At 39.0% G+C, this 57,671-nt stretch carries 49 protein-coding genes and 1 tRNA gene (1 of these 50 running past the window's edge); 25 read left to right on the forward strand and 25 right to left on the reverse strand.

Annotation, left to right across the window (positions count from 1 at the left end):
• The coding region (locus tag HDF25_RS20570; protein WP_184628287.1) for a non-ribosomal peptide synthetase at positions 1-4,520 on the forward strand (4,520 nt) is incomplete at its 5' end.
• 53 nt (positions 4,521-4,573) lie between these two features.
• On the opposite strand, the gene HDF25_RS20575 is transcribed toward HDF25_RS20570, so the two are convergent.
• Positions 4,574-5,476: a cupin-like domain-containing protein gene (locus tag HDF25_RS20575; protein WP_184628288.1), complete on the reverse strand. Its 903-nt coding sequence runs from the start codon at positions 5,474-5,476 to the stop codon at positions 4,574-4,576.
• A gap of 157 nt (positions 5,477-5,633) precedes the next feature.
• On the opposite strand from HDF25_RS20575, the gene HDF25_RS20580 reads away from it, so the two are divergent.
• Positions 5,634-6,311 (forward strand): hypothetical protein, encoded by a 678-nt coding sequence (locus HDF25_RS20580; RefSeq protein WP_184628289.1) that lies wholly within the window; start codon positions 5,634-5,636, stop codon positions 6,309-6,311.
• Positions 6,312-6,321: 10 nt separating this feature from the next.
• On the opposite strand, the gene HDF25_RS20585 is transcribed toward HDF25_RS20580, so the two are convergent.
• On the reverse strand, positions 6,322-7,833 hold the full coding sequence (locus HDF25_RS20585) for an MFS transporter (protein ID WP_184628290.1): 1,512 nt from the start codon (positions 7,831-7,833) through the stop codon (positions 6,322-6,324).
• Positions 7,834-7,920: 87 nt separating this feature from the next.
• Between HDF25_RS20585 and HDF25_RS20590 the strand changes: the two genes are divergently transcribed.
• From HDF25_RS20590 to HDF25_RS20615, 6 genes are all read left to right on the forward strand, one after another.
• Positions 7,921-8,757, forward strand: a complete 837-nt coding sequence (locus tag HDF25_RS20590; protein ID WP_184628291.1) for a helix-turn-helix domain-containing protein — start codon at positions 7,921-7,923, stop codon at positions 8,755-8,757.
• Positions 8,758-8,857: 100 nt separating this feature from the next.
• Positions 8,858-9,712, forward strand: a complete 855-nt coding sequence (locus HDF25_RS20595; RefSeq protein ID WP_184628292.1) for a helix-turn-helix domain-containing protein — start codon at positions 8,858-8,860, stop codon at positions 9,710-9,712.
• A gap of 77 nt (positions 9,713-9,789) precedes the next feature.
• Positions 9,790-10,866 (forward strand): HlyD family secretion protein, encoded by a 1,077-nt coding sequence (locus HDF25_RS20600; RefSeq protein WP_184628293.1) that lies wholly within the window; start codon positions 9,790-9,792, stop codon positions 10,864-10,866.
• 1 nt (position 10,867) lies between these two features.
• Entirely contained in the window at positions 10,868-12,430 is a 1,563-nt protein-coding gene (locus tag HDF25_RS20605) for a DHA2 family efflux MFS transporter permease subunit (RefSeq protein ID WP_184628294.1), read from the forward strand.
• A 17-nt stretch (positions 12,431-12,447) separates the two neighbouring features.
• A complete protein-coding gene (locus tag HDF25_RS20610; protein WP_184628295.1) occupies positions 12,448-13,764 on the forward strand; it encodes a TolC family protein in 1,317 nt (438 codons plus the stop codon).
• Between the two features lie 16 nt (positions 13,765-13,780).
• Positions 13,781-14,509 carry a siderophore-interacting protein gene (locus tag HDF25_RS20615; RefSeq protein WP_184628296.1) on the forward strand — a complete coding sequence of 243 codons (729 nt, stop codon included), beginning with the start codon at positions 13,781-13,783 and terminating at the stop codon, positions 14,507-14,509.
• 94 nt (positions 14,510-14,603) lie between these two features.
• Here the strand turns inward: HDF25_RS20615 and HDF25_RS20620 are convergent, their stop codons facing one another.
• From HDF25_RS20620 to HDF25_RS20630, 3 genes are read right to left on the reverse strand one after another with little or no spacing between them, the layout of a single operon-like run.
• Positions 14,604-15,299, reverse strand: a complete 696-nt coding sequence (locus HDF25_RS20620; protein WP_184628297.1) for a LytR/AlgR family response regulator transcription factor — start codon at positions 15,297-15,299, stop codon at positions 14,604-14,606.
• The gene (locus HDF25_RS20625) at positions 15,289-16,317 is read right to left on the reverse strand and encodes a sensor histidine kinase (protein ID WP_184628298.1); all 1,029 of its coding nucleotides are present in this window, start codon (positions 16,315-16,317) and stop codon (positions 15,289-15,291) included. The genes HDF25_RS20620 and HDF25_RS20625 overlap by 11 nt, the downstream gene beginning before the upstream one ends.
• A 6-nt stretch (positions 16,318-16,323) precedes the next feature.
• The gene (locus tag HDF25_RS20630; protein ID WP_184628299.1) at positions 16,324-17,541 is read right to left on the reverse strand and encodes an acyltransferase family protein; all 1,218 of its coding nucleotides are present in this window, start codon (positions 17,539-17,541) and stop codon (positions 16,324-16,326) included.
• Positions 17,542-17,704: 163 nt separating this feature from the next.
• Between HDF25_RS20630 and HDF25_RS20635 the strand changes: the two genes are divergently transcribed.
• Entirely contained in the window at positions 17,705-20,371 is a 2,667-nt protein-coding gene (locus HDF25_RS20635) for an alkaline phosphatase family protein (RefSeq protein WP_184628300.1), read from the forward strand.
• Here HDF25_RS20635 and HDF25_RS20640 read toward each other — a convergent pair.
• The 3 genes from HDF25_RS20640 to HDF25_RS20650 form a co-directional block, all read right to left on the reverse strand.
• The gene (locus HDF25_RS20640; protein ID WP_184628301.1) at positions 20,368-20,904 is read right to left on the reverse strand and encodes a cupin domain-containing protein; all 537 of its coding nucleotides are present in this window, start codon (positions 20,902-20,904) and stop codon (positions 20,368-20,370) included. The genes HDF25_RS20635 and HDF25_RS20640 overlap by 4 nt on opposite strands.
• 239 nt (positions 20,905-21,143) lie before the next feature.
• Positions 21,144-21,632, reverse strand: coding sequence for a cupin domain-containing protein (locus tag HDF25_RS20645; protein ID WP_184628302.1), 489 nt, complete (start codon positions 21,630-21,632; stop codon positions 21,144-21,146).
• A 282-nt stretch (positions 21,633-21,914) separates the two neighbouring features.
• Entirely contained in the window at positions 21,915-22,805 is an 891-nt protein-coding gene (locus HDF25_RS20650) for an MBL fold metallo-hydrolase (RefSeq protein WP_184628303.1), read from the reverse strand.
• A 109-nt stretch (positions 22,806-22,914) separates the two neighbouring features.
• On the opposite strand from HDF25_RS20650, the gene HDF25_RS20655 reads away from it, so the two are divergent.
• Together HDF25_RS20655 and HDF25_RS20660 are read left to right on the forward strand one after the other, a co-directional pair.
• Positions 22,915-23,271, forward strand: coding sequence for a winged helix-turn-helix transcriptional regulator (locus tag HDF25_RS20655; protein WP_184628304.1), 357 nt, complete (start codon positions 22,915-22,917; stop codon positions 23,269-23,271).
• A 197-nt stretch (positions 23,272-23,468) separates the two neighbouring features.
• On the forward strand, positions 23,469-24,302 hold the full coding sequence (locus HDF25_RS20660; protein ID WP_184628305.1) for a biotin/lipoyl-containing protein: 834 nt from the start codon (positions 23,469-23,471) through the stop codon (positions 24,300-24,302).
• Here the strand turns inward: HDF25_RS20660 and HDF25_RS20665 are convergent.
• The 3 genes from HDF25_RS20665 to HDF25_RS20675 form a co-directional block, all read right to left on the reverse strand.
• Positions 24,283-25,968 (reverse strand): hypothetical protein, encoded by a 1,686-nt coding sequence (locus HDF25_RS20665; RefSeq protein WP_184628306.1) that lies wholly within the window; start codon positions 25,966-25,968, stop codon positions 24,283-24,285. The two genes, HDF25_RS20660 and HDF25_RS20665, sit on opposite strands and share 20 nt — an antisense overlap.
• A 445-nt stretch (positions 25,969-26,413) precedes the next feature.
• Positions 26,414-26,722, reverse strand: coding sequence for a type II toxin-antitoxin system RelE/ParE family toxin (locus HDF25_RS20670; RefSeq protein ID WP_184628307.1), 309 nt, complete (start codon positions 26,720-26,722; stop codon positions 26,414-26,416).
• Positions 26,723-26,938, reverse strand: a complete 216-nt coding sequence (locus tag HDF25_RS20675; RefSeq protein ID WP_184628308.1) for an addiction module protein — start codon at positions 26,936-26,938, stop codon at positions 26,723-26,725.
• A 1,066-nt stretch (positions 26,939-28,004) separates the two neighbouring features.
• On the opposite strand from HDF25_RS20675, the gene HDF25_RS25750 reads away from it, so the two are divergent.
• Both HDF25_RS25750 and HDF25_RS20680 read left to right on the forward strand, forming a co-directional pair.
• Positions 28,005-28,184, forward strand: coding sequence for a hypothetical protein (locus HDF25_RS25750; protein WP_221450982.1), 180 nt, complete (start codon positions 28,005-28,007; stop codon positions 28,182-28,184).
• Between the two features lie 98 nt (positions 28,185-28,282).
• On the forward strand, positions 28,283-29,092 hold the full coding sequence (locus tag HDF25_RS20680; protein WP_184628309.1) for a biotin/lipoyl-containing protein: 810 nt from the start codon (positions 28,283-28,285) through the stop codon (positions 29,090-29,092).
• Positions 29,093-29,483: 391 nt separating this feature from the next.
• On the opposite strand, the gene HDF25_RS20685 is transcribed toward HDF25_RS20680, so the two are convergent.
• The 5 genes from HDF25_RS20685 to HDF25_RS25950 all read right to left on the reverse strand — a co-directional run bounded on the left by HDF25_RS20685 (position 29,484) and on the right by HDF25_RS25950 (position 33,595).
• Positions 29,484-30,071, reverse strand: a complete 588-nt coding sequence (locus tag HDF25_RS20685) for a hypothetical protein (protein WP_184628310.1) — start codon at positions 30,069-30,071, stop codon at positions 29,484-29,486.
• A gap of 299 nt (positions 30,072-30,370) precedes the next feature.
• Entirely contained in the window at positions 30,371-31,888 is a 1,518-nt protein-coding gene (locus HDF25_RS20690) for an ArnT family glycosyltransferase (protein ID WP_184628311.1), read from the reverse strand.
• Between the two features lie 131 nt (positions 31,889-32,019).
• Positions 32,020-32,907, reverse strand: coding sequence for a LytR/AlgR family response regulator transcription factor (locus HDF25_RS20695; protein ID WP_184628312.1), 888 nt, complete (start codon positions 32,905-32,907; stop codon positions 32,020-32,022).
• A gap of 402 nt (positions 32,908-33,309) precedes the next feature.
• Positions 33,310-33,501, reverse strand: a complete 192-nt coding sequence (locus HDF25_RS25905) for an SDR family oxidoreductase (RefSeq protein ID WP_260409426.1) — start codon at positions 33,499-33,501, stop codon at positions 33,310-33,312.
• Complete coding sequence (locus HDF25_RS25950; protein ID WP_317618240.1) at positions 33,479-33,595, reverse strand: hypothetical protein; 117 nt, start codon at positions 33,593-33,595, stop codon at positions 33,479-33,481. Before HDF25_RS25950 ends, HDF25_RS25905 begins: the two co-directional genes overlap by 23 nt.
• Positions 33,596-33,694: 99 nt before the next feature.
• Here HDF25_RS25950 and HDF25_RS20705 point away from each other — a divergent pair, with 99 nt between their 5' ends.
• The 5 genes from HDF25_RS20705 (at position 33,695) to HDF25_RS20725 (ending at position 38,399) form a co-directional block, all read left to right on the forward strand.
• A complete protein-coding gene (locus tag HDF25_RS20705) occupies positions 33,695-33,898 on the forward strand; it encodes an aldo/keto reductase (protein WP_184628313.1) in 204 nt (67 codons plus the stop codon).
• A gap of 118 nt (positions 33,899-34,016) precedes the next feature.
• Positions 34,017-34,994, forward strand: a complete 978-nt coding sequence (locus HDF25_RS20710; protein ID WP_184628314.1) for an aldo/keto reductase — start codon at positions 34,017-34,019, stop codon at positions 34,992-34,994.
• Positions 34,995-35,006: 12 nt separating this feature from the next.
• Positions 35,007-35,744: an SDR family oxidoreductase gene (locus HDF25_RS20715; RefSeq protein WP_184628315.1), complete on the forward strand. Its 738-nt coding sequence runs from the start codon at positions 35,007-35,009 to the stop codon at positions 35,742-35,744.
• Between the two features lie 19 nt (positions 35,745-35,763).
• A complete protein-coding gene (locus HDF25_RS20720) occupies positions 35,764-36,678 on the forward strand; it encodes a helix-turn-helix domain-containing protein (RefSeq protein WP_184628316.1) in 915 nt (304 codons plus the stop codon).
• 650 nt (positions 36,679-37,328) lie between these two features.
• Entirely contained in the window at positions 37,329-38,399 is a 1,071-nt protein-coding gene (locus HDF25_RS20725) for a YhcG family protein (protein WP_184628317.1), read from the forward strand.
• A gap of 406 nt (positions 38,400-38,805) precedes the next feature.
• Here HDF25_RS20725 and HDF25_RS20730 read toward each other — a convergent pair whose 3' ends face one another.
• The 3 genes from HDF25_RS20730 to HDF25_RS20740 form a co-directional block, all read right to left on the reverse strand.
• The gene (locus tag HDF25_RS20730; RefSeq protein ID WP_184628318.1) at positions 38,806-39,600 is read right to left on the reverse strand and encodes a Fic family protein; all 795 of its coding nucleotides are present in this window, start codon (positions 39,598-39,600) and stop codon (positions 38,806-38,808) included.
• Positions 39,601-39,817: 217 nt separating this feature from the next.
• A tRNA-Ser gene (locus HDF25_RS20735) sits at positions 39,818-39,907 on the reverse strand.
• A gap of 67 nt (positions 39,908-39,974) precedes the next feature.
• A complete protein-coding gene (locus HDF25_RS20740; protein WP_184628469.1) occupies positions 39,975-41,981 on the reverse strand; it encodes an HD family phosphohydrolase in 2,007 nt (668 codons plus the stop codon).
• A gap of 210 nt (positions 41,982-42,191) precedes the next feature.
• Here HDF25_RS20740 and HDF25_RS20745 point away from each other — a divergent pair, with 210 nt between their 5' ends.
• Together HDF25_RS20745 and HDF25_RS20750 are read left to right on the forward strand one after the other, a co-directional pair.
• Positions 42,192-43,526, forward strand: coding sequence for a sigma-54-dependent transcriptional regulator (locus HDF25_RS20745; RefSeq protein WP_184628470.1), 1,335 nt, complete (start codon positions 42,192-42,194; stop codon positions 43,524-43,526).
• A gap of 53 nt (positions 43,527-43,579) precedes the next feature.
• Complete coding sequence (locus HDF25_RS20750) at positions 43,580-44,113, forward strand: YfiT family bacillithiol transferase (protein ID WP_184628319.1); 534 nt, start codon at positions 43,580-43,582, stop codon at positions 44,111-44,113.
• Between the two features lie 3 nt (positions 44,114-44,116).
• Here the strand turns inward: HDF25_RS20750 and HDF25_RS20755 are convergent, their stop codons facing one another.
• Both HDF25_RS20755 and HDF25_RS20760 read right to left on the reverse strand, forming a co-directional pair.
• A complete protein-coding gene (locus HDF25_RS20755) occupies positions 44,117-46,138 on the reverse strand; it encodes a cation:proton antiporter (RefSeq protein WP_184628320.1) in 2,022 nt (673 codons plus the stop codon).
• 8 nt (positions 46,139-46,146) lie between these two features.
• Positions 46,147-47,394, reverse strand: coding sequence for a cation:proton antiporter (locus HDF25_RS20760; RefSeq protein WP_184628321.1), 1,248 nt, complete (start codon positions 47,392-47,394; stop codon positions 46,147-46,149).
• A gap of 131 nt (positions 47,395-47,525) precedes the next feature.
• Between HDF25_RS20760 and HDF25_RS20765 the strand changes: the two genes are divergently transcribed.
• Together HDF25_RS20765 and HDF25_RS20770 are read left to right on the forward strand one after the other, a co-directional pair.
• The gene (locus HDF25_RS20765; protein WP_184628322.1) at positions 47,526-48,422 is read left to right on the forward strand and encodes an aldo/keto reductase; all 897 of its coding nucleotides are present in this window, start codon (positions 47,526-47,528) and stop codon (positions 48,420-48,422) included.
• Position 48,423: 1 nt separating this feature from the next.
• A complete protein-coding gene (locus tag HDF25_RS20770) occupies positions 48,424-48,933 on the forward strand; it encodes a hypothetical protein (RefSeq protein ID WP_184628323.1) in 510 nt (169 codons plus the stop codon).
• Positions 48,934-48,938: 5 nt separating this feature from the next.
• Here HDF25_RS20770 and HDF25_RS20775 read toward each other — a convergent pair whose 3' ends face one another.
• Genes HDF25_RS20775 through HDF25_RS20785 form a run of 3 tightly spaced genes read right to left on the reverse strand, consistent with a single transcriptional unit; the run spans position 48,939 to position 52,557 of the window.
• A complete protein-coding gene (locus HDF25_RS20775) occupies positions 48,939-50,795 on the reverse strand; it encodes an ABC transporter ATP-binding protein (RefSeq protein WP_184628324.1) in 1,857 nt (618 codons plus the stop codon).
• Positions 50,770-51,909, reverse strand: a complete 1,140-nt coding sequence (locus HDF25_RS20780) for a metallophosphoesterase family protein (RefSeq protein WP_184628325.1) — start codon at positions 51,907-51,909, stop codon at positions 50,770-50,772. The genes HDF25_RS20775 and HDF25_RS20780 overlap by 26 nt, the downstream gene beginning before the upstream one ends.
• A 6-nt stretch (positions 51,910-51,915) precedes the next feature.
• Positions 51,916-52,557 carry a DUF47 domain-containing protein gene (locus tag HDF25_RS20785; RefSeq protein WP_184628326.1) on the reverse strand — a complete coding sequence of 214 codons (642 nt, stop codon included), beginning with the start codon at positions 52,555-52,557 and terminating at the stop codon, positions 51,916-51,918.
• 515 nt (positions 52,558-53,072) lie between these two features.
• On the opposite strand from HDF25_RS20785, the gene HDF25_RS20790 reads away from it, so the two are divergent.
• Complete coding sequence (locus HDF25_RS20790) at positions 53,073-55,010, forward strand: KUP/HAK/KT family potassium transporter (protein ID WP_184628327.1); 1,938 nt, start codon at positions 53,073-53,075, stop codon at positions 55,008-55,010.
• On the opposite strand, the gene HDF25_RS20795 is transcribed toward HDF25_RS20790, so the two are convergent.
• Positions 55,007-55,801, reverse strand: a complete 795-nt coding sequence (locus HDF25_RS20795; RefSeq protein WP_184628328.1) for a helix-turn-helix domain-containing protein — start codon at positions 55,799-55,801, stop codon at positions 55,007-55,009. The genes HDF25_RS20790 and HDF25_RS20795 overlap by 4 nt on opposite strands.
• An 83-nt stretch (positions 55,802-55,884) precedes the next feature.
• On the opposite strand from HDF25_RS20795, the gene HDF25_RS20800 reads away from it, so the two are divergent.
• Both HDF25_RS20800 and HDF25_RS20805 read left to right on the forward strand, forming a co-directional pair.
• Complete coding sequence (locus HDF25_RS20800; RefSeq protein ID WP_184628329.1) at positions 55,885-57,210, forward strand: TolC family protein; 1,326 nt, start codon at positions 55,885-55,887, stop codon at positions 57,208-57,210.
• Between the two features lies 1 nt (position 57,211).
• Positions 57,212-57,671, forward strand: the beginning of a protein-coding gene (locus HDF25_RS20805; protein ID WP_184628330.1) for an HlyD family secretion protein. 599 nt of this gene lie beyond the right edge of the window; 460 of the gene's 1,059 nt are visible here — the first part of the coding sequence; it begins with the start codon at positions 57,212-57,214; its stop codon lies beyond the right edge, outside the window.

Consider the following 57,671-nt stretch of genomic DNA (forward strand, 5'->3'; position numbering starts at 1 on the left):
GTGTACTGGAGAAGAGTGGTTTAGTGCGTCAGAGTGTGGTGGTTGCCAAAACCGATGCGACAGGTAACAAGCAACTGGTTGGTTATGTGGTGGTGCAAGATGTTTTGAACAAGGAAGCCATACAAACTCAACTGAGAGCTTATTTACCGGAATACATGGTGCCGGCTTTATGGGTAGAGGTGGCGGAGATTCCTTTGACGGTGAATGGTAAGGTGAACCGCAAGGCCTTACCTGATCCCGATCTGAGTGCCCAACGGAATGTAGCTTATGTAGCCCCAGGTAATGAAACGGAGCAAAAACTGGCTGAGATCTGGCAGGAATTACTGGGAATAGAACAGGCTGGTATCCATGATAATTTCTTTGAACTGGGGGGACATTCTTTATTGGTTACCAGGTTACTGGCTACCATTCGTAAGGAACTAAAAACCGAACTTGCGGTGAAAGATATATTTATATATCCTACTATAGCTGCTCTTTCTGTTCAGATACAGGCATCGGGTAGCAGTACCTTACTGCCGGCAATTACAGTACAGCCAAGGTCATCGCGTATTCCATTGTCATTCAGTCAGGAACGTCTCTGGTTTATTGACCAGTTAGAAGGCAGTACCCATTATCATATGCCTCTGGTATTAAGGCTAAAAGGCGCATTGAACCAGCAAGCTCTTGAGTATGCATTACAAAGTATTATCAACCGTCATGAAGTGCTGAGGACAGTACTGAGAGAAGAGGAAGGTGTAGCTTATCAGCAGGTACTTGAACCTGATCAATGGAGTTTGTCGGTCATTGAAGAGACCGAAGATCCGGATAGGGCAATTACTTCATTTGTAGAGCATCCATTCAGATTGGATGAAGATCATATGGTAAGAGCGGCAATTGTAGCATCGGGAGCAGATGAAAATGTGCTTGTCATTGTGATGCATCATATCGCATCCGATGGATGGTCGTTGTCGGTGATGGTTAAAGAATTGTCTGAATTCTATAGTGCCTATGTTGAGAAACGTGTGGCGCAGCTTGAACCATTAACCGTACAGTATGCTGATTACGCCTTATGGCAGAGAATGTATGTGGCAGGTAATGTACTGCAGTTACAGCAAGACTATTGGCAGAAACAGCTGGCAGGTGTAGAAATATTACAGCTGCCGACTGACTATGCACGCCCTGCTGTGTTGAGTACAAACGGGGCAATGGCAGATTTTAGGATTGATATTAAACTGGCAAACCAGTTAAATGAATTCAGCCAGGAGCATGGCATCACTTTATTTATGACACTTTTATCTGCCTTCAAGGTATTGTTGTATCGCTATAGCAATCAGGAAGATATTTGTGTGGGTACTTTACTGGCAGGTAGAAAACAGCAGGAAGTTGAAAGTCTGGTCGGCTATTTCATTAATACATTGGCAGTGCGTAGTGACTTAAGCGGGACGCCATCTTTTTCTGATCTGGTACAAAGAGTGAAATCAACTTTGTTACAAGGGTATGAGTATCAGGATATGCCTTTTGAGAAAGCACTGGAGGTAGCAGCTGTAAACAGGGATCTGAGCAGAAATCCATTGTTTCAGGTGATGTTTATATTACAAAATACGCCTGATAATACAGGATTGGTTTTCGGAGATCTCCAGGTAGCTGAAGAGGAAACAGCTTATACACCCTCGCCTTTTGATATGTCTGTGGCGATCACTGAAGAAAAGGAAGGACTGAATATAAATATCAGCTATTGTACAGATCTTTTTCAGGAAGAAACAATCCTGAGGATGATGGGACATTACAGACATTTGCTACAGTCCATCATTGCAGAACCATTTCAGCAAATTAATACTTTGTCAATGTTGCCATCGGCAGAAACAGAGCTGTTAAAGGGAATGTTCAGTGGACCGGTAGTAGATTATCCAAAGGAAAAAACTGTGATGGTTTTGTTTGAGGAGTGGGTTAGTAAGACACCGGATGCAATCGCATTAGTTTTCGAAGGGGAACGGCTTACTTATCTTGAACTGGATAAAAGGGTGAATCAGTTGGCGCATTATTTACGTAAAAGGGCTGTCCATTCTGATCAGCTGATCGGTATTTGTATAGAACGTTCACCGGCAATGCTTATCAGTATACTGGCGGTCTGGAAAGCAGGAGGGGCATATGTTCCGATTGATCCGGGATACCCGGCAGACCGTATGCTGTATCTGCTGGAAGATAGTGGTGCCAGTCTGATTATCAGTAGTAACCGTAGCAGAAAAAATTTACCTGAAAGTGTGCAGGATGCAGTAATTTCTATAGATGACTATGAACTTTTGAATGATCAGCCATTAACTGCACCGGACAACAGAACGGCCCCGGAGAATCTGTGTTATGTGATTTATACTTCGGGTTCTACAGGTAAGCCAAAAGGAGTACTGGTAGAGCACAGAGGAATGCTCAACCACTTATTTGCGAAAATAAATGAACTGCAGATGGATAATCATACGATACTCTCTTATACAGCTTCTTATACTTTTGATATTTCTGTATGGCAGATGTTTTGTGCTTTATTATGTGGTGGATGTACTGTGGTTTATGCGGATCATCTGATCTTGCAACCAGCAGCCCTGATAGAACAGGTTGATGCTGATCGAGTTAGTATTCTGGAACTGGTGCCTTCATACCTTGCAGCAGTATTGCAGGAGGAGACTACGGTAAAATTAAATAGTCTGCGCTATTTATTGGTTACAGGTGAAGCTGTAAGCCAGTCTTTGCTGGCTCAATGGTTTAATCATAAAGATTACTGCTGTATTCCGGTTGTGAATGCTTACGGGCCTACAGAAGCGTCCGATGATATTACGCATCATTTTATGTATAATACGCCTTCGGGTAGTAATGTTCCTTTAGGTAAAACTATCCAGAATTTAAGTATTTACATCTTCGATTCATATGGACAAATCTGTCCATTGGGGGTGCCGGGTGAGATCTGTGTTTCTGGTGTTGGTGTGTCCCGCGGTTATCTGAACCGGGAAGACCTCACAAGAGAAAAATTTGTGCCGGATCCTTTGCGTCCAAATGAACGGATGTACAAGACGGGAGATCTTGGGAGATGGCTGACAGATGGTAGTATTGAGTATCTTGGACGTTTGGATGACCAGGTGAAGATCAGAGGTTACCGTATAGAACTGGGCGAAATAGAGCATTTACTAAATCATCATCCTCAGGTACAGCAGAGTGTAGTCATAGCCAGGGCTGATGCTCAGGGTGTGAAACGTCTGGTGGGGTATATTGTACCGTCCGAAACGGTGAACAGGGAAGATATCATTACGTATCTGAAAATCAGTTTGCCGGAATATATGATACCTATGCTGGTTGAGCTGGAGCAATTGCCGCTGACTTCAAATGGAAAGATTGACAAACATTCCTTACCTGAACCGGAAAGTAGTTTGTTGTCAACGCATGTATATGTCGCACCGCGTAATGCTGTAGAAGAGATGCTGGCAGCTATATGGCACGAATTGCTGGAGATGGAACAGGTTGGGGTAAATGATAATTTCTTTGAGCTGGGCGGCCATTCTCTGATTGTGATCAGAATGCTTTCAAGGATCAGAAAACTAGGCTATAAAATTCATTTAAGTGAGCTGATGATTCATAAAACAATAGCGGAACAAGCAGCTGTCCTTTCAGGAGACAGGAATCCCGGTACAGCTGAACGGGGTAAACTGAATAATGAACATATCCGGTTGTTAAATGAGGCTGAAGGAGGAGAACCTGTATTTATTATACCTGGCGGAGTTGGAATTGTCGATGGATATGACAGGATGGCTAAGGTAATGGAAAAATCGGGTCCTGTATATGGTCTGAGTATGATGGGGACATTTAATGGGGAAATACCTTTAGACAGTTTGGAGGAAATTGCAGCGCAAAATATCAAATGGATAAAGCAGATACAGGCTGAAGGACCGTATCGTATCGTCGGTCATTCTTTTGGTGGCTGGGTAGCTTATGAAATGGTTAAACAGTTTGAAGCAATAGATGAACAGGTCAGTTTTGCCGCTATAATGGATGTATCTCCAAGACCAGATGTCTTGCCTTCGGGAGATGCAAGGTTGATGAAAGATACTGTAGAATATCTTGAAGTATTTGAAATTATAGTACCCGGAGCCCCTTATCCAGACTGGCTGGAGGCATTCAGATCGGAATTGGAGTCATTACCAGAAGCAGATAAACGTTCATTTATGCTTAATTTCATTGTAGCGCAATATCGCCAGTTTAAGACGCATTCTCAGGATGAGCTCATGCTGGTTTATCTCCTGGTCTTTAATTCTACTATATACAATTATACTTCCTCGGGTAAAGTTAATGCGACCTTGACTATTGTTAGTGCGGACCGTCAGAAGTGGATAAATGAGGGGTTCGATGAGTCGTTAGGCTGGGATGCTTATACGGGAGAAGTAATAAAGGTCAATGCTCCCGGAGATCATTTTAATATGATTGACGATGAGAATGGTAAAGCTTTAGGTAACAGTTTAAATACTGTTATAGCGGGTACTAATGTAACAGACTACAATTAGTGCTAATAGAGTGAGATGAAAAAGCTGCTTGTCAAATTTGCAAGCAGCTTTTTTTATAGGAATGCTTCCTGGATACTCATTACAGTACCTAATATTTTAGCACAAACTAATGCTGGAATGCGCATGTTCGGGTGGTTTGGATGTAATACTTTCCAATGTCCGTAAATATCATTAATGAATTTCTGCCAGTTTGAAGCGTTTAACTGAGCCCTGCCCATGGTAATGCTCGGGCCATGAATCTGCGTGGTATGCCACCAGCCTGTCGGGAACAGGAGTGTATCTCCTTCCTCAACCATACACCTGATCTGTCGTGCTTGTTTAAACAGAGGGAATTTTTCGTAATCGGGATTGAATATATCCACCTGTGAAATTTGCGGGCTACCTGGACGGGGGTATAATAGTTGAGACTGACCTGGTGAGTAAAAAATAAACTCTTTAGATCCGTACACTTGTGTAATCTGCGTGTGCATGTATAAGGCATCATAATGGAGAAAGGGGAAGCTGGCGCCTTTACCACCAAAAAAAAACTCATAAACATCTGTTCCGTTCAATAGAAATTTTGGAAGCAGGGGATGGTTAATCCGGTCTAGTTTACCATAAACTATCTCAGGTTTGATATCTGCTAATAATTCGGGCAGGTAATTCTCAATATTCAGATTGAAAGGATAAGGAGCTGGCTTTTCGGCTGTTGATATCTGTATTAGATCAATAAGCTCTGATAGGGTATACTTCTTGTTTTTAATTTCCTTTGTAATTTCAGGATAATTTGTTTTAAAAAACTCGGGGGTTAGTTTTCCGATTGCATTCCAGTTTTTGGTAGCGTCGGTGAGTATTACCGGAATTTCGGGCTCAATATATTCCTTAAAAAGCTCCTTACGGGAAAGATTGCTGCGTCTGTCTATAGTGGTTAAATTTTCTGCAGCGCTATTTAGTTTACTTGTTTTAAGGCCCATCATCTGATTGAAAAATTAATGTTTACTATGAATTCCTTAGATGACTTAAGATCATGATTAGACACAATTATTTTTCTAAAAATTTATACTCTTAAATATACAAAAAAAACAGGAGATGCGGTTTTGATATAAATCGTTACTTTTGGAGGATCAAATAATTATGAAGCTCAAAATAATATTCGTTATAATCAGTGTTATCTTCTTACTGGCTGTTTTTTTCTTTTTAAAAGGGAAGTATGACCAGTACCAATGGAGCAAGGCAATAGTGACACCAGAACACCGGTTACAGCCAGGCAGCTTTATCTTTTATCAAACCTCAGGTATGGTAACTGATGGGGGAAGTCAATCTTGGCAGTATAAGCATGATTATGATATCAAGATAGTGGTCAGAATAGATAAGGACTATGTGATACTTGCTGGCGTAGAACAATTTTCAATTGAGAATGAGCTGGCTGAAGATAAATTTACGTCAGAGGCAGAAAGATATGAAAAAATGAAAAGCCGGATTACAGGTAAAATTGTAACCAGAATATCTGCCGATGATTTATATAAGCAAGGCGGAGATGGATATACCTTAACCAAATATTTAAAGGAGAAATATCCTGATCTGCTTAAATCAGGATATTATTATAAAGACGATTTACCTGAGTTGAAAAACAAAGCATTACCTAGTGATATAGGGGGGATTCTAAGTTATGTCCCTTGGGTTTATTCTGCGGAAGGGATCAGACAAGAAGGTAAACTGGTACCTTATTCAATGACAAATGTCTTTGATGGAGTTCCTCGTTTAGTGACTTCTGAATCAAAAAATATCGAGCTGATAATCAACAAAAAATAAATTTGAGTCGTTATTTACTCACGGAGTTTTTCCAGGGACTAAAGCTCATCAGGCTAAAAAACGCTAAAATCCATACTCCGATGGCTCCATACAGGATTATCCAGCTAAAACCATAAGTAATCGCCGCATGAGCGATTGATCCGGAAGAATCCAAAGGAGAAATCTGATGGATTGATGTGATATTTCCTGCCGCTATTTTTTCTGACAGAGAACGCCATTCCAATGCGTTTAAGTTGACAGAAAGGTTACTCCTCAAATAAGATAATACTCCGCTTACCAGAATAAATCCCATGATGGCAATGTTTATTGCCAGGGAGATCATACGGGCACTCATGTCTATTCCAGAGGCCATTCCTGCACGTGTACTGGCAACTGAACCTGTAGATGTATTTGTTACTGGTGTATTGGTTAAACCTAATCCTGTACCAGCCAGGAGTGTACCAGGGAGCATTGTTAACCAGCTGGCATGTTCAGCGCTACTGCCAAACCACATCAGTATAAAACCCAGACCGATTATAAACAAGCCAAAAGGGATAACAACTCCAGGTTGGTACCTGATTGAAAGACGCTCTGCGAAAGGTGGAATGACCAGGGTAGGAAGTGTATAGCATAGTAAAGACAATCCGGCTGTGATACTGTCATATTGAAGGGCACTTTGAAAATATATCGGAAGATAGATCATGAAAGGCCAAAAGCTAAAGTTCATGCCCATAGACCCTAATAAAGCGCCCGAGAAATTACGTATCCTGAACACAGAAAAGTCAAACATTGGATGTTGTATCTTGTTTTCTGTAATTATAAAGGCTATAAAACTTAATACTGAAATAGTAATAATAGTTATAGATATGGTGCTGTGAAAGCCAAGCGTAGTACCTTGTGTAATGAAAAATGTTAAACAAAAAACGGATACTGATAGCGTCATAATGCCCAATACATCCAATCTTTTTGCTTCCGGATTTTTGGATTCCTGTACGCCATTTAATATAAGTAACAGTGTTAAAACGGATAGTACTGCGTGTATCAGAAAGACCCATTCCCAACTTAATACAGCTACGATCAGGCCTCCTATGATGGGGCCAAAACCCAGACCGGCACCAAATACTATTCCCCATATACCAAATGCTCTTGCGCGTTCTTTTGAGCCTGTAAACTGATGTGAAAGGATAGCAACCTGGCAAATTAGCATCGCACCGCCACTCATTCCCTGAAGAAACCGGCTGATAATTAAAACGGGCATAGTCTGTGATAAACCACAGATTAGTGAGGCGATACCGAACATAATTATACTGATTATGAAGACTTGTTTCCTGCCAAACCTGTCGGCCAGTGTTCCGGTTGCCATCAAAATTGTTGTACAGGCAATAGTATATGCATTCATAACCCATTGCAGGTCATTGAAATTGCCATGTAGTACTTTTTCAAGAGTTGGGAGTATTACCGGTACACTTGAAATCTCAAGACCGAACATCAGTGCGGCCAGACATACGGACGTCAATGCAATTGTATTTTTAAATGCTATCATTTCTTAGTTTTATTTGTTTTACCAAAATTAGACTGAATTATTTGTGTATTTCGGTATATTTAAATGATAAATAGGTAAATTTGAACTATGATTAAAGAAAATATTCACCAGCCTGTGGAGGTGATTTATAAGAAGGTGGATAGTTGTCCGCTTCGGGATCAGCATTTTACTTTTTTTCAAATGGTCTATGTTATCTCAGGGACAGGAGAGCTGAGTATAAACGGCAACAGGTTAGCTTATCAGGCCGGAAACCTGCTCTTACTGACGCCAAGTGATTATCATAATTTTGAGATTGCAAGTACCTCTGAATTTTTGTTGATCCGGTTTAGTAGTGCGTACGTGAAGGAGTACCGCTGGAAGGGTATTGATCATATCGAATGTTTATTATATTATTCAACTCACTTGTCAGGTTGTATCCTGCAGAATAAGTCGGATGAAATTCATGTGAAAGCAATAGTTGATTCCCTTCTGCACGAGATTAATCATGATGATGTTTATAACCAGGATCTGATTATGCATTTTATCAACGCCTTAATTGTAATTGCAGCAAGGAATATTTCAAAGATTAGGCCCGCCAGTGTTAAAGCCAATGCAGATAAACGGGTACTAGATATTATTAATCATATACAAAACAATATTTATTGTCCGCAACATCTAAAAGCTTCATTTATAGCGGAGAAATTCGGCCTGTCTGGTACTTATTTAGGAAGTTATTTTAAGAATCAATGTGGGGAAGCGATGCAGCATTATATTTCAAATTATAAACTGAGGCTGATAGAGCATAGACTAAATTTTAGTGATATGCGAATCAATGAAATTGTAGAAGAGTTCGGGTTTTCGGACGAAAGTCATTTGAATAAATTTTTCAAAAGCCATAAAGGAATGAGCATGAGTGCGTTTCGAGCTGTAAGGGCGGAGGCTTAAAGATAGGCCTGTACCTCGATTTGTCCATTCATTACTTAGATTCGTCTATTCCTGCATTATTGAAAACAATGTACATTCCGTCTCAATATTGAGATGGAAAATGAGAACACGACCGCTGGTACCTATGTACGATTTGCAGGAAAGGGCAAAGCAGAATTTTGAGATTATAAGGCTTTCTGAAAGTCTGGACTTTGCAGGCAGGAGTGAAGCACACCGGGACAACAATTACATGTTTATTTTTCAGGAACGGGGCATTAGTAAAATGGTTGTTGACTTTCAGGAAATAACCATTACCGGCCCGGCTATTTTTTGTATTCTTCCTGGCCAGATACATTATGGAATTTCATTGCAAAAAGCAGATATGTGGGCATTGGCAATAGGAACGGACTGGATTAAAGATGCTTTTCGTACAATCGTTACAGAGTTCGCCATCCGGAATGTTCAGGTTTCTATCATAGAATCACAAGTACACTTACTACGGGATAGTTTAGTCTTATTACAACAGATCGAACGATTTACACATACCGATATTCAGGGTCAAACATTACCCTCCATGCTTGAGGTTTGTTTAAGTTTGTTTGTATCCTGTTGCAAATATGATGATAATGTCTTTCCACAAACGAATCTGCGCCCTGTTACTATAACAAGGCAGTTCAGAAATCTTCTTGTAGTTAGTTTCAGACAGATGAAGAGCCCTGCTGAATATGCAGGGGCGTTGAACATCTCTCCCCCATACCTTAATGAAGTGGTGAAAAATACTACCGGCCAACCTGTGAGCTACTGGATACATCAGGAAATTATACTGGAAGCGAAAAGAATGCTTTTTTATACAGATAATACAGTTAAAGAAATCGCAGAAAACCTTGGCTATGCTGACGTCACTTATTTTATCCGGCTTTTTGGAAAAGTCGCCGGGCTTGCGCCGTTGAAATTTCGTAACAAATACCACAAATAGTCCAGATATTACTCTTATTCCTTCATTGTTCCCGCTTTGGTAATGCCATTACTTTGTGAAATAAAAAGAATAAAGTAATGGAAGAGAATGTACCAAAAAAGAATAATAAGAAACTGGTAATTGGTGGCCTTCTGGCTATTCTATTAGTCATTTTTACGATTAATTCCTATATCAGTGGACTGGCTTACGAAACTACAGATAATGCTCAGTTGGATGGTGACCTGTTGCCCGTTAAAGCTGGAATTACTGGTTACATCGCTGAGATTCGCTTCAAGGATAATCAGGAAGTGAAAACAGGTGACACACTCATTGTATTTAATACAACAGAATTAAATGCAGAGGCCAGTCAGATCAGGGCAGAATTGGAAAATGCCAGACTGAATGTAGATGTATCGGGCAATATAGCAGAGGCGAGTATTCAAAGTGCAAATGCTGCCGTTTTCGAATCTACTTCTAATGAACAGGGAATCCAGTCCGCAAAGGCAACTTATGATAAATCGGTTCAGGATTTCAACCGGGCCAGACAATTACTGGGTATTAAGGCCATTACTCAAAACGGTTACGAACAGGCACAAACACAAATGGATGTAGCTAAAGCTGCTTATTTTAAAGCGAAAGCCATGCAGCTATCATCCTCAAGTTCATCATCAGGATTAAAGACGCGTGCTATGGCAGAACGAAAACAGGTGTCTGTTGCGCGGAATGTTATCCTTAGAAAACAAGCAGAACTGGCTGCTGCTTTAGAACGGTTGCGTCACGCCTGTATTATTGCACCCTTTGGCGGAATCGTTACCAAAAGAAATGTGCAGACAGGCCAGTTTGTTATCGCTGGACAATCCCTTTGTGCTATTATTAATCACAAAGATCTGTGGGTTACAGCCAACTTTAAGGAAACCCAGATGGGGAAGATCAGAACAGGACAAAAGGTGCAAGTCACTGTGGATGCCTATGAAGAAAAGATGCTGACAGGTACAATTGATTCCTATGGTGGAGCTACCGGATCCCGGTTTGCACTCATACCTCCCGACAACGCCACTGGAAACTTCATTAAAATTGCCCAACGGTTTCCGGTGAAAATCAAACTTGACCCACAAACCGGGAACGGTCAGTTGTATCCCGGACTAAGTGTATTGGTAAAAGTAAAGGTAAACTGATATGGCAGATGAAACTCAATACCCAGCGGGAGCCACTAAGTGGATCCTGGTACTTACCTGTCTTTCCTGCGCAGTGATGGAGCTGATTGACTCTACTATTGTAAATGTTTCATTAAGAGAGATCAGCGGGAATATTGGTGCAAGTGTGACAGAAATCGGCTGGGTTTCCACCGCATATGGTATAGGAAATGTTATTGTCATTCCGCTATCTGGAATGCTGGCCAATCTGATTGGAAGAAAACGCTACTTTACTGGCTCTGTGTTCATTTTTACTTTAGCCTCTCTGTTATGTGGCCTTTCATCTGGCCTTTGGGGTTTAGTGATGTGGCGCTTTATTCAGGGGCTTGCAGGTGGTGGACTATTGTCAACAGCAATGTCAATCGTGCTCGGCGCATTTCCTCCAGAGCAAGCTAAAACCGGATTTTTGACTTTTGCACTGGGGATTATGCTGGGGCCTATTTTCGGTCCCGTGCTTGGAGGGTATATTACCGATACATTGTCATGGCATTGGATCTTTTTTGTCAATGTACCATTAGGTATTATTGGTGGATTACTTTCCTGGAAATACATCACTGATCTGGCCGGCGCTGTAAAACCACCTAAAATTGACTGGTCAGGTATTGCTTTTATTGCGATGGCTTTGGGATCATTACAGTATGTGCTGGAAGAAGGGTCTATACATGACTGGTTTGACAGCGGTGAAATCCGTATTTTCTTCACTATCTCCATTCTGTCTTTCGGTGCATTTATATGGAGGGAACTGACAACAGCTCATCCAGCGGTTGATCTGAAGCTTTACAAGAATTTTAACCTGGTATTGGGTAATCTTATTGGGTTGATGTATGGAATTATGGCAAATGGTACTTTGTTTATTTTTCCACTGCTGGCTCAGGTTTCCTTAGGATGGACAGCCACCCAAACAGGTGAATTCCTCATTTCCGGAGGTATTGCCAGTGCGATAGGAATGATCCTGGTAAAGAAGCTTTTCCCCCGGACAAATGTCAAAATACTGATGGTTTTTGGATTGGTACTGGTGATTATTTCCCTTATCCCGATGGGATTTGTGTCACCAGACTCTACAGGTGATCAGTTCTTCTGGCCTTTTATCGTACGTAATGTCGGTGTTGCCTTTATTGCACCTAATATGATTGGGATAGCCGTTGGCACGCTCAGAGGAAAAGACCTGGCGCAGGCCACTGGTCTTTCGACAATGACCAGGCAATTGGGAGGAGCAATAGGTGTTGCCATTATCAGTATTTATACTACTAAAACCGATGCGTTTATTCGCCATCATCTGGCAAGTAGTATCACAGAATTCAGTATGGCTACGCAGGAACGGTTAAGTGCGCTTGCTCAAACTTTTAAAAGCATAGGATATGGTGATGATCAGGCAATTCAGGCAGCAAATAAGATACTGGAGACCATTCTTGTAAAGCAGCAGACACTGATCAGTTATAATCAGGGTTTTTTAAGTTTTGCTCTTTTATTCATTCTCTGTATTCCGGTAATTCTTCTGATCAGAACACCAAAAGTCAAACAGGAACCACCTGTTGACGGACACTAATTAAATCACAATTCAAAATGAAAATACTTCCTGTTATAATTATATTAATCATAACTGCCTGCCACGTGAAAGCAGCTACAGATACACTTATTTTATCTCGTAGCGAGGCAATAAAAATTGGTTTACGGAACCGATTTGATATTAAAGCAAATGCATACGATGTTAAAATCGCAGATTCAAAAATAATTCAGACCAGAAACAATTGGTTCCCTGAAATAAATGGTGTGGCAAGCTTGAAATACAGTCCGCAGCTTCAAAACTCAGTTATACCTGGTGGTGTCTTGCCTGGCTTTGATCAAAACCAGCTGATTCCACTCACAGTTAAGAGTGAAAGTGTTTTCGGGTTGAGCCTGAGTCAGCCGGTCTTTAATATGGGGCTGATCAATGAGGTTAAACTTGGTAAAATTAATCTGGCCATTCATCAGGAAAAGAATAGAGCTGCGGAAATAAATATTAGTCTCCAGATTAGCCAGGTCTATCTGAATGTGCAATTAAGGGACTTGCAAAAAAGAGTCGCAACGGATATAGCGCAGCGGAACAACGAATACGCAACAATAGCAGAAGGGATGTATAAGCATGGATCCCTGATAGAAAACTATTATCTAAGAGCTGTTCTTGACCGTGATAATGCAAGGCAGGTCCAAAAACAGATGGAACAAGATTATGAGCTAAGCCTGATGGAACTATATTATCAGTTAAATATTCCCCGGGGAACAATTGTGCGTATAAGTGATTCCCTGGATGCGATAGTTGGCAGTATCAGTGATTTGCAGGATAAGGCAGAGGAAAGAACAGAACTCCGCCAGTTAAGACTCAGGCAGCAGGAAGACCAGCTGGGGCTTAAAAATATGAAGCAAAGTGTACTTCCTTCGGTTTATTTTGGGGCAAACTACTCGCAGCAGTTCCTGTCCAATCGATTTAATTATGGAGACGGAAGGTGGTGGAGCCCTTTCAGCTATTTTACACTAAATGTTAATATACCCATCTCAGCACATCTGAAAATAAATGAAAAAAAACGGGAGTACGGAGAAAAGATCAGTCAGAACGAGTTGCTCCTGAAGCAGAAAATGGCGGATATTAACTATGAGATACAGCAGGCCAGGGCTTCACTCAGCAACGCTGTGCTGAATATGAGGAGTACAAAGAGCAGTTACGAACTTTCCAAAACTATTTTTCGCAATCAGCAGCAGCAATATCAAATGGGTGCATTTGCATACAGTGAGTTGATAGATACGGAAAAGACATTGAGTGTTACAGAACGTAATTACATCCAGAGTGCATATGAACTCATGCTGGCTCAGATTAAACTACAGAAAGCAACAAATAACTTTTAATTTAAACAAACAGGTTATGCCTTATATACCCAAATGGATTGCTGATTCCATGGAGAATCTTCTGCCCTCGAAATTTCTGAATGCTACGGTAAACTCTTGTGTTTACATCAATCATGAAATAAAAAACATAGTCTTTACTGCAGATCTGAAAGAGATCGATTTTTATCCAGGCAGTGCTGTCAATTTTCGCGTCAGCGCGAATGATTTCCGTCACTATACCATTTCGGCCTTTGACAGAGAAGCAGGGACATTTGAGATTATTTTCCATATTCATGGCAATGGACCAGGAAGTGATTTAGCAGAACAACTGAAAGTAGGTGACAACATCAAAATAACAGTCCCAGGAGGGCGAAAATTATATAATAAGGAGAAAAGACATCATTTCTTTTTTGGAGATGAAACTAGTCTTAGTTTTTATGCTGCCCTGATGCGGGAGATTAAAAAAAATGGTCAGTCATGCACCGGGGTACTCGAGTTATTGAAACAAAATATAGATGTCCCTTTAGGGCTGGGTTTTGAGATAGTAACCGTATTAAAAACAGCTGATTGTCCAGGACAATCAGCAATTTCATATCTGCAATCTATCGATGAGAAGGAGCGGGATACAATTTTGAACTCTATCTTTTATCTGACAGGTAATGTTGCTTCAGTTCAGGGTTTCAGAAAAGTTTTAAAACAGCTTGGTATAAGTTCAAAAAACATCATCTTTCAGGGATATTGGGCTGAAGGAAGCGTTGGGTTGTAAAGAGAATTTTGAGAGATGCAATAAAAATAAGAAATGTTACCCCATATTTGTATTTTATCATTAAAAATACGCGCTAGTCAGTTATGGAGATGGATTATTTAACGATCGCTTCCAGTACTGCTTTTCGCAAATACTTGCTTACAGGAACCTGGTATTTTTTGATGTGAAGAATGTTACCTTCAACGGAACCTACCTGATCAATGGCAATAATATAAGATTTATGTGTCTGTATAAACCGTTTTGCAGGTAGTTTTTCCAATAATGATTTAATGGTGGCATGGGTAATGATCTTTTTATCCTCGAGATAAATGGCAACATAGTTTTCCATTCCTTCGATAAACAGGATAGAGTCAATAGTTATTTTTTCCAGTTTGCTGTTGGTTTTCACAAAGAAATAGGAGACCTCCTGGTTGGTTTCCTGATGCAATGTGAAATAGTCTTTGGCTTTAAAGACGGCTTTTAAAAAACGTTCAAAGGAGATGGGCTTTAACAGGTAATCCATTACATCCAGTTCAAAGCCTTCCAAGGCATATTGTTCAAAGGCTGTTGTGAAGATCACTTTTGGGGGATGCTGGATAGCTCTTAAAAATTCGATACCAGTAAGATGGGGCATTTTGATATCCAGAAAAAGTAGATCGACCGGCTGTCGCTGTAAGAGTTCACCTAACTGGAAAGCATCTTCACAAGTTCCTTTTAAATCGAGAAAGTCTATTTTTTCTATATATCCGGTTAACCCTTTGCGGGCAAAGGGCTCGTCGTCTGTGATAATACAACTGATCTTATTGTGCATATGTGAGTTTTAGTGTAGCCATGAACTGGTCATGATCCTGAATTAAGCTTAATACATGTTTACCTGGGTAAAGCAGGTTAAGGCGTCGTTTCAGATTCTCCAGTCCGATGCCGTTTGTTCTTGCTGCTCCTAAATTTTCGGGAATAGCATTCTTTACATTAAAGATGATATATTCATCATCTATTGTTGCACTAACGGAGAGCTGATAATTGCCGCCAATAAACTTAAATGCGTTTTCTACCAATGGTAAAAACAGAAGCGGGTATACCAGCTGACTATTCAGGTGCTGATCAAAATCAACTTTTAAAATCAGCTTATCCGTACTTCGTATCTTTTGCAGCTCTATAAAGCTTTGCAGGTATCCTATTTCCTGAATGACTGGAACTTGCTGCTGTTGGTCGTAAAGCTGGTAGCGCAGTAATTCTGAGAAGGTTTCTATACTTTTTTTAGCACCCTGAATATCTTCGTCCATCTGGAAATAGATCGTATTTAAGGCGTTAAACATAAAATGCGGATGGTATTGCGCTTTTAAAAACTTCAGCTCTGTTTCCAGGTGATCATTCGTTACCTTTTCTAGAAGTACTTTATTATCAATATAAGCTTTTAACCAGGTGCTGCTTCTTGCTATACCATAGTAAATTACGGCATACAATGCAGGAATCACATTGATATCGATCGCATCAGCCCAGGAAAGACCATCATCAGTAAATGCGGCCATAGGGGTGAAAACCAGGTTTACAACTAGCTGGTTGGCAACGGATATAATGAGCAGTTCTCTGGCTACTGTCCAATAGTTTAACTGTAATGGCCAGCGGCGATCGCAATAACGAAACAGCCAGCGAAACAAATAGATGCCTAAATAACCTACTGATATGCTGCAAAACATTTCAAAGGCATTTAAACCCCAATCTCTTTTCCAGAAAAGGGATTCTATCTCAATATCGTGCAGCAACCTGATCGTAAAATATATCAGCAGGCCATAAAATGCAGGAAAAATGTAGACCCTGAAAAACTTCATATCCTGCTAAAAATAAGAATTTAGTGTTATATGTGGTATAATTTCTTCGGCTGGAATAACCGTCGGTTTCTGGTTCTCCTTTGGCTTCATGCCAAATAAAAAACGTGTCAATGCAAAAGGTCGGATCAGCAAATGGTAGGTGAGTACAGTAATAAAAAAGGTGGTGCCTATGGTATAGAAATATTTAGATAATATACTTTCATTGGACAACTGTACAAAATAATAAACCAATATAACGATCACTGTTTGATGAAGGATGTAAAATGGATAAACTGCTTGATTTAAATAGTTTAATATGGGGTGTTTACGATTAAAGTAATGTTTTCCATAACCTACTAAAGCCAGTACCCAACCCCAGGCAATCACAGGTTTTAAAGCAATAAACAGGTAAGTGAAAATTTCATGATGAAAAGGCCAGTCAACGTGACCCGGTTCAATCTTATTAAATCTTAAATAATTAAGTAACAACAACGCCAGGAAGCCGAGGGTTAGTGCAAAGCGACGGTTACGTTCCAGGCTATCCATTAGTTTCGCTTGCAGGATACACACAAATCCAGCCAGGAGGAAAAACAACCAGTAGACAAAATAGCAGCCATCGTGTATCAGGTCGTTAGTCTCAGGTAGTTCCCGACTCATCATTGCATACCAGATCACTGCGGGTAACATCAGTAAATAAATCCTTTTCCCTATAGCCAAAACCGCTAATTTCCTTTTAAAAGTCTCGCTTTTAGGAGAGATCAGCCATGCGAAAAGTGGTGCAAATATCAGGTCATATATAAACAAATAGGCAATAAACCAGAGATGATGCCAGCTGAAACTTCCTTTTGGATAGGGGATAAAGTGAAATACATCCGGATACCATTGCCAGAAGCTGCCTTTGTAACCTTGGGTAAGCCGTTCCATATAGATCTGAGGAGGTACAATAATGAACATCCCTGCAATCAGGGGAATCAGTAGTCTGCGGAACCGTAAGCCAATAAAGCTCAGTGTAGACCGTTTTTGCATCATGTAGTAACTCACTGTACCGGAGATGAAAAATAATAGGGGCATGCGAAAAAGGTGCAGGAACAGGTTTGACTCCATCAGCAAGTTGCTGGTCTGTGCATTCTTGATATGCCAGCCTTCCTCTGCTACATAGGGCATGGCCGAATGAAAAATTAATACGCCCAGTATGGATAAAATCCTTAGCCAATCCAGATATGTTTGCCGCTGTGTGGTTTCCATGTTCTTTTTTTGATATAAAAGAACAGCTTTGGATAGAATTAGAATTTTTTTTTTGACCACAGGTCACATTCTGGTGGTCAACAGACTTTTTATCTTTCAGTTTCCTTAATCTTATAGTAACATTCTTTTTGTAAATTTATGTGTGTTATACTAATTAATTACCATGAGATCAATACGTTTATTTAGCATCTTTATTTTCGTTGCGTTGCTTACTGGTATAAGAACAACAGTCTTATCCCAGGAGAATAAAAACAGCGAATGGTACAATTCTACCAATCGCCATAAGGACAAGAAAGCCCCCGTTAAGGATGATAACAGTAAAACAGTAATCCATAACACTGATAGTCTCAATGGAAACCAAGCCTGGCAAAAACTAGCTGTTGGAAACATACTTTCTTCTGCCGGGCATATTGTAAAACCAGAAGGAATTGCTATCCCTTTTGAGTCGAGGGAGAGGATATTGAACGTAGCTCTGGCGCGCAGCAAGAAATTTGTTGTGGTGAAATCGGATAGACATTTATCTATTGTAGATGCAGATAATTTTAAGTTGAACAATAAGAATAATTTTGCAGATAAAGATGATGGGGGATCAATGAATGGACTTGTTGTGGCCAGTGATGATTCTACTGTTTATTATACCGGGCAACAAAAGAACATGTATATGGGCACCATTGGTAAAAGTGGAGCCTTTACCTATAAAATGGCTATCGACCTTTCCATCGATAAAAAACAAACAAATCCTCTTGGGATTGGTTTGTGCAACAGGTCTCAAACAGCCCTGGTAGCCCTGGCCATTGCCAATCGGGTTGCTGTAGTTGATTTGAAAACCAAAAAGGTATTGCGAAATATCCCGGTTGGAATATGTCCATATGGAGTTGTGGTAACACAGGATGAATCCACGGCCTTTATCAGTAATTTTGGTGGACCTGTTCCTGGTAAAGGGGATAAAACGGAGAAGTCGGCGGGTTCGGATGTTGCCGTAGATGAGTCTTCAATTGCTCTGCGTGGCTCGGTTTCGGTGATCGATATCAAAACCCAAAAGGTTCTTACCGAAATCACTACCCGTATCCATCCCGAATCGATGGTGCTATCGCCCAACGGCAAACTCTTATATGTTGCCGATGCCAGTGGAGATGGGATCAGCGTGATCGATGTGAAAACCCGAAAAGTTATCCAGACCATTGATACCAAACCTAATCCAGATCTACCTTACGGAAGTTTAACCAATGCGCTGGAATTTAGCGCGGATGGAAACATATTGTTTGCCGCAAATGCAGGCAACAATGCTATTGCATTGATCAACCCTAAGAAACCGCAAGAAGGGCCATATGGATTTATTGCTGCCGGCGGTTTTCCGGGGGCACTTTGTGTGAAGGACAATAATCTGTTTATTGGTAATGTAGTGCCTTTAAAAGGGGCATTACAAAAGGTAACATTACCGAACAGCAAAGCTGAGCTGGATAGGTACACCCAAAAGGCCGAAAGCAGCTTCCACTTGTTCGATATCATCAGGGTACAGGCCGAAGCAAAATCAGGAGTGGTACCGCAGCCCATTCCAAATAATCCGGGCGAGCCTTCTGTGATCAAACATGTGGTTTATATTATCAAGGAGAATAAAAAGTTTGACCAGGTATTGGGCGACTTTGGAAAAGGAAATTGTGATCCTCACCTGGTTGAGTTTGGGAAGTTAACAACACCAAACACTCATGCTATTGCGAGCCAGTTTGTATTGTTGGATAATTACTATTGTAACGGTGTTCAATCCAATGATGGGCACCAATGGGCTGTACAGGGGATGACAACGCCATACCGCGAAAAGGATTATGCATCTGTGCATTGTGCATACGACTTTGGAACTGATCCATTATGTTATGCAGCAAGTGGTTTCATCTGGGATCACCTGCTGCGTAAGGGAATTTCTTTCAGAAACTTTGGGGAATTGGATTATCCAGAATTGGTTAAAGGAAAGAGCTGGACAGATTTTTATACCGCATGGGCCAACAAAACAAATGATACAGAGTTCAAATGTTCTTACACATCTGATCTGTTGCGCAAATACAGCGATCCTCGATTTCCCGGATGGCAAATGAGTATTCCCGACCAGGTAAGGGCCGATGCTTTTATTACTGCATTATCTGAATATGAAAAGCAGGGAAGTTTGCCTCAATTTATCGTGATCTACCTGCCAAACGACCACACCAGCGGGCACAGTACAACAGTACCTACACCCAGGGCATATGTAGCTGACAACGATCTGGCTACAGGAAGAGTGGTTGATGCACTATCAAAAAGCCCATTCTGGAAAGACATGGCAGTATTTATTAATGAGGACGATCCGCAAACAGGTACTGATCATGTGGATGGGCACCGTTCGTATTGTTTAGTGGCAGGCCCACATGTAAAACGTGATGCAGTAGTGAGTACGTTCTATAATCAATCGTCAGTGCTGCATACCATATGCCAGATTTTTGGAGTGCAGCCGATGAACCAATTGGTTGCACTGGCTCCGCTAATGACCGAATGTTTCCAGGCTACACCAGATTATGCAAGTTATACCCACCTTCCAACCAATATTGCTCTGAACGAGATGAATCCGGACAAGAAGGACATGAAATCGAAGGCCGAAATCAGGTTGGCTCCCAAAACTGAGAAACTCGATTTCTCACGTCCGGATAGAATAGATGATGATGCCCTGATGTTCAGCAAATATGTATGGGCAACCATCCATGGCGATAAACCTTTCCCTACCCAATATTTCGGAGCACATGGAAAAGGCTTAAAACAGCTAGGCTTAAAGATTGATCCCAATGTTAAAAAGGATCTGGATTAATGATTGGATGATGGATAAGACATTTTGCAATATTTCTGTATCAATTCATTTAAGTAACCTCTTTTAATAGCGGCTTTAGCAAAGTAATTGAATACTGGTTCGGCTATTTTTTGAAACCCGATCATTCTTGAATTGTTTAGATAAATAAACACTGCTAAGTCTGAAAACTTCTTAGGAGTCCCTGCGTTACTTGCCAGGCCATCTTTTGCAAGCCCTTTTAAAATGAAAAGTGAATTCTCAAAATTCTTATTGCCAGGGTTAAGGGTTGCTTTTACAATACATTCCTCTTTAGAAACATTGTGGTAATAATGTTTTTCATTCGGCTTTATAGTGGCAACTTCTCCCTGCTTTAAATGGTGAACATTTTTATCTATCCCAACTTCCAGGGTGCCTTTTAAAATTTCGAATGTTTCTGAAAACAGTGTGTGATAATGCCAGGGTGTTTTTTCTCCGGGAAGAATGTTCATCTCCAATATACTGTCTTTATGAGTGTCTGCTGAATGAATCAGTTTTATGTATCCTTTTGTTTTCATAATGTTTTAAATCAGGACACAAAATTACTCCGGTAGTAATCAGTAATGATGCACTTAGGTTAATAAATCAAAATTCAATATGAAAATGCTTAATTTTTGAATGACTGTCTGAACTCCATGGGAGAAAGTTGTGTTTTCGCTATTCAAAACTTTTTCCAGGCGATCAAGTATTTGATGATTAGCCTTTTCACGTGTAACGAACTGGCGATTATAAAACCGTTCGGCAACTTAAGTGAAATCTAAAATCTGCATAATCTCTCGATTAGACTTTTCTGAGATGGGTAAACGCTGCTCAACGAACTTTTAGTTGCCATCTCGAACTCTGAAAAATCGAAACCAGGTGCGACTGCGCAGCTTACCAACGCAAAGTCCAATTTTGATGAAATCTCCGCTGCAAACCAACAATTCGGTTCGATGAAAGCTTGTAGATTACCAGTTTCTGAATCACTTAGTTCTATACACTTGTAATCCCCATTTGTATCTAAAACGTGAATGTTTATTGCTTGACCACCATGGAAGTACCAAAGCTCATCAGACTTTAAGCGATGAAAGCCGGAGAAATCATTACCTTCAAGTAAATAATAAATTGATGTGCAAGCACGTCTTAATTCACTTTCATTATGACGATGAACTTCGGCATGAGATCTGAAAATTTCTCTATAATAACCACCTTCAGGATGTGGTTGAAGATCCAGGCGATCTATCCAGTAGCTAGCTTTGTTTTTCATCTATTGAATTTTTCATATTTGATTACCATCTTTCTTGAAAACTTAAGTATTGACAATTGTAAATAACGTATTTCTATTGGGAAAAATTACATGAAAAATATGTTTGTTTTGAGACAGGAATCATTCGTGGAGCAGTAAGAATATCATTATAGGACCTCGCGTAGCCATGCATCGACCTTGCGATAAGAACCTATCCTCATGGCAGGTGTCTGCACCACCGATCACCAGGATTGTCGGGGATTCTAATAGAACACCTTGAGGGGGGAAGGTTTTAAGGCAGATTTAGATTTTTGAATCCCACTTGAATGATCCTTTTTCTTGGCATATGTAACCAAATCCAGGCCATGGCAAATGATAACCAAAAACCTGTTGCCCTGAACGGGCAAAATCTTCCAGAACTTTTCTGCGGCTAAATCCGGCAAGTTCAAAATCAATATCAAAAATAGTTCCCCACTCCGGTTGAGTAAATAACATAATTTCGTCATGGAATATGTCCGCAAGATGAGTGAACTTTTCATTACCGGATGTAATGGTGAAAATGCAGTGCCCTGGCGTGTGACCAGGCATGAGAATTGGTTGTAAACATTCAAATAACAAATCCTTTCCAGTGAAAAATTGAAGTTGATCTTGTACTATTGAAAAGAAAAATTGGATTTCCTTTTGTAAGGACAATAGAGATTCAGTAGTATTTTTACTTTTTGAAAAATCTGCTTCGCCTTGCCAGAATTCAAACTCCTTTTTTGAAATATGGATTTTTGCTTTAGGAAATATCAGAGAATTTTTATCATCTATTAATCCATTTATGTGATCTGGGTGGGCGTGAGTAAGTATAATATTGGTTATATCTTTGGGAGCAATTCCTGCTAATGCTAAATTATCCAATAATCTGCCCGCATGTGGACTTTCCTTATAGCCATTGCCCGTATCAATCATAATTACATGTTCTTTGAACCTAATCACAAGAATATTGTGGGGTAGTTTGAAGTGCGGGGTTATTGGCCCATAATTTCTTAGTATCTCTTCCAGAATTGTTTTAGGAATACCAGGTGCAAAACAACTGTTTTCATATTGTACTTCTCCATCAGAAATAACTATCATATCAAGCTCACCAAGGCTGTGTTTTATAAAATTAGAAGGAAAGTATCTGTTAACGTTTTTATTGTCAGTTATCATTTTTTCAGAATCTTTTAGCTGTGCAAAACAACACAAATTCTCTATTTTTGTGTAAAAGACTAGATTAATATTCCTGGGCAATAATATTAGACCATTGGGGAAATGATACATGAGAAAGACAAAAGATTTTAATCCGACAAATTGCGCAGTCACCTATTGTCTTAATATTATCGGAGGAAAATGGAAGCCAGTTATTATACACCTAATCCGTAATCAAACTAACAGATATAGTTTGATGATGAAAGCAATTCCTGAAATAAGTAAACAAACGCTAACTAATCAACTTCGCGAAATGGAAACAGATGGAATAATTGAGCGCATAATTTTTGCTGAAGTACCCCCAAGAGTAGAATATAAAATGACATCACATGGAATGACTCTGTTGCCGATTATTGATGCCATGAAAATATGGGGACGAAAGAATATGGCTGGAAATATGAGCTCCGATAAACTTGACACTCGCTAAGTGAAAAAGAATTGATCTTACTTCGGGTAACTCTTTGAGGAATGGATACAATCCTTTTCAGGGGGAGAGGGATTCTAATAGAACACCTTGAAGGGGGGGGAGCGTTTTAAGGCAGATTTTGGGTAAATAGTAAGATTTTCAAGAGAGGTTGATGTGTGGAAGTATGATCATTACAACTGTAATCCTCAGTAATACTATTGGCAGATAATTTATATCTTCAATTATCAAAAGGTATGGAAGATTATAATGAACTCACAGCTAATTCGCTTCACTATTTCAAAGACGAAGCACGGAAAGCCTTTGCGCCGATCTGTAGCAGTTTCGGTTTACATGAAGAGGATGTTACCCTAACAGATACAGATAATTTGTTTCAGGTAACGTTTTCGAATAGTAAAATCCGGATCGTGGTGACAGGTATTAACTGGGGTATGAATACGGATATTAGTTTTGGGGTTAATACCATGGATAGTTACTTATATAGTATCGAGCAACTGATAAAAGCCCGAAAGCCCGAAATACCCATTGCTGGCAGTCAGGTTGAGCAACTTTTCGGATATTCTCATTACCTGATGACTTATGCTCCAGATATTCTACAAGGAGAACCTAGCTTTTTTAATCAGCAAGAAGCATTGATGAGGCAGGAGAAAGAAAACGCAAGGATAGCCATGGAAGCCGAAGCAACCAGAAAAATTTCTGAAGGGTATTTGAAAATTGATACGCTCTTTGGAGAACCGGTTTGGCGAAAACCTCGTCCGTTGTTGTCACCATATGGCACTATAAAAGATAAATTCCCAAATAGCATTGATGTAGTATTTGAAGACGATTTATTATGTTTCGAACAATATGAAGCGGTCGTTACCAATTGGAAAATAGAATTGGATGAGATTGTTATAAAAGATGAAGTAATTTGTGAGATAAGTACTGACAAAGTTTTGGTCGAAATTGTGGCTCCCCAGACGGGTCGGCTTATATGGTTACTGGAAGAAGGTATTGTATTTAAATTTCCAGGCCCTATTGCGTTACTTGATTAATGGCTGTCCATTTATATGCACTCGCTGAGGTTGAACGGGGATGATATGTAATTGGGATGATTTTTCCATTTCTTCTTACAGCAATGGTTAAAGATTTTGAATAGCTTTTGTATAATGGTAAAAGATCTACATCATTGTTAATAATATCTCCTGCTTTTAATCCAGCTTTTGCAGCAGGAGAATTGGCCCTCAGATTTTTAATGTGCTCTCCTGCTTTAATCGACTTAGGATAATCAAAGCCCAAATCAAAAAAACTAGCCTTAACAGGTTTTCGTTCAAAGCGCTCACCAAAAGCATTATCTGCCGGAATCAGCAACTTACCGGAAAGCATGTTTTTGTAATCTGCTAATGCCCATGTTCCAACCTCTTTCTCCAGCAGGTTTGCCCATGAATCTGAAGTGATCTTTTCTCCCCTTTTTTTCATAGCATCCAATATATTAACCAGCGAAAGTACAGCCAATTTTGCCTTGTGCTGCTTGAGTTTACCCTCAAGATCGGCAAAATACATTGCCCCTCTACTGTATGGCGTAGTCCAGGCATTAGTACCCGACCACATAATTTCTGGTATTTTTTGGTTCGGTATATTCCTCAGCTTATTGGTGTAATATACAGCTGCATGGTCATTTATTACCTCCAGATATTTTTTTTCGTCAATCAAATGGCCATCGTATAATAATTTTACTGAAAGATAGTCGGCAATACCTTCGACGTACCAATCTGTTAAATCATCGGGATCAACGAGGTCTGATACAAATACATGTATCATTTCATGGGCAGATAATATTTTTATATCTTCATCATTTATCGACATCTTTTTGGGAAGGTATACCATGAACGATCCATAGCTAGCTCTTCCACTTGACATTGGACTACCATTATAAGAGCGAAAGAAATAATAAAAAGGTGCAGTTGGTGAGCCATTCAAACTATCTCTTATTGTTTTATACGCTTTTGAATACCAATCGGCAGAAGTACTTAATTCGTTGTTTACTTCTTTTCCAAGACCATACATATTAAAGCCGGTAGTAATTTTATTGTTTGCATTTGCATATAGACTACCCGCTAGAAATTGTATCTCAAAAAGGTCGTCTAAGGATGTTTGAAATGAAATATTTTTACCAAATCCCTGACTGCAGACAGCTTCCTGACCATTATTTAATATCCAATGGAGAGTAATATTGATTTTTTTTGACTGATCAGGGAATAACAAAAAACTTCCGATTGCGCCTGACATTCCATCGCCCGCAGCCTGTAAATCCTTTACAGGCCCACTCCTCAACGCGATCCGGGGAGCTAGTGGTACAAAGTACGAAACCGTTACCGGGCCATCCTGAGCCCGTAATGCACTCCACTTAAGGAAGCCAGAACTATTTAATTTATCGCTGGCCTGAAGTTTAAGGGGAAATAGGCCCAAGCGATCTCTCACCTGGAGGTTGGAAACAGTATCACTGCTTCTTTGTAATGGATACATTTTATCGTATAAAAATACTAACCTCTCAGTACTATTGCTAAAATCCGTTGACAGCGTGTATTTTACATCGATACCTATAGGATTAACTTCATTCCCATATCTAAATTTAAGGCTTATTTGAGCTGACTGACTATAGCTTTTTAGCATCATCCCCAACAACAGGAAGAAAACAACAGTAGAACGTAGAAATATCATAGTTGTCAGTTTATAGTTCTCAAAAAAACAATTTCCTATATCCTTTGAATAAAAAAATAACTTCCAACTAAGTTACAATTATATAGGCTTCATAAAAATAAATAGTTTTTAATTGCCTTACGTGAAATCGTTGGCTCCAAAGAGGAAACTTTATCTTTTGTTTTAAGAAACGTATTTATAGAGAAATATCACCTTTAAAGATGGAGTGTTTAGAACACCCAGTATCAATCCTGCATTTGCTCATAATAAATCGATACTTAAGCAAAAAGAGCTGATCGAAGTGGAGCAGGTCTTTGCTGAGATTGATAGAATCCCATTTCGCGGAGGAAGAGGGATTCGAACACCTTTTGGTATTCATGAACTAATAATTTGTATGATTACTAAAATTCTTGTGAGATAGCTAAAGGATATTTTGAGTAAATAATTTCCTAAAGCTGTATGTTTATCATTTTTGTTTTAACAATTTATCCCATATTTTCGGGTTGCGACTCGTATGGAAAATTGCAAAGATCACGACTATCTCATCTTCAATTAAGAAATGAATCATGAATGGGAATTTTTTAATTACCATACATCTAACGTTACTATAACGTACAGTATAAACTTCAGCAGTTTTATTTAACTTATTAATCTGTTGTACGACTTGTTTTTGAAAACGTGTGCCTAATCCGTAAGATTGTTCGTTATACCAGTCTGTTGCTTTTTGAATATCATCTAAAGCCTCAGGAAAGACTTTAATTTTATAAGATGACATTTATGATTTAAGCTTTTTTGAGACCTGAGTCCAATCTAATAAAGTTTCCGGATTGGCTTTGTATTCAGAAATCCTTTCATTTACGATGTTCTGATGTTCTATAGGAATAGTTATATCTTCGGCCCAGATTACCTCGTTTAGCTCCAGTTTTTCAGATGGTGATAATTGTCTCACCGCATCAATTAATTGTCTAAATGATAATTCTACAGCGATCATAGTGTTTTACTTTAGTCCTTTAACAAATTTAGCTAATTTTTTCTAAAAACTGTCTAAAACAATGAAACCTGTGAGCCGTAAGATTGATCATTGTCTGGGAATTTTCTCGCCCTGCTCGTAAGTTAGTTTTTCCTCTGGTCATCCTCAGGATGGTATCCTAAGAGGATTAGCTCGCTGTGCTCGCTGACCCCTTCAGTGCGAAGGCTTTAAACCAATAAATGCTGCTTATCGAAGATAAGCAGCATTTATGTTTGGCGGGGGAGAGGGGACTGTAATAGAACACCTTGTGGGAATTTTTATCGTTTTAGGGCAGATTTTGAATAAATAGCGAGATTTGAAGTCCCAGTTGTTACTGATGAAGAACTTATTCCTTCTATTTTAAATAATCATTTGAAGATTCTACCAGTTGCTATTATCGACCTAATATTGCGGAGTATTATAATAAATACCCGTCGATAAAAGAATAAGTCCTCCAAATAGTCATTATTAAAAGTGTTAAAAAAAGAAAGAGATAAGTCATTCTAGTTGTTTTCCTTTTACATAATCTTCCAACCAGATATAAAAGAGTAAAAGATAAAAGTGTAATAAATAATAATATAACAAATCTTCCAAAGATAAAACCAAGAATTCCCCCCTCAAGTAAACCACTGTAGCTCGCGCGTAATCCTAAAAAAGGGGTAATAGTTAAAGTAAGAAGCAAAAAGCCAAATATAAAAACAATAGCTCTAAGCGTTGGATAGATTAACTCCTTCAAAGTCTTTTCTGAAAATATCATCAATAGTTGTGTAACAATGTTGCGTTTGTAAATATAATGATTAAGGTTAGAATTCGTCTGATTCATATATTCAATAGGTCAAATTGCCACTTAGAACCATCATAAGGTTAGGCACTCTTCAGTAGTGTTGATAATCCAAACCGCTATTTTTAGGTCAGTTGTAAGTCGAATCTCATCCATAATTGGGTTTTATTCAACGGCACACGCATAGAAAGAAAGCCCGTATCTCGCAAAGGCGGGCCAAAACGGCAAATTAGGATTTATTGGGCAATGGCCTTGAGCTATCGTGAAATGGCAAATGCTTTAAGGAAAATAAATTCAGTATATGAAATTGAAATATTGGAAGAGGTAATGGTAGCAGAAGCAAATGTTTTTCTATGCAGGTATAAAGACAAAAGATTTAATGTTTACTTTGACATAGTTTACGGACCCGAAATAAAAGCAGTTAGCTCCATAAGCGTGGAAAATTGAAAATGATTGAGGAATTAATAGTAGCAGAAGTTGGATTAAATTAGTAACATTTGTGGGCGACTTTGTCGCAACATCTTTTGCTATAAACCATTAAAATTATGCAAGATTATAATCAACTCACTGCTCATTTAGTTCCCTATTTCAAAGACGAAGCACGGAAAGCCTTTGCGCCGATCTGTAGTAGTTTCGGTTTACAGGAAGAGGATGTTATCCTAAGAGATATAGATAATCGGTTTCAGATAACGTTTTCGAATAGTAAAATCCGGATCGTGATAGAAGGTAGAAACTGGGGTATGAATACAAATATTTATTTGCAGATTAATACTAGGGATAGTGATCGTTATAGTATCGAGGAATTGATAAACGAACGAAAACCTGAAATACCAATTGCTGGTGGTCAGATTGATCAACTTTACGCATATGCTGATTACCTGATGAAATATGCTACTGATATTCTAGAAGGCGATACTACCTTTTTTAGTCAGCAGGAAGCAATGAGAAAGCAAGAAAAAGAAAACGCAAGGATAGCCATGGAAGCCGAAGCAACCAGAAAAATTTCTGAAGGGTATTTGAAAATTGATCCGCCCTTTGGGGCACCTGTTTGGCGAAAACCTCGTCCATTGTTGTCACCATATAGTATTATAAAAGATAAATTTCCAAATAGCGTTGGTGTAGTATTTGAAGACGATTTAGCATGTTTCGAACAATATGAAGCCTTCATTACCAATTGGAAAATAGAATTGGGCGAGATTGTTATAAAAGATGAAGTAATTTGTGAGATAAGTACTGACAAAGTTTGGGCAGAAATTGTGGCTCCCCAGACGGGTCGGCTTATATGGTTACTGGAAGAAGGTATTGTATTTAAATTTCCTGGTTCTATTGCGTTACTTGATCCTGTTAATAAATAATAATAGTGCCTTTATTCTTCTCACTAACTTCTAAACCGAGTAGTCAAGTCTCTATATAAACTTTCAACATATATCGCCGAACAACCTCTTTCCATTGCATAGTTTCGTCGCCCATAAATCCCAAATATTGCTACTAAGTGGTGATTGACTGCGATTTATAGCGAGCAGAATTTCTTCTTGTCAACTTTCTATGTCATCATCTAGTACTGTTCATAATTACTGTCCATTCTGACAGAAACGCTGGAGCCTAGGTATACAATATAGACAGAATTTCAAATAACAAATGTAAAAACAAAAGCCTTAATACGATCTGCAACAACCAGGTTTAAAGCAGTCGGGGGGATGAAAAGCTCTTTAAGGAAAATTGCTAGTACAGTATTTCATTTTTAACCTATTCCAATTGGTACAAATTTAATACACCAGGTTCAATTTTTAAATCGGGTCTAAAGTATAATATACCTGTTACGAAATGGCGGGTAAGCTGGTTACTGTTGGTGATAACAACGTCCGAATCAAAAGCAGGGTCTTTTCTCAGGAGCCTACCAGATTCAGAATCCAAAACATAAAAGTTTAGTATGAAAGGACCCTCCTCTCCAAGCTCGCTCAAAAATACATCATATTTTTCATTCTGCGGACGGATTTTCAAATCATCGTAATTTAATGTTTTAATCAGTTCTATGTCGTTGTAATAATTAATACCTTTTTTATCTACCGTTATTTTGGTGACATTACTTTTCGTTTTTTTTCGCTCCGTTACCATCAGCCATCCAAAAAACCACACCAGCGGTAAGGACAGTACAAGTATTCCTATTTTTAAACTGATTGAACTATGTCTTGAATTAAAAACGACTATCGTTGATACTATCAAAGCAATGGGTACATATACAGACATCAGCCACCCAAATCCTTTGATGAACGAAGTGAAAACGTGGGAATGCCTGGATGTTATTTCGGGGAAATTGTTTTTAGTAAATGTCATTTTTAAATTATGTACCTGTGCAATGTGGTAGTATTTGATTTTATGTAAATTTAAAAAGATACTACTAATAACACAGATCTGCCCAATCTAGCGCAAGTCTCAGCGCTTGGTCTGGGATTCCGCTAAAAGACCCTCTACTGTACTAGCTACTTCTTTGTAATTCTTACAAATACTTATTTTTAGGTAGTACCCAGGTGGTTGGCAATATCGGGGGAGAGGGGATTCTAATAGAACACCTTGAAAGGATTTTTGATATTTTAAGGCAGATTTTGGATAAATAGTCAAGCTCATTCCTAAATTTACTCAAAAACTCTTTTCTCAAAGAGAACTTTTAACTCATCAAAACTTTGTTTAGGGCTTTTGCAGATATAAATAGTTTGAAATACGTCTTTATTGAAAGATGCATAAGGATTATAGACCTTCTTTACTGCAACAACGGAGTTGAAATAGGACTCAAAGAAATCAATAGTTGCTTCGCCGTTTGTAAAGCCTATAACTGTTTCTGGAATTTTTCCTCCGGGGGCCCATAAGTAAAAACTACCATGATAAGAGAAAGCTTTTGGTAAACCATACATGCTGCCAAATAGATTTACAGCACCAGCCTGACTATAATGTTTGCCCCAAATTAAACAATCCTTCTGTTCTTTAGCAGGCAAACTATCATAAACAGCCTTAATGGCCGACATTGTTTTTACCCATTTACTTTTCGTGTAATATTCATCAGGTATCCCATACCTGTTTTCTTCTTTCTTCAACTTGTAAACACGGATGAAACTGTTTAATGGCAATATCATTAATCCCCATGGCAGCAGGAATAGCCCTGTCAAAATAAACAGCGTACTAACAGGATATAATAACCACCTTCGCCAGGCCAGTACCGTTTGTTCGAACCAGATACTGCCAAATATGATCAAAAATATGATCTCTGAAAAAAAGTAGTAATGCTTGCCTTTTGCCAGTGCCAGAAACAATATTGACAATGTGATGTAAACGGCTAGAGGCCGATAGGTTGCTTTAGACTTATTATTAAACATAAAAAAACAGCCAGGTAACCATATTAATAGAGTTACTGGGTTAAGGTCAATTATTAATTGGCCTAAAACGCCACTGACACTCAACTTATCCAGTTGCGTTTCATATAGGCGCGAAAACATTTGGAACATAGGGAAACTATGTATATACTGCCACCAAAGGTTAGGCGCCACAATAACAAGGAAGATTAAAGCGAATTTCCAGGATTGCTTGCTTAACAATATCTTTTGCGTGTTTTTAAAAAAGAAAAGACTGCAAATCCCCGCTATAAAAAACACGATATCGTACTTGGTTAAAAAACCAAATGCAAAAGCAACAGTTAAGTAGAATAAATTTTTGTTATTTGACTCTTTTACAAATCTTACCAGCAGGTAAAAAGATAGTACCCAAAAAAGTTCGCTGAATACAACTGGCTGAAATAATTGGTGTGATCTGTCAAACCCAGGCGAGACCATAATACAAAGTAGCGCGATAAAGACTGCTTTCGATTTTCCAGCCAATTCTACTATAGTTAATCCAATTAGAATCAAAATTAGTAAAGTGGCAATATGAGCAAAAATATGGTGTATAAATACCGAAGTTGATCCAAATTGATTTTGTATCCATGCCAGCCACCCAATTACTGGCGGGAACTCCATATAGCCAAAGGCAGGATAGTTACCAGTTGTGATGTGCAGCAATTCATCTCCGTGAAATCCTGAATTATAATCAGCGATTAAGTGCAGGATCAAATTTATCACGCAAAATAGTGTGATAATTAATGTTGTGTTTTGTGTGTTTTTCATGATTTTATTGAGAAAACCAAAGCCTCAGGAATAACTGCTGCATTGACTCTTCAAAAATACATGAACTCATAGACTATGCTAAAAGGTTGTGATGAGTAACTACGTTTTGTGATAAATGACAAGGATGATAACTAACAGGCTAAATTGGGTTCTTGCTGGTAGATCTGATCAAACACATTTAAGTATGCCCGTGAGACAGGTACTTTGTCTTCCGTGTTATTAAATGAGATTAAATATCCCTGTGAATTACCTGAAATCTTTACTACCTGTTGAATATTCAATATATACGAGCGATGACAACGTAATAAATTAGGATAGACAGTAAGTTGTGTTTCCAATTGTTTTAAGGAGATTCTTTTAAGTTCAGTTTTTAAAAAACCATCTTTGACGGTTGTTAAGGAAATATAATTTCCTTCTGCTTTGGCAAATAACAGGTCATTGGCTTTGAAATAGAAATCATCAATCCTAACGTGCGCTTTAATAAATATTGAAGGTACAGTTAAATACTGCTTTAAAGGTTCTTGAGTAACCGCATCAGTATGATAATTGGGAGATTTATCAATTGTGGAGTTAATATAAAGCTTAGTAAAAATTAAATAAAAGCAGAACACTAAGCCTGCTAAATAAGCATTTCGTATTTCTTCCCATAAATAGCGCCATGAAATGTTGTCTGGATTAGTATAGATCACATTCCGTAATAAAAAGCCTGATAAGCCTATAATCAAAAATACAATTGCTGCATGAAAAAATTCCTTTTTTAATGTCCAGTTATTTATCTGATTTCTTTTTCTGAAACGGGTAAGTGTACTAAAATATAAGTAAACGATCAATGCGGGAGATAGTGCATGTAAGCAGCAGATGGTTAAGTAATTTAATTCTTGTTCTGTCACATTTACAGTAAACGGCTTAAATAAGTAGAGGGTGACAAAAATTAATAAAAATTGGATCAACACAATTTTTGACAAGTGTTTCGATTGATATCTTAGCGGATAATCAATCTTATTATTGAAAAGTTGCATGCCAAAATTTATAAATTTCATAATCTGTGATGCGAATGAATTTACTTTTAAGTATCTGTAGAGTCTAGGGAAACAATTCTAGCTAGCCTGAAAATGCATACTTTAAGTTATCACACTTTAAAGCATGAACAAATCTAAAAACTTTAACAGATAACCTATCATTAGTTATATAGAACACTTACGATCAGTGAATATTTACTAGCTAAATTGAATTCCATTTTGGGGGAGAGGGGATTCTAATAGAACACGTGGAAGGTTTTTTTAGTGTTTTAAGGCAGATTTTGAATAAATAATGAGACTTTTATTTATATACCAGTTAACCTTCCTCAATATTTTATTGCTGATTCCTTAGCATCTAATATTCACTGGCATGAGTTTGAACTCGTGCCAGTGAATAAGAAATTACTTAGCTAAGTAGGTCATGCCACCATCAACAGGAAGTTCGGAGCCAAGCAGGAAAGAAGAATCTTCAGAAGCAAGGAAAACTGCTGTTTCACCAATATCTGATGGCTGCCCGATCCTGCCTATCGGCATTACACCTGCAAACTGTGTTTTCACAGCTTCAATTTGTTCAGCAGGAACGGAACTTATCAAATGCAGGTGTGTCTGTAGTACCCGGAGTTATTACATTTACCCTGATTTTTCTTTCTAGCAAGTTGTTTGAAAAGCTTTTCGCCAAAAAGATCACGGCAGCTTTTGCAGCGCCGTAAAGCCCAAACGATGGATATGCCCGATGTGCGGCATTTGTCCAGGGCAGAAATAATTTTTTAATCAGGAACTTTTAGTAGTGCTCTCAAGCAAATATAACAAGAGTATCGCTCAGGTGGTTCTACGATGGTTAATCCAAAAAGAAGTCGTGGTTATTCCGAAATCAGCACATATGAAAAGGATAAATGAAAATTTCAATGTATTTGACTTTGAGTTGTCTGCCGATGATCTGACAGCCATCAAATCGTTAGCTAAAGGTAGCGGACTAATTTATAGTGTTTAAAAAACGTTTGAAAATCTGACTACAACAATTACCAATCCAACTACTTTTTATAGCGCGACAATCAAGAATTTTGTACTTGAAATTTAAGTCAGTTTTAGAAATAATTAAATAAAGAATTATGCAAAAGAGAAAATTAGGAAATAGCGGATTAGAAGTTTCCGCATTAGGCTTTGGCTGTATGGGTTTAAACTTTTTGGATGGCAAAGCTCTTGATAAAAAAGATGCCATCACACTACTATGCAACGCAGTTGAAAGAGGTATTACATTTTTTGATACCGCAGAAGCCTACGGACCTTACACCAATGAAGAAATTGTTGGCGAGGCATTACAGCCCTATAGAAAAGACGTAGTAATCGCCACAAAATTTGGTTGTAAGGATGCTAGACCAGCAGTAGGTTTAGACAGCAGACCCGAAACCATCAGAGCAGTAACCGAAGCATCTCTAAAAAGATTAAAGACAGATTACATCGATTTGTTGTATCAGCACAGAGTTGACCCTAATGTTCCGATAGAAGATGTTGCAGGAACAGTGAAAGACCTGATACAAGAGGGCAAAGTAAAATATTTTGGTTTATCGGAAGCAAGTGTTACAACTATTCGAAGAGCACATTCAATTCAACCTGTAACAGCATTACAAAGCGAATACTCTTTGTTTTGGCGTGAGCCAGAAAATGAAATCATACCAGCCTTGGAAGAGTTAGGAATTGGTTTCGTTCCCTTCAGTCCTTTGGGCAAAGGCTTCCTCACAGGTATAATAAACAAAAAATTAGAGGATATCGACCGTAGAAACATTATTCCTCGTTTCAGCGAAGAAAATATAAAGGCTAATCTGGTTTTAGTGGACGCACTTTCTGAGATTGCTAAACAAAAAAATGTTACGGCCGGACAATTAGCATTGGCCTGGCTCTTAGCTCAAAAGCCTTGGATAGCACCAATCCCCGGGACTACAAAACTGCATCGTTTAGAGGAAAACATTGGTAGTATAAATATAGTATTAACAGCCGATGAACTTGCAAAAATTGACACAACAGTAAATGGAATTACACTTGTGGGCGACCGTTATCCCGAATTTTTAGAAAAACAAATAGACAAATAAAAATGAACAGCAATGCAAAATATTAAAGGGAAAGTTGTAGCCATTACAGGTGCAAGCAGTGGAATGGGTAAAGCCATTGCAATAGAATTAGCAAAAAACGGTGCCAGGGTTGTTTTGGGTGCAAGACGAACAGAACAATTGCAACAACTTGTTGAAGAAGTTAAAAGCAAAGGTGGTGAAGCCACCTTTGCTCAAATTGATGTAAAGGATAAAGCCGATCTAGTTAGGTTGGTAAATACAGCAGTTGAGCAATATGGAAAATTGGATGCCATTGTAAATAACGCAGGTGTCAGTCAATTAAGCCGCATTGACGAATTGGATATTGACGGTTGGGAAGAAATGATCGACATTAACCTAAAAGGCGTTTTGTATGGGATGGCTGCTGCAATTCCTATTTTCAAAGAACAACGATCGGGACATATCATCAATATCATTTCAACGGCAGGAATTAAGATTGTGTCCATGCAGGGCGTTTATGCAGGAACTAAAAATGCCATTCGCACGATTGCAGAGGCGTTTCGTCAAGAGTCAGATGGAAACATACGCATTACAGGCATTTCGCCGGGATTTGTGAAAACAGATTTTGCAAACAACATAAAAAACGAAGAAATGAAAACAACTATTCAAAAAGGAATGGAACAGATTGCCATAGATCCCATAGCCATTGCCAATGCTGTAATTTATGCAATAAGCCAACCTAACGATGTTGAAATTGGCGATATTGTTATTCGTCCGTCAAAACAAAATTGATTAAATTCGTAAACGAAAAATGCAACAACAAGCTAACATCAATCACATCAAAAGTATATCGCAATTGGTGCGTGTATTGGGGTTTTCTGCGCCATTGCACCCACTGATTGCATTGGTTGACTATAATAATGTTTCGATTGAAATGTTTCCAAAAGGGCAAAAAGTAAGTCTTGATTTCTACAAGATTTCCTTTAAGCCTACATTCACAGGACACATAAAATACGGACAGGGATATTACGATTTTGAAGAAGGCGGATTAGCATTTTTGAAGCCAAAACAAATTGTTTTTCCACCGGAAGACATAGAAAGCTATGAAGGTATCGCTTTGTATTTTCATCCGGACTTTATCCGAAATTATCCATTAGGAAAAACAATAAATCAATACGGCTTTTTCTCTTACGATGTTTCAGAGGCCTTATTTCTATCGGCAAAAGAAAAAGAAATCATAGCCAATTTATTTGCTACAATAGCCAATGAATTAGACAACAATATTGACAGTTTCAGCCAAGATGTTTTGGTGTCGCAAATAGAATTGTTATTGAATTATAGCAATCGTTTTTACAACAGACAATTTATCACGAGGAAAGCAATCAATCACGACATCATAACTTCTTTGGATGAACTTTTAAACAGCTATTTTGAAGAAGAAAACAGTCTGAAGAACGGCTTGCCATCAGTAAAATATATCAGTACAGAATTAAAGCTGTCGCAACGCTATTTGAGTGACATGTTGAGTTCATTGACAGGGCTAAACACACAACAATACATTCAGAACGCAATCATAGAAAAAGCTAAAGAAAAACTATCAACTACAAATCTTTCCGTTTCGGAAATTGCTTATGAATTGGGCTTTGAACATTCACAATCGTTTAGCAAACTTTTCAAGACAAAGACAAATGTTTCGCCTTTGGAGTTCAGACATTCGTTTAATTAAAGTCGGCAGAAAGCTAATGAATAAAAGCCACTTGCCACTAACATTGGTTCGATCTAAGTACTTAGGGGTACGACTCAAAAGCCTTTGATGAAAATTTGGAGGCTTTTTTGGTTTTTAGTTATTCGTATTAATCAGATTTATCATTACTTTCACCATTATCTCCTTTTCATCAGACTTAATCTCAGCAATCATTAAGGTTAATGCAACTTATGCATTATCTGCGATTCGATCAGGTAGTACCCAAGTGGTTGGCAATATGGGGGAGAGGGGATTCTAATAGAACACCTTGAGGGGATTTTTAGCGTTTTGAGGCAGATTTTGAGTAGATAGTATAGTTTTAAAGAAGGGTCTATGTAGGACGTAAGCTTTTGGATATATGTAAGATTACTCATTAATCTTTTAAAACTTGAAATCATTGCTAGGTGATTCGACTCCGGCTGAGAGTACGACTCAAAAGCCTTCGATGAAAATCGGAGGATTTTTTGGTTTTGAACATTTCGAATGTGGTATTGTTTCTCAAAATGTTTTTTCTAATCCGATTCTGAAAATAAGATCGTACTGAAAGATTACCATCCAAAGAGCAATTTGTATTAATTTTGATTACTGGTAATTTTAAGGTGTCTTAAATTTACTGATGTAATCATAAATCAATGGAGATCAAAATATATCAGTCTTTATTAATAGAGATAAAGGTTAGGATTCGTAGTGCTCAAATTAGAGCTGCTCTTTCGGCAAATGCTGAAATGATTATGCTTTATTGGGATATTGGTAAGTTAATTCATGAACAACAGATAGAGCAAGGTTGGGGAGCAACCGTTACGTCCCGGTTGGCCAATGATATTAAAAATGAATTGCCGGAGGTTAAAGGGTTTTCAGAAAGAAACCTGAAGTTTATGGTTCAGTTTTATAAAGGATATGATTTTGATGATGTAATTGGGAAACAAGCCGTTTCCCAATTACAAGAAAATACTGATAAAGAGCCTGATTTCAGGAAACAACTTGTTTCCCAAATTCCCTGGGGCCATAATATTTTGTTAATGCAAAAGATTAGGGAGAAAAATATAAGGCTTTGGTATGCGGAGCAAACGATTGTAAATGGCTGGAGTAGGGATATTCTAGGTTTAATGATAAAGAATAATCTTCACCTTAGACATGGGGAAACAATTAATAATTTCTCTAAAACACTCCCTGATCCTGAATCAGATTTGGTTAGAGAAACATTGAAAGACCCATATATCTTTGACTTCATTACACTTACTCAAGCTTTCACAGAAAGAGAGTTGGAAACTGAACTTGTCAAGCATGTAGAAAAGTTCCTTTTAGAATTAGGTGCAGGTTTCGCTTTTGTTGGGAGACAGTATAAATTGACTGTAAGTGATCAGGACTTTTACCTGGATCTTCTGTTCTATCATCTTAAAATGAGATGTTTTATAGTTATTGACTTAAAGAAAGGGGACTTTAAACCTGAATATGCAGGGAAAATGAATTTTTATTGTTCGGCAGTAGACGAGTTAATTAGGTATGAAGAAGATAAGCCCACCATTGGTCTGATACTTTGTCAGACGAAGGATAAGGTTGTGGCCGAATATGCTTTAAGAGACATGAATAAGCCCATAGGTATTTCTGAATTTGAATTAACGAGGTCCTTACCAAAGGATCTTAGGTCAAGCCTGCCAACAATTGAAGAAATAGAAAATGAATTAAAGAGTAGGGAAGATTAATCTCAGAACATTAGGAAATAAAATATTCTAAAATTAATGTAAAATAGTAATTATTAGATTGTTGTATCAGTTATTTTAATCAAATCTAACTTGGTTCGACTCCGGCACTGGGTACTAAGCCAGAATTAACTCTAATTTGAGTTCTAACTTTGGCCTTTTTATTTCTTAAAGTGTTGTTAATTATGGTAGATAAGTTCAATGATTGCTATAATCAAGCGAGGTGATAGCTACTTCTTTGAAATTATTACAAATACTTTTTTTAGGTAGTACCCAAGTAGTTGGCAATATGGGGGAAGAGGGATTCGAACACTTCATGAATTTATAGCTTACAAAGTCGCTGAAATTCTTATAGCGTTTATGGTAGGGAAAATATAATAAGTTTTACTCTGGAATTATTCTCCGGTTATTATTCTTTCTCTAAAACAGACTTTTGCAGCATCAATAAAAATGATAAAGCTTTAGTGTAATCCAGTGTAGGATACTCCAATCCTAATGCCCTTATATTATTATAATAAGTTTCATGCTGGGTATAGTAATATTTTTCAGATTGGATAAACCATGCCTTACTTCCCAGTTTTTGTGCAAGGAACCATTTTTCAAACAAACGTCCACTACGTCCATTGCCATCATTCCATGGGTGTATTTTTACAAATACAAGATGGATCATACTTGCAAAAAAGAAAGTCTCTGATATAGTCAGTTCGCTATTCAGCAGTATCTCCAGATCAGCGTACAATTTATCCATCTCAGAAGTCACTTCAAAAGGAGCGGCTGCTACATATTCAATCCGGCCATCTTTTGTCGTTACAAACATATTTTGATTTCTGAATTTACCTAGGTAGTTCGTGGATACGATATGTTTTGCTAAAAGTGTGTGCATCTCGGCAAACGTTTTTTTATCTGGTCTGTTTTCTGAGGCAAATTGATAAGCCAGATATAGGTCATCTATTTTACGGGTATAATCAGGTTGAAATTCAATATGAAAACGTTTATGTTTCACATAAGAATCCAATTCTATTGTTTCCCCTTCAATTTTACTTGAATAGACAGAGGCTACCGCATGGTGAAAGCTGAAATTATCTGTTGAAAGGGGAGTATCTTCTAATTGGCTAATGCTAATAGATAAAGCTTCACTAGAAACAACCTGCTTATATTGCTGAAGGAAATTTGTAGATAGGATTTGTAAATCTGTTTGTAGCATCTTTCGCGTATAATCTTCTTGGGTCATTCTCAGGATGGTCTCCTAAGAGGATTAGCTCGCTGCGCTCGCTGATCCCTTGAGGGGGGAGGCTTCAAACAGAAATGCGCTCGCTTCGCTCGTACGCATTTTTTGGTTTATGCCGGTCTTCGCACTGAAGGGTGCGGCCCGGCTTTAAACCAAAAAATGCTACTTATCTTCGATAAGCAGCATTTATGTTTGGCGGAGGAAGAGGGATTCGAACCCTCGGTACCGTTGCCAGTACGACAGTTTAGCAAACTGTTCCTTTCGGCCACTCAGGCATCCCTCCGTTTAAATTTGTTACCCGTTTTCCGGGGTTGCAAATATAGTAATAGAATTATATTTACAAAAATATTTTACACATTTTGTAAGTAATCTATACGCACATGATAGATGCTCATAAGCATAGTCTTGAATATCAGCTTTATAGTTTCTATATCTTTTAACGTTAAATCGCAGTTGTCTAACTGATTTTGTTCTAATTTGTAGTTAATGATGCGTTCGACCAGGTCATTTATGTTTTGCGCATTAGGATTTTTGATACTTCTTGAGGCTGCTTCGACCGAATCTGCCAGCATTAATACCCCGGTTTCCTTAGAAAATGGAATAGGACCAGGGTAACGGAAGATATTTTCATCCACAAATTTCTCCGGAGAGTTTTTAAGGAAGGACTGATAGAAATAATCAACACGGGTATTTCCATGGTGCGTTCTGATAAAGTCGATCACACTTTCCGGTAACTGATGTCTGCGGGTAATTTCTATGCCCTTATGGACGTGTTTAATGATAATCTGGGCACTTTGTTCATAAGGCAGTTTATCATGCGGGCTTAAGGTCGTATTCTGGTTCTCGATAAAGTATTGAGGGTTCTCAATTTTACCGATATCATGATACAATGCACCAGCTCTGACCAGCAGGGAATTTCCACCAATCTTGAAGATGGCTGCCTCGGCCAGATTAGCCACCTGTAAGGAATGCTGAAAGGTTCCCGGGGCTTTGAAGGCAAGTTCCCTCAATAGTTTGTTGTTGGTGTTCGTCAGCTCAATCAGAGCAACATCAGAAGTTATTCCGAATACCCTTTCAAAAGCATAGATCAGCGGGTAAGCCAGCAGAGATAACAATACGCTGATAATAAAAGGCACAAAGTTGATCCATTCGATATCTTTAAATGAACCGTCACGCAGTAAAGCTATCCCGATAAAACAGATAAAATAAGCTGTCAGGATAAACAGGGCAGACAAGAGCAGCTGCTCTCTCTTGATCAGGTTCCTGATACTGTATATGGCCACCATACCAGCCGTAACCTGATAAAACACAAATTCAAAACTGTTAGGGACAAAGAAGCCCGCTATCAGGATAACGAGCAAATGGAGGTATAATGCCAGTCGTGTATCAAAAAGGATCCTGATAATGATAGGAACGATACAGAATGGAATATAATAAAGACTTGGCATGTTCAGCTTGATAGACCAGGTAAGGGCCAGCAGGAGCATGGTAATGACCAGTAATAATAAAGAAAGTTGTCTGTTATCATTGAAGATGTCTTTTCTGAACATGGAAAGAAATACCATTAGCAGAGTCAGAATGAATCCAACCAGTAAGATCTGACCCAGGTATACCAGTTTACTATCCCCGATAGTTTTGGTCTGCGCTTCATAGGTTTCCTTGAATGACTGAAGTTTCTGGAAGACCTCATCATCAATTACATTGTTTTTGGCAATGATCAATTCCCCTTTCTGAACCATCCCGCGGGTAGTAGAAAGGCTGTTAATCGTATTATTCTGCACGATTGAAGTCAGCTTCTCATCAAAAACAATATTGGGTTGCAAGTGATCCTCCACAAGGTTCATGACCACTTCCTTCTCTTTCACCTTGGTAGAGGTAAAAGTCGAATTGAAATAATCCAGTGCAGTTTGCACAGTAAAGACATCCTGTGTACTGATAGTTTTTGAAATATTATTATTCAGCAGGGAGATATCATAATACTTTCTTCCTTTCTGATGTTTTGGATTGATCGCAATAATCCCCTTCTCATAAATCCCCTTCAGTAATTTCAGAGAAGCAATTTTATTAGGTTGTTTTTCCTCTTCAGGAAAAGCATTTCCACGCCATTTTACATCAAATTCATTCAGATAAGCCTCTTCTACACTTGAATATAATTCTGTATTGTAGCGATAGATAGGAAGAACGTTTTCCAGTGCATCCTGTTTGTCTGTATTTACCTGCGGACTGGTTTTCAGGATTGCAAAACTAAAAGGAGAGACAAGGTCTTTGTTTAACCATACTTTTCCTTTCTGAAATTCATATCTGAAACGGGGTTGCTTAGGTAAAAAAAACGTAATGATAAGCACAGTCAGTACCATCATAATATATTTAATATTAGAAGAATACTTTCTGTAAAGGATCTTATGGGAATTCTTTTTGATTTTAGCCAAAATGATGAAGGTTTTTTTTATACAAAAATAAGATTTTTTAATGAATATGACCGTGTTACCTGAAATGGGGAAATAAACAAATACTTTGTTTGGATTACATATGTCTTATTATAACTATTTTTGATGAAAATTTTAACTATGCAGCAAAGTGTCCTGATCATTGACGACGAAAAAAAGATATGTAGTCTTTTGGCAAGAATTATTGAACTTGAAGGGTTTACTGTGTTCCAGGCCAATACAGGAAAAGAAGGACTTAAAGTATTGGCGAACCAGGAAGTGCATGTCGTGATCAGTGATGTGAAATTACCAGATATTAATGGGGTAGAGCTGGTTAAACAAATTAAGCAGCTGAAACCCTATGCCGAGGTGATTAACCTGACTGCATTTGGGACCATTCAGGACGGGGTAAAAGCAATGCGGAATGGCGCTTTTGATTATATCACCAAAGGCGATGATAATGATAAGATTATCCCGCTGGTATATAAAGCAATGGAAAAAGCTAAGTTGCAGTACCGCGTTTTTGAACTGGAATCTAAAATACAAAAACAATACGATTTTACTTCTATACTGGGGCAATCCAAGCCGGTACTGGAAGCTATAGACCTTGCCCGGAGAGTAGCTCCGACTGATACCACTGTTTTATTACTTGGAGAAACAGGTACAGGTAAGGAAGTCTTTGCGCAGGCTATTCATTTTGAAAGTCAGCGGAAGACAAAACCCTTTGTGGCGCTGAATTGCAGCGGATTTAATCCTGATTTGCTTGAAAGTGAGTTGTTTGGTTACAAGCAGGGGGCTTTTACCGGTGCGCAGAAAGATAAAAAAGGTTTATTGCAGGAGGCTAATGAAGGTACACTTTTTCTCGATGAGATAGGAGAAATGAACCTTGACCTTCAGGCTAAATTATTGCGTGTTCTGGAAAATCAGACCTTCATTAAGGTGGGGGATACGCAAACGACAAAAGTGAATGTCCGGATTATTGCTGCGACCAACAGAGACCTGAAAACCGAAGCAGAAGAAGGCCGGTTCAGGCTGGATTTGTATTACAGGTTATCTGTGTTCTCCATAGAACTCCCTTCGCTGAACGAAAGAAAGGGCGATGTCCTGATCATTGCTAAATATTATTTAAAGCAGTTTGCGGCTAAAGTAAATAAACCAGATTTTACAATGGATGAGCAGTTCAGTACAATGTTACTGAACCATACCTGGAAAGGAAATATCCGGGAATTGAAAAATGTGATTGAAAGAGTTGTGATCCTGTCTGATGGTACCAGTCTGAATGCCAGTTTACTTCCATTTGAATTTCATCAGGGAACTATAAGTGAGGGAGATGGAATGAAGATGGAAACTATAGAAAAGATGCATATCATGAAAGTGCTGAAATATACGCGAAATAATAAAACAGAGACCTCTCGTCTGCTGGGAATCGGCTTAACTACACTTTACCGCAAACTGGAAGAATACCACATCAGTTAATTATTTGGAGTCTGTTTAAACAGACTCTTAAAGCTTTTTGCTAATTTTAGAACATGGAAATAGAAAAACATGCTTTCCCTATAGGACGTTTTGTGCCGGCTACAGCATATACACAACAATCATTGAATACCTGGATTGGTTCAATTAAATCTGTTCCTTTACTGTTGGATTATTGTATTGAAAATCTTGATGAAACACAGTTAAATGTACCCTACAGAGAAGGAGGCTGGAATACGATACAGGTTATTCACCATATTGCCGATAGCCATATGAATGCCTATATCAGACTGAAACTTGCTCTAACTGAAGATAAGCCAGTGATCAAACCTTACGAAGAACAGCTTTGGGCCGAACTTCCTGATGTCACAGATGTTCCTTTAAATGTTTCTATTACGCTTATTCATGCACTGCACCGTCGCTGGACTTCTCTGCTGCTTCAATTGACAGATGAGCAGTGGAAGCGGGAATATTATCATCCTGGTGACAAGAGCTATGTCCCGCTCTGGCAGATGACCAATCTATACAGCTGGCATGGAAAACATCACGCAGAGCAGATTTTGTCTTTACGTAAAAGAATGGGCTGGTAAGTTTTAAATTTGCGGGTAAATCAATAATTTGGTCTGGGACTCGAAAAGATGTTCCAGTTTGCGCTGAGTATAGGTCAGCGACAACAGATAAGTCGTTTCGGGTTTACGTTCCATGACTACAATCATGAAATCATCAGCCTTGATTCTTTCTTTGAGGATTCTCCAGTCTTTCCATACTTCAGTGGCATCAAATTTAAAACTTACACTAACTTTCATAGCCTTTAAAGCATGCTGAATATGTGCTTTGGTGGCAGCATCACAATAGCAATGAACATGAAGACTAAGTTCGGTACTCAGTTTACAAACTTTGGCAAGCCATACCTTCATGTTTTTTTCCATTAAATAGGCTGGCGGACAAATCAGCTGGATACGCTGATGAACAGTTATGGGTTTGTTGAGATGCAGGATGAATAGATTAGCAGGGGATTTAGCAATCAGTGCAGCTGATTTATCTCCCAGAAATTTATCAAATACTGTTGTTTTTCTGGGCCATCCGGTAATAATAATATTGGATGATTTTTCTTTTGCAATCCGGAGTACACCACTGGAAACGTTATGATCAAGAGTAGCAATCACTTTGACCTGTGTCCCGTTTCCGGAAGCATATTTTACAGATTCATTTAGTTTTTTACGCGCAATAAGCAGGTTAGATTGTGCATTATCACTATCCGGTACAACAGAAAGCAGATTGATAGGTTGTGTCGAATCCTTGTCTTTAAATAATACAGCCAGATCCAGCATCGTATCCATGTTGTTAAAGTCAGCAATAGGGATCAGGATGTTTTCCTGGTTTTCGATAGGTTCCGGACCAGATATTTCTTCTTCAGCTACGATCTGCTGACTGGCCCTTTCTGTTGCGAAAGAGGCGAATACACAGGTAATCAGAATCAGAATGATCGTACCATTCAGAATATTGTCATCAATGATTTTGGCCTGGTAACCAACTAATATGATAGCCAGGGTAGCCGCTGCATGTGCACTGCTTAATCCGAAGATCAATAAACGCTGATTTTTTGTGTACTTGAAAATCCACTGTGTCAATGTCGCAGACATATACTTACCTGCAAGGGCGACAAGCGTTAGTGCTCCAGCTACAATCAGCGCTTCAGGGCCTCTGAAAAGCACACGCAAATCAACAATCATCCCTACGCTGATCAGGAAAAAAGGAATGAAAAGGGCATTACCTACAAATTCAATTCTATTCATCAGGATTGAAGAGTGTGGGATCAGGCGGTTCAGCGCCAATCCGGCTACGAAAGCTCCGATAATTGGCTCTATCCCTGCAAGCTGAGCAAGGAAAGCAGAAAAGAAAACCACTGATAATACGAAGATATAATGAGAGGTTTTCTCACTTTCCAGTTTAGTGAAAAACCATTTGGCGATTTTAGGGATAACGATAAACACCGTTGCGGTGAATATAGTCAGGGATATCGTGAGCTGAATCCAGAAGGCGCTGTTCAGTTCACCTTGTACAGAGCCCATAATGATGGCCAGGATAATCAGTACTGCGGTATCGGTAAGGATTGTCCCTCCGACAGTTACAGCTACAGCCTCATTTTTAGCAATTCCAAATTTATTGACAATCGGATAGGCAACCAGTGTATGGGTAGCAAACATGCTGGCTGTCAGGATGGAAGTCAGCAGGGAATAGTGCAGCAGGTAATAACAGACTGGGAAACCAATCAGAATAGGAACGGCAAAAGTGAAAAAGCCGAAGATGAAACTCTTATGTTTCTTCTTTTTAAACTCTGCCAGATCGAGTTCTATGCCCGCAATAAACATGATGTACAATAGTCCGATAGTTGCAAAAAGTTCAATGGCAGAGTTTTTCTTCAGAATATTAAAGCCATTGGGGCCGATGAGTATCCCGGCGATAATAAATCCTACAATACCTGGGATTTTAATTTTCCCCAGCAGGATAGGGGCAATCAGTATGATAAATAACAATAAGGAAAAGATCAATACCGGGTTGGTAAAGGGAAGCTGAAACTGGTTCGTGATGTGATCAAAAAAGTTGGTGTGCATATATAAATTTAAAACCCGTTAACTGAAAATTTATTAACTACTTTATTTAAGGTCAGGCCTTGTACAATAATCGAAAATATTACGATGATATAACTGGCCGAAACAATCAGTGGCTTGTATGCCGAATCTGGTAAAGATAGGGCAAGAGCTACAGAAATCCCGCCTCTCAGGCCTGCCCAGATCAGAATACCCAGCCGTTTATAGTCTGTTTTTAAAGATCTTTTCATCAGTATAGTAGGAGCTGCAATACTCAACCCTCTGGCAATCAATACAAAAATAACAGATAATAAGCTAATCAGCCAGTAATTACGGAAGAATGGAATAATGACAATCTGTAAACCAATCATGACAAACAAAATGGTATTCAGCAGATCATCGATCAGGCCCCAGATTTTATCCAGTATGTCTTTAAGATGGAGTGAATTTGCATTATCACCCAATTTCATATTACTCAGCATCAGTCCTGCGGTTACTGCAGCCAGGGGAATAGAAACATGGAGTAAGCTGCCGATCACTGAAATACCCATGACCATAGCTAATGTCATCATTAATATAGTCTGAAGTTCATCTACTTTTTTAGCTAGCCTGGTACAGAGATAACCAGAGGCAACACCCAATAAAATGCCACCAAATACTTCCTGGGCAAATAACTGTGCAGAATGTGACCAGGAAAAGGCCATTGTTGTGTTTTCAGTCAGTTCCCGGAGAGAGACAAATAAAAGAATACCCACACCATCGTTGAACAACGATTCCCCGCCAATAATAGTCTCGAGGGAAGGCGGGATTTTGGATTTCTTTAAAACGGATAATACCGCAACCGGATCTGTAGGAGAAATCAGCGCACCAAAGAGAAAACAGTAAAGTAGTGGAATCTCGATATGTAATAAGGAGGCGGCCCAGTAGAAAAGGAAGCCGAATATTGTGGTACAGCCAATTACACCTACCGTACTTAAAATCAGTACCGGACGTTTTTGTGCTTTAAGTTTTTCGAAATCGAAATGAAGTGCACTGGCAAAGAGCAAAAAGGCAAGCATGACATCCAGTAGCGTTCTGGTGAAATCTATGCTCGAGGTTAACTGTGAAATAAACTCATAAGCTGCCGGAAAAGACTTTCCCGTAATCAGAATGAGTACTGAAAGACTGATGGCAATGACCATAATCCCAATCGTTCCGGGCAGCTTGACATAACGGTGATTCAAATAGGAAATGAGTGCGCTGATAGTTACCAGAATGGTAATCGTAGTAAAAGTATCCATTAATTAAATTAGGGTTTTCCTTGTTGTTTTATTGTTCTAACAACAAAATAGACGAAATTGTTCGTTTTTTACATTGATTACTGATTAGTATTTCTTAATATAGACCAGGATAACCTATAAAAATAAGCAAGATGCAATATTCAAATTTGGGAAAGTCAACTCTGGAAGTTAGCAGGATAGGTTTCGGTTGTATGTCCTTAAGCGGGGATGCAAAGGAAAACGAAAAGATTGTTGGAAGAGCGCTGGAACTTGGCATTAATTATTTTGATACAGCAGATTTATATGAGGCGGGGGAGAATGAAGTTAAGATAGGATCTTTGCTGAAGGCCAGACGTAATCAGGTTATTATAGCAACCAAAGTCGGTAACCAGCGCAGGGCGGATGGAAATGGCTGGGATTGGAACCCTGGCAAGAAATATATTCTTTCGGCAGTGGAGGGAAGTCTTAAGCGGTTACAGACCGATCATATAGACCTGTATCAGTTACATGGCGGAACTATTGAAGATCCTATGGATGAAACTATTGAAGCTTTCGAGATTTTAAAAAATCAGGGTAAGATCAGAAATTATGGAATTTCTTCTATTCGCCCCAATGTGATCCGTGCCTATGTTCAGCGTTCTGCAATGGTAAGTGTGATGATACAGTATAGTTTGCTGGACAGAAGACCGGAAGAAGAATGTCTGACTTTGCTGGAGCAAAATGAAATTGGTGTATTAAGTCGTGGTAGTATTGCACAGGGCTTACTGGTGGATAAACCAGCAGCTGATTATTTAAACTGGTCGGCTCAGGAGGTCAGTCATGCTGCTGATATAGTACGCGCTATCACCAGCAAAAGTAGCTCTGCAGCACAAACAGCTATCCGGTTCGTTCTGCAGCACCAGGCATTGACCAGTGCAGTGTTGGGAATACGGACAGAAGTTCAGTTAGAAGATATTGCAGCTGCTGCAGATTTTCCTCTTCTTTCTGCGGAAGAAATGGATATCTTACAGCGGTCAACTACATCACAATATTATACAGCACACAGGTAATATGAAACTATCATTCGGTACAGAGGTTAATCATCAGCCAAACTATTTTCTGGAAAAAATATGGAAGGGTCTGTTACAGGGGCCGGGTGACCTGGAAGGCAGTTATCAGGACTATCAGCGTCGCCATCTCGAAAAATTTGGTAAATGCTGGGATGGAGATACTTTTGGCGAATTTCTTGATCCAAAGATCCATACCATACGCAGGGACCTTGATAATGAATGGCAGCCAGGAATGGAAATCCAGCTGGTGATCAATTTGAATTCTACCGATGAGTTTCAGTTTGCACCAGTTCTGAGGTGTCAGTCAGTGCAAAGGATTCAGATTGATTACTCAAAATTAATCAATGATGATGGCCCGGCGGTTTTTATAAACTATGAACTCATTGACAGGGAAACGCTATTGCGCCTGGTTGTTAATGATGGTTTTGCGACGATAGAAGATTTTTTTCTGTATTTCAATGAAGAGTTCAGCGGAAACCTGATTCACTGGACACCTTTAAAATACGACTGATTTAACTAACGATAACCCATAGCCTGAAGATTAAATAACTCTGCATATCTGCCGTTCTGATCCAAAAGCTCCTGATGGCTCCCGATTTCTATCAGCTCTCCTTTTTCGAGTACCAGTATCCTGTCCGCCATTCTGACTGTAGAAAAACGGTGGGATATCAGCACAGCCGATTTGCCTTTGGTGAGCTCAGAGAAACGCTGGAAGACTTCATACTCCGCTCTTGCATCTAAAGCTGCGGTGGGTTCGTCCAGAATCAGTAACTGTGCATCTTTCATATAAGCCCTTGCTAACGCTACTTTTTGCCATTCTCCACCCGAGAGTTCTACACCCTCTGCGAATTTTTTACCGAGCATCTGATTATAAAGGCCAGGTAGTTTTTTGACCAGCTGATCAGCCAGACTCTGGTGTGCAGCAGATTGTATTAAAGGGTCGTTTTCTTTTTCCTGGATATTACCGACCGCTATGTTTTGTGAAAAACTCATCTGGTAACGGATATAATCCTGAAAAATAATGCCCAGGTTCATCCTCAGATCAGTAAGGTCGTATTCTTTGAGGTCTATGCCATCTAACAAAATGCGGCCCTCTGTCGGATCGTATAACCTGGCCAGTAATTTGACCAATGTTGTTTTTCCCGCGCCGTTTTCTCCGACCAGCGCAAGTTTTTCACCAGGATACAGCGTGAAACTCAGATGCCTGTTTGCCCAGCGTTCAGAATTCAGATATTGAAAGCCTACGTTTTCAAAAGTAAACCCAATCTGAATAGGTTTTGGGAAAGGGATTGCTTTGACTGAGGCAATTATTCTTGGGCGGATTTCAAAAAATTCAAAGAAATCGCGTAAGTAGATAGCTCCTTGTGATACCGCTATAAAACGGGTTAGAATGCCCTCCAGTAAAGTCTTTAACTGTCTGAAGGAAGCTGCCAGAAAGGTTAATTCACCTATAGTTACTTTTCCTGATACGGTATCAAAAATAATCATGAGGTATGCGCCGTAATAACCGGCTGTACCCAATAAAGCAAAAAAAGTACCCCAGGCTGAACGCCGCAAAGCGAGTTTTTTATTTGCCAGATAGAATTTATCGGATAAGACCGAGAATCGGTTGATCACAAAACCCGAAAGGTTGAAGATTTTTACTTCTTTGGCAGTTTCATCGCTGGCTCCCAGAAAACGAAGATAATCCAGTTCTCTTCTTTCAGGTGTCTGTCCTCTGGTGAGGGCGTAAGTCTGTGCGTTAAAATAAGACTCCCCTAAAAAGGAAGGAATAATAGTCACTAACAATAACAGGATCAGCCATGGGTTGAATATAATCAGTCCTGCTGCGAGGAATCCCATCGTAATCAGATCCTGCACCTGGCTCATCACCAGCGAAAGAAGAATAGTCCGGCCTACAGTCTGCTGTCTTGCCCGTTCCAGTTTGTCATAAAAAATGGAATCTTCAAACTGATCCAGGTCCAGGGTGGCTGCATGCTCCATGATCTTTATAGAAGAATGCTTGGAGAAAAGATCACCCAAAAGACTGTCAATTAAAGAAATTGCCCTGCTTAACAAATCTGAAATAATTGCGATTGCAAATTCAAGCAGAATCAGTTTCCAGAGCACCGTCAGATCATGCTGATTTGGTGTTTTGATATGTGTAACAACCTGATCAATAATCAGTTTTCCAACATATAACATCGCAACCGGAGTGGCCGACCGGACTAATCTCAGTAATAAATTAGAGATAGTCATGCCAGGGCTCGTCTGCCATACCATTTTAAAGAATCCAGGTAGGTTACCCAGTGCAGCCAGTCTTTCTTTTAAAGTCAGGCCTTCTTTTTTAGAATTTTGCAAAGAAGATTTATTGAACAACTTGTTTGTCGCCATGTTTACAAAAATACGTAAACTCCTCGAACAGACTGGCATCTTCTCCGGGTTTTAATCCATCATGTGGAATGGAGTAATACTTTCCACTGATTTGATGCCCTTCATCGGTTTTCGTAACCTCAAGATTCAGAAATCCATGCAGCATCGTGCAGGCATTCTGAAGAGTTACAGTATCGAAAATATCACTTTTATCAGTGTAGAGTATGTCATCGCTTTCAACCAGCCAGTGCAATTCATCGAATCCGCCAGCCCCACAAACGATAAATGGAACGGTTTTTCCATCTGGATAGGTTTTATTGAAACGCTGATAATTATGTACATGGCCACTCAGTACCAGATCTGGAATGACACCTGCTGCTTCAAAACATTCCTCCAGTAAATTAATCATGGGCAGACTGGAACTGTGGTTGAAATCTGCCGAATAGGGGGCATGATGAATGCAAACGATAATTGCTTTTTCTGTATGTTCGGTACCGGCATATTTGAGCTCCTCAATAAACCATGCTTTTTGCTCCTCTGTAACAACTCCGAATTTGGGTACGTTGCTATGAAGGCCGATGATATTGGCTACTGGTGTCTGCAATGTCCAGTAAACATGCGGCTGTATTCCGCTCATACGATTTAGGTTTGTGCCAAAAGGAACGGGCCTCGGTGTCTTTCCGCAGAATACACTGGTAAACGGATAAAGGCTTGAATAGGGTACTTTAGCCGCCTGATTGACGTCACTGTCGTGATTACCTGCAATTGCGTAAATAGTTGAGGGATAATCTTTATAGGGAGTGAAAAACTGCCGCTCATATTGATCTGCCTCTCCAAAATGATAAACGATATCACCTACATGGTATAGGAATGAAGGCTTGTCAGCTGGATTTCTGGCCTGATGGTACTGTTTACCCATTTCTGTTGCTATAAGCTTTTGAAATGCAGGAGATTTTAAGCCTCCGGTATCACCAGCGACCTGAAAAACCAGTTTGTTGGGATCGGTCAGTTCCATAGCAGGTTTTAACCGGTATGGATAATCTCCAAAAGGTAGTGGTAGTGGTTGAAATTTATAGTTGTCGTCTGGTTGGTTGAGTTTAAAAAGAGGTTTTATGAGTTTCTTTGCTGATGACATGTTTGTTTATGCGTTTTTAATCAGGATAGCTTCGAGCACATTCGCTGCATCATCGCATTTATCAGTGGCCATCTCCAGTGTCTGGAGAATCTCTTTCTGTTTGATGAGCTCGATTGCGTCTGTCTCAGTGATAAACAAACGGGCAATAGCAGTATTGCAAAGATAATCGGCCCGGCTTTCTCCTTCGTTGATTCTTAAACAAACATCAGCAATAATTTTGGTGTTTTTGAAGTTCCGCAGTTCGGTGATCGCTAATTCAAGATCTTTAGACATTTCTGTGATCAAACTGGCCAGCTGAACGATTTCTTCGCTGAAGGTCTTGATCTTATACAGTTCTATATTCAGTGAGGTGGCGTATACGTAATCAGCGACATCATCGAGTGCACTAACCAGGGTATAGATATCTTCTCTGTCAAACGGAGTGATGAAGTTTTTGCTGAGTTCAAGAAAAATGGAGTGGGTAATATCATCTCCGGCTTGCTCCAGTCTTTCTGTTTCCCTGAAATGAATAATACGTTCTTCTTCATCCCCGCAAACCACTGTCTTTGCCAGGCTTTCTGAGATTTTGACCAGGTTTTTCACATCCTGTTCGAAAAGAGGCTGGAACTTTTTGTCTTTAGGGCTAAAGAAGTTAAATACAGAATTCATAGGAATGGGTTTTCTGTAAAAATAAAAGGGGAATGTTAAGACCCTGTTTAAAATTCGTCAATTAATCAACGTATAGATTCTTTTTAACGGATCAGCTTGCGATTTGTAAAAGGTCAGATTCCTGGACAAGCCTGGGATCCTTGAATTGTTTATTCAGAATCGATTTTTTGATTCTGATGGTTCGTGTAGTAGTAATCACTACAGCACCTGATTTGTTGTAGTGATGTGATACATAGGATCCGACAGAGGGATCAAACTGTTGAATTCTGATAAGTAACTCGTGAAAAATAAAAATAGGTAGCGGCACGGTGTAAAGGTAATTTAACAATTTGGTAATGTTTAATTATCATTCTGTTAATGAATAGTATGGCTTAACATAGAATTAATATTGGAGGATATTCCTTTTAAGAAAATTGTAAGATGGTTAAACAGATTGGATTAAATATGATTTTTTTGGGGTATTGTGACCTCTAATGACTTAACAATCCCTACCTTTGCCCCTTCAAATTAAAAAAATGGGAAATCATAAAGATGTCAATAAGCTAACAGCCGCAGGGTTATTAATTAGCTTAGGGATTATTTACGGGGATATAGGTACTTCACCACTATACGTTTTTAAAGCAATCATCGGCGAAAGATTAATCACCGCGGATCTGATTTTAGGAGGCCTTTCCTGTATATTCTGGACATTAACGTTACAAACTACCATTAAATATGTAGTGATCACACTACAGGCGGATAACAAAGGTGAGGGAGGGATTTTCTCTTTATATTCACTGGTTAAACGTAAAGCTAAATGGCTGATTATTCCGGCGATGATTGGCGGTGCTGCCTTACTCGCAGACGGGATTATGACTCCTGCGGTGACGGTTTCTTCCGCAATTGAAGGATTGGGGATTATTTACAAAGACCTTCCTACTGTGCCAATTGTGATCTTAATTATTACTTTTCTGTTTGGTATTCAGCAATTTGGAACTTCTTTTATAGGTAAAGCATTTGGTCCGATCATGTGGCTGTGGTTCACTATGATTGCGGTGCTGGGTACGGCTTATGTATTACAGTTCCCGGAAATTCTGAAAGCCATTAACCCTTATTATGCTTATCATATTTTAACGACCAATCCCGAAGCATTCCTGATCATTGGAGCGGTCTTCTTATGTACAACAGGAGCAGAAGCACTATATTCCGATCTTGGGCATTGCGGCAGATCAAATATCCGTGTAAGCTGGGTATATGTTAAAATCTGTCTGATTTTAAGTTATATGGGGCAGGGTGTCTGGTTATGGCAGTTGCAGGGAAAACATCTCGGAGAGATCAATCCTTTTTTCCATATTATGCCAGACTGGTTCCTGATCTATGGTATCCTGATTGCAACTGTTGCTGCGGCTGTAGCCAGCCAGGCACTGATTTCAGGATCATTTACCCTGATTTCGGAAGCAGTAAGATTAAACTTATGGCCCAAAGTTAAAATCAATTATCCTAGTAATTCAAAAGGACAACTCTATGTGCCTTCAATGAACTGGGTGTTGTTTATAGGTTGTATCCTGGTGGTGTTGATTTTTCAGAAATCAGAACACATGGAGGCTGCATACGGTTTATCTATTACAGTAGCGATGCTGATGACAACCATTCTGGTCTCGATCTTTCTAATGCGTAAAAAGGTACCGATGTACCTTATCGTTATATTTTTAACAATTTATGGAGTTATTGAGCTGACTTTCCTTGCAGGAAATGCTGTGAAAATACTACATGGTGGTTGGTTTACACTGATTTTAGGTATTTCACTTTTCTCTATTATGTATGCCTGGTCAAACGGAAGAAGGATAAGAAACCGCTATATGCGTTTTGTGGATATAGAAAAATACTTCCCGATTATCAGTAAAATCAGTGAAGATGAAACTATTCCTAAATATGCTTCGCAGCTGGTTTATCTGACAAGTGCCAATTTCAATTTTGAAATAGAATCATCTATCATGTATTCTATTATTCAGAAACACCCGAAAAGGGCAGATGTATATTGGTTACTTCACGTTGATGTAACTGATGAGCCTTTCACCATGGAATATAAGGTGGAGCAGCTAATTGATAAAAAACTGATCAGGATAGATTTCCGTCTGGGATTCCGTGTAGAGCAGCGTGTCAATGTGATGTTCAGGAAAGTCGTGGAAGAGATGGTGAAAAATGGAGAGATTGATATCACCAGTAAATATGCTTCGTTGAAAGAACATAATATTGCCGGAGATTTCAGGTTTGTTGTGATTGAGAAAGTACTTTCAAATGCGAACAGCCTGTATTTTATCGAACGTTTCACGATGGCTTATTATAGTATTCTTAAAACGTTTAGTGTACCTGAAGAGAGAGGTTTTGGACTCGATCTGAGTTTCGTAGCAGTAGAAAAGGTTCCGCTGATCGTGGATATTCCTACAGATTTTTATCTGAAAAGGCTATATTAACCGCTCTTGCCAAAATCTGACGGCCTGATATTGGTGAGCTGAAAAAATGCTTTACTAAAGGCCGCCAGACTATTATATCCAGTCAGGTAAGCAATTTCAGTGGTCGTTTTATCACTGTACATAATCAGTTCTATTGCTTTTACAATTCTGAGCAACTTGAGATACTGTAAAAAAGAAATACTCATGGTTGACTGGAACAAACGTGATAATGTTCGCTCGCCCATTCCAAAACGGCTGGCCAGGTTTTCGAGCGTCAGGGGTTGAGCAAAATTCTGGGAGAGATAAAGCACTATTGGTCTTAACCTGGTATTTGAAGTCGTAGGTAATGCGATAGGGAATGATTTGGTACTCAGCCTTGGTAATATATCCTTTATTGCGGCGAGAAAATGATACCCGGGATCCTTTTTTTCTATAGTTCCTGTCCAGTTTCCGGCAAAAACAAGCATCTCAAACAATAGATTGCTGACAGGATAAATTCCTAATTTCTGATAGAAAATATCCGTATGATCATCTTCTGTATAAAAATACAGGTTATGGGTAATGGTCGCTGCATTCCTCACATTCAGGTAATGTTCCAGACCACTGGGGATCCAGACATAATGTCTTGCAGGTATAATATAAGTCTTATCATCAGTGAAAATATAGGCTATACCACCTTCTACGTAAGTTAGCTGACCTTTGGTGTGCGAATGTACCGGTAAACTCCGCTCTAATTTTTCATGCACAATGAATATGCCTTTGGGCTTGGAATCAATAACTCTAAGATAGGATTCTGTGTCTTCGATATACATTGGCTGGAATGGACAAATATTTGGTAATATAGATAAAATTACAAGTATTTCATAGCTGTAATTTTGTATCATTCTTAAATGATATGTACTTCAATAATAAAAAAATCGTTCTCCTCAGTCTATCCATCTTTCTGATAGGTAGTGTAAAGGCCCAGCAGCCTGCTCAAATACAAATGTCTCTTAACCAGATCTGGGAAAAAGTCGCAGCCAATAACAAAACTATACAAATGCAGGACCTTAAGGTCAAAGGTACTGTCGAAGGGATAAAAGATGCTAAAGCTGAGCGTCTTCCTGAAATTTCTGCAGAAGGTGAGTATGCCAAAGTGAGTAATATGCCTATTTATACAAATGGGTTATTTCATACACCAGAGCAATTTGAAGTGGTGCATACCTCTTATAAATTTGGTGGTAGTGCTTATTTTAACTTATATAATGGTAATAAAACCAATATCAAAATTGCAGAAGAGAAAAAAGAAAATGAAATAGCTGTTGAACAACGGAACCTGACTACTTCTGAAATGAAGTTAAGGGCAACTGCTTATTTTCTCGATCTGCAAAGAAGCAATATATTTAAAGCCTTATTACTAAAAGATATCAGTGACCAGGAGAAACAGCTGGAAGAAATTAAACAGCTGCTGAAAAACGGAGTGGTATTGAAAAGTGATGTCCTCAGAGTAACCCTGAAATTATCAAGACAAAAAATGGCTTTGGTGCAGTTAAATAATGATCTGGCCATTGCAAATCAGAAGCTGAATATCCTGACAGGTCTGCCTGATCAGACAGTTATAGAACCTGTCGTTCAGGCAAAAGATGAGCTGCCGGTATTACAACCTTATACAACCTATCTTTCAGAAGCGATGCAACACTCTTTCGCTTATAAAATATCTGAAAAGGAAGGTGAATTACGTAAGCTGGAATTGAAAAATGTAAAAGCCAATGTGTCTTTTAAAGTTGGCTTGTTTGCAAATTATGCCTATTCCTATCCTCAGATATTCATTTATCCATATTCAGTGGCTTTATATGGTTTAGGAATGACGGGAATTAAGGCTAGTTTTCCTATTTCTGCTTTTTATCATAATACACATAAAGCGAGAGCTGCCGAACTCAGATATCAGCAGCAGGAAGTAGAGCATTCTGATACAGAAGACCGGATCAGGCAGGAAGTAAATGAAGCTTACCTGAGATATCAGGAATCATTGACCCGGATTGATGTGGCTAAAGAAAATATCAATCAGGCCACTGAGAATTTAAGAATTGTAAATAATACTTATTTCAATCAGCTTGCACTGGTTACAGATTTGCTTGATGCAGATACCCAGTTACTTCAAACGCGTTTCGATCTGGCAGCAGCCAAAATCGCAGCACAATTACAATATTATCAATTACAAAAGGCAATAGGCAATCTCTAAAATGAAGACGAAGAATAATTATACAAATACTGATCGGTTAATTACAAAAATTACGGCCTGGATAGCCGGGCTTATTGCTTTGGGGCTTGCCATATGGGGGATTATCTCCCTGGTCCAGCTTTATAATTATGAAGATACGAATGATGCCCAGATAGAAGAATACATCAACCCGATCACTTCGCGGGTAGGTGGTTTTATCAGGGAAATTAAATACGAAGAGAACCAGGATGTGAAAAAGGGGGATACTTTGCTGGTTATTGATAACAGCGAATATCAGTTGCAGCAGGAAGAGGCAGAAGCAGCGCTTTCTAATGCTCAGGCACAGATTGGTGTACTGGAAAGTAATGTGATGACAACTTCGAAAGTTTCACAGGCCAGTGAATCGCAGATTGCTTCTGCTAAAGCAAAACTGGTTAAACAACAGCAGGATTTTGACAGATATTCTAAACTATTCAAGGTAG

This window comes from Pedobacter cryoconitis (assembly GCF_014207135.1).
Lineage (GTDB): Bacteria > Bacteroidota > Bacteroidia > Sphingobacteriales > Sphingobacteriaceae > Pedobacter > Pedobacter cryoconitis_D.

Bases quoted from the DNA above. Each gene is read 5' to 3' on its own strand.
- HDF25_RS20690 (WP_184628311.1), bottom strand. From the start codon at position 31,888: ATGAAAAACACACAAAACACAACATTAATTATCACACTATTTTGCGTG.
- HDF25_RS20770 (WP_184628323.1), top strand. From the start codon at position 48,424: ATGAAACTATCATTCGGTACAGAGGTTAATCATCAGCCAAACTATTTT.
- HDF25_RS20610 (WP_184628295.1), top strand. From the start codon at position 12,448: ATGAAAATACTTCCTGTTATAATTATATTAATCATAACTGCCTGCCAC.
- HDF25_RS20575 (WP_184628288.1), bottom strand. From the start codon at position 5,476: ATGATGGGCCTTAAAACAAGTAAACTAAATAGCGCTGCAGAAAATTTA.
- HDF25_RS20745 (WP_184628470.1), top strand. From the start codon at position 42,192: ATGCAGCAAAGTGTCCTGATCATTGACGACGAAAAAAAGATATGTAGT.
- HDF25_RS20600 (WP_184628293.1), top strand. From the start codon at position 9,790: ATGGAAGAGAATGTACCAAAAAAGAATAATAAGAAACTGGTAATTGGT.
- HDF25_RS20685 (WP_184628310.1), bottom strand. From the start codon at position 30,071: ATGACATTTACTAAAAACAATTTCCCCGAAATAACATCCAGGCATTCC.
- HDF25_RS20740 (WP_184628469.1), bottom strand. From the start codon at position 41,981: ATGGTACTGACTGTGCTTATCATTACGTTTTTTTTACCTAAGCAACCC.
- HDF25_RS20645 (WP_184628302.1), bottom strand. From the start codon at position 21,632: ATGAAAAACAAAGCTAGCTACTGGATAGATCGCCTGGATCTTCAACCA.
- HDF25_RS20650 (WP_184628303.1), bottom strand. From the start codon at position 22,805: ATGATAACTGACAATAAAAACGTTAACAGATACTTTCCTTCTAATTTT.
- HDF25_RS25750 (WP_221450982.1), top strand. From the start codon at position 28,005: ATGGCAAATGCTTTAAGGAAAATAAATTCAGTATATGAAATTGAAATA.
- HDF25_RS20695 (WP_184628312.1), bottom strand. From the start codon at position 32,907: ATGCAACTTTTCAATAATAAGATTGATTATCCGCTAAGATATCAATCG.
- HDF25_RS20625 (WP_184628298.1), bottom strand. From the start codon at position 16,317: ATGAAGTTTTTCAGGGTCTACATTTTTCCTGCATTTTATGGCCTGCTG.
- HDF25_RS20775 (WP_184628324.1), bottom strand. From the start codon at position 50,795: ATGGCGACAAACAAGTTGTTCAATAAATCTTCTTTGCAAAATTCTAAA.
- HDF25_RS20605 (WP_184628294.1), top strand. From the start codon at position 10,868: ATGGCAGATGAAACTCAATACCCAGCGGGAGCCACTAAGTGGATCCTG.
- HDF25_RS20595 (WP_184628292.1), top strand. From the start codon at position 8,858: ATGAGAACACGACCGCTGGTACCTATGTACGATTTGCAGGAAAGGGCA.
- HDF25_RS20720 (WP_184628316.1), top strand. From the start codon at position 35,764: ATGCAACAACAAGCTAACATCAATCACATCAAAAGTATATCGCAATTG.
- HDF25_RS20665 (WP_184628306.1), bottom strand. From the start codon at position 25,968: ATGATATTTCTACGTTCTACTGTTGTTTTCTTCCTGTTGTTGGGGATG.
- HDF25_RS20710 (WP_184628314.1), top strand. From the start codon at position 34,017: ATGCAAAAGAGAAAATTAGGAAATAGCGGATTAGAAGTTTCCGCATTA.
- HDF25_RS20635 (WP_184628300.1), top strand. From the start codon at position 17,705: ATGAGATCAATACGTTTATTTAGCATCTTTATTTTCGTTGCGTTGCTT.
- HDF25_RS20640 (WP_184628301.1), bottom strand. From the start codon at position 20,904: ATGAAAACAAAAGGATACATAAAACTGATTCATTCAGCAGACACTCAT.
- HDF25_RS20680 (WP_184628309.1), top strand. From the start codon at position 28,283: ATGCAAGATTATAATCAACTCACTGCTCATTTAGTTCCCTATTTCAAA.
- HDF25_RS20790 (WP_184628327.1), top strand. From the start codon at position 53,073: ATGGGAAATCATAAAGATGTCAATAAGCTAACAGCCGCAGGGTTATTA.
- HDF25_RS20615 (WP_184628296.1), top strand. From the start codon at position 13,781: ATGCCTTATATACCCAAATGGATTGCTGATTCCATGGAGAATCTTCTG.
- HDF25_RS20755 (WP_184628320.1), bottom strand. From the start codon at position 46,138: ATGCACACCAACTTTTTTGATCACATCACGAACCAGTTTCAGCTTCCC.
- HDF25_RS20750 (WP_184628319.1), top strand. From the start codon at position 43,580: ATGGAAATAGAAAAACATGCTTTCCCTATAGGACGTTTTGTGCCGGCT.
- HDF25_RS20580 (WP_184628289.1), top strand. From the start codon at position 5,634: ATGAAGCTCAAAATAATATTCGTTATAATCAGTGTTATCTTCTTACTG.
- HDF25_RS20730 (WP_184628318.1), bottom strand. From the start codon at position 39,600: ATGCTACAAACAGATTTACAAATCCTATCTACAAATTTCCTTCAGCAA.
- HDF25_RS20585 (WP_184628290.1), bottom strand. From the start codon at position 7,833: ATGATAGCATTTAAAAATACAATTGCATTGACGTCCGTATGTCTGGCC.
- HDF25_RS20670 (WP_184628307.1), bottom strand. From the start codon at position 26,722: ATGTCATCTTATAAAATTAAAGTCTTTCCTGAGGCTTTAGATGATATT.
- HDF25_RS20760 (WP_184628321.1), bottom strand. From the start codon at position 47,394: ATGGATACTTTTACTACGATTACCATTCTGGTAACTATCAGCGCACTC.
- HDF25_RS20780 (WP_184628325.1), bottom strand. From the start codon at position 51,909: ATGTCATCAGCAAAGAAACTCATAAAACCTCTTTTTAAACTCAACCAA.
- HDF25_RS20590 (WP_184628291.1), top strand. From the start codon at position 7,921: ATGATTAAAGAAAATATTCACCAGCCTGTGGAGGTGATTTATAAGAAG.
- HDF25_RS20785 (WP_184628326.1), bottom strand. From the start codon at position 52,557: ATGAATTCTGTATTTAACTTCTTTAGCCCTAAAGACAAAAAGTTCCAG.
- HDF25_RS20715 (WP_184628315.1), top strand. From the start codon at position 35,007: ATGCAAAATATTAAAGGGAAAGTTGTAGCCATTACAGGTGCAAGCAGT.
- HDF25_RS20725 (WP_184628317.1), top strand. From the start codon at position 37,329: ATGGAGATCAAAATATATCAGTCTTTATTAATAGAGATAAAGGTTAGG.
- HDF25_RS20800 (WP_184628329.1), top strand. From the start codon at position 55,885: ATGTACTTCAATAATAAAAAAATCGTTCTCCTCAGTCTATCCATCTTT.
- HDF25_RS20620 (WP_184628297.1), bottom strand. From the start codon at position 15,299: ATGCACAATAAGATCAGTTGTATTATCACAGACGACGAGCCCTTTGCC.
- HDF25_RS20765 (WP_184628322.1), top strand. From the start codon at position 47,526: ATGCAATATTCAAATTTGGGAAAGTCAACTCTGGAAGTTAGCAGGATA.
- HDF25_RS20655 (WP_184628304.1), top strand. From the start codon at position 22,915: ATGAGAAAGACAAAAGATTTTAATCCGACAAATTGCGCAGTCACCTAT.
- HDF25_RS20675 (WP_184628308.1), bottom strand. From the start codon at position 26,938: ATGATCGCTGTAGAATTATCATTTAGACAATTAATTGATGCGGTGAGA.
- HDF25_RS20630 (WP_184628299.1), bottom strand. From the start codon at position 17,541: ATGGAAACCACACAGCGGCAAACATATCTGGATTGGCTAAGGATTTTA.
- HDF25_RS20795 (WP_184628328.1), bottom strand. From the start codon at position 55,801: ATGTATATCGAAGACACAGAATCCTATCTTAGAGTTATTGATTCCAAG.